General features: G+C 57.6%; 49 protein-coding genes and 1 tRNA gene (1 of these 50 cut by a window edge). 29 read left to right on the plus strand and 21 right to left on the minus strand.

Annotation, left to right across the window (positions count from 1 at the left end; all coding sequences use genetic code 11):
- Positions 1 to 46: 46 nt before the first annotated feature.
- Positions 47 to 1030, minus strand: coding sequence for a site-specific tyrosine recombinase XerD (gene xerD / locus COMA2_RS01740; protein ID WP_217490576.1), 984 nt, complete (start codon positions 1028 to 1030; stop codon positions 47 to 49).
- A gap of 158 nt (positions 1031 to 1188) precedes the next feature.
- Between xerD and COMA2_RS01745 the strand changes: the two genes are divergently transcribed.
- The 4 genes from COMA2_RS01745 to COMA2_RS01760 all read left to right on the plus strand — a co-directional run bounded on the left by COMA2_RS01745 (position 1189) and on the right by COMA2_RS01760 (position 5335).
- On the plus strand, positions 1189 to 3105 hold the full coding sequence (locus tag COMA2_RS01745) for a penicillin-binding protein activator (protein WP_175304334.1): 1917 nt from the start codon (positions 1189 to 1191) through the stop codon (positions 3103 to 3105).
- A gap of 5 nt (positions 3106 to 3110) precedes the next feature.
- Positions 3111 to 3851 carry a site-2 protease family protein gene (locus COMA2_RS01750; RefSeq protein WP_217490577.1) on the plus strand — a complete coding sequence of 247 codons (741 nt, stop codon included), beginning with the start codon at positions 3111 to 3113 and terminating at the stop codon, positions 3849 to 3851.
- Positions 3848 to 4840 (plus strand): tryptophan--tRNA ligase, encoded by a 993-nt coding sequence (gene trpS, locus COMA2_RS01755; RefSeq protein ID WP_090894084.1) that lies wholly within the window; start codon positions 3848 to 3850, stop codon positions 4838 to 4840. Before COMA2_RS01750 ends, trpS begins: the two co-directional genes overlap by 4 nt.
- Before the next feature lie 186 nt (positions 4841 to 5026).
- Positions 5027 to 5335, plus strand: a complete 309-nt coding sequence (locus COMA2_RS01760) for a hypothetical protein (protein ID WP_090894086.1) — start codon at positions 5027 to 5029, stop codon at positions 5333 to 5335.
- A gap of 19 nt (positions 5336 to 5354) precedes the next feature.
- Here COMA2_RS01760 and COMA2_RS01765 read toward each other — a convergent pair whose 3' ends face one another.
- Positions 5355 to 5993, minus strand: coding sequence for an MBL fold metallo-hydrolase (locus tag COMA2_RS01765; RefSeq protein ID WP_090894087.1), 639 nt, complete (start codon positions 5991 to 5993; stop codon positions 5355 to 5357).
- Positions 5994 to 6410: 417 nt separating this feature from the next.
- Here COMA2_RS01765 and COMA2_RS01770 point away from each other — a divergent pair, with 417 nt between their 5' ends.
- The 5 genes from COMA2_RS01770 (at position 6411) to COMA2_RS01790 (ending at position 11023) form a co-directional block, all read left to right on the plus strand.
- On the plus strand, positions 6411 to 7121 hold the full coding sequence (locus COMA2_RS01770) for a hypothetical protein (RefSeq protein WP_090894088.1): 711 nt from the start codon (positions 6411 to 6413) through the stop codon (positions 7119 to 7121).
- A 74-nt stretch (positions 7122 to 7195) separates the two neighbouring features.
- Positions 7196 to 8755, plus strand: a complete 1560-nt coding sequence (locus COMA2_RS01775; protein ID WP_090894090.1) for an AAA family ATPase — start codon at positions 7196 to 7198, stop codon at positions 8753 to 8755.
- A 6-nt stretch (positions 8756 to 8761) separates the two neighbouring features.
- A complete protein-coding gene (locus COMA2_RS01780; RefSeq protein WP_090894092.1) occupies positions 8762 to 9592 on the plus strand; it encodes an NlpC/P60 family protein in 831 nt (276 codons plus the stop codon).
- A gap of 204 nt (positions 9593 to 9796) precedes the next feature.
- The gene (locus COMA2_RS01785) at positions 9797 to 10228 is read left to right on the plus strand and encodes a hypothetical protein (protein WP_090894093.1); all 432 of its coding nucleotides are present in this window, start codon (positions 9797 to 9799) and stop codon (positions 10226 to 10228) included.
- Positions 10229 to 10384: 156 nt separating this feature from the next.
- Entirely contained in the window at positions 10385 to 11023 is a 639-nt protein-coding gene (locus COMA2_RS01790; RefSeq protein WP_090894095.1) for an NYN domain-containing protein, read from the plus strand.
- Between the two features lie 19 nt (positions 11024 to 11042).
- Here the strand turns inward: COMA2_RS01790 and COMA2_RS01795 are convergent, their stop codons facing one another.
- Together COMA2_RS01795 and COMA2_RS01800 are read right to left on the minus strand one after the other, a co-directional pair.
- On the minus strand, positions 11043 to 12188 hold the full coding sequence (locus tag COMA2_RS01795; protein WP_090894096.1) for a hypothetical protein: 1146 nt from the start codon (positions 12186 to 12188) through the stop codon (positions 11043 to 11045).
- A gap of 12 nt (positions 12189 to 12200) precedes the next feature.
- Positions 12201 to 12638, minus strand: a complete 438-nt coding sequence (locus COMA2_RS01800) for a DUF5069 domain-containing protein (protein WP_090894098.1) — start codon at positions 12636 to 12638, stop codon at positions 12201 to 12203.
- A gap of 149 nt (positions 12639 to 12787) precedes the next feature.
- Here COMA2_RS01800 and COMA2_RS01805 point away from each other — a divergent pair, with 149 nt between their 5' ends.
- The gene (locus tag COMA2_RS01805; RefSeq protein WP_090894099.1) at positions 12788 to 13153 is read left to right on the plus strand and encodes a PilZ domain-containing protein; all 366 of its coding nucleotides are present in this window, start codon (positions 12788 to 12790) and stop codon (positions 13151 to 13153) included.
- Positions 13154 to 13187: 34 nt separating this feature from the next.
- On the opposite strand, the gene COMA2_RS01810 is transcribed toward COMA2_RS01805, so the two are convergent.
- The 3 genes from COMA2_RS01810 to gltB form a co-directional block, all read right to left on the minus strand.
- The gene (locus tag COMA2_RS01810) at positions 13188 to 13676 is read right to left on the minus strand and encodes an Hcp family type VI secretion system effector (RefSeq protein ID WP_090894101.1); all 489 of its coding nucleotides are present in this window, start codon (positions 13674 to 13676) and stop codon (positions 13188 to 13190) included.
- Between the two features lie 452 nt (positions 13677 to 14128).
- Positions 14129 to 15565: a glutamate synthase subunit beta gene (locus COMA2_RS01815; RefSeq protein ID WP_090894103.1), complete on the minus strand. Its 1437-nt coding sequence runs from the start codon at positions 15563 to 15565 to the stop codon at positions 14129 to 14131.
- A 63-nt stretch (positions 15566 to 15628) separates the two neighbouring features.
- Positions 15629 to 20146, minus strand: a complete 4518-nt coding sequence (gene gltB / locus COMA2_RS01820) for a glutamate synthase large subunit (protein WP_090894105.1) — start codon at positions 20144 to 20146, stop codon at positions 15629 to 15631.
- A 222-nt stretch (positions 20147 to 20368) separates the two neighbouring features.
- Between gltB and COMA2_RS01825 the strand changes: the two genes are divergently transcribed.
- The 3 genes from COMA2_RS01825 (at position 20369) to COMA2_RS01835 (ending at position 24266) form a co-directional block, all read left to right on the plus strand.
- Positions 20369 to 21373, plus strand: coding sequence for a polyprenyl synthetase family protein (locus tag COMA2_RS01825; RefSeq protein WP_090894107.1), 1005 nt, complete (start codon positions 20369 to 20371; stop codon positions 21371 to 21373).
- 124 nt (positions 21374 to 21497) lie between these two features.
- Complete coding sequence (locus COMA2_RS01830) at positions 21498 to 22817, plus strand: DUF1015 domain-containing protein (RefSeq protein ID WP_090894109.1); 1320 nt, start codon at positions 21498 to 21500, stop codon at positions 22815 to 22817.
- A gap of 87 nt (positions 22818 to 22904) precedes the next feature.
- Positions 22905 to 24266, plus strand: a complete 1362-nt coding sequence (locus COMA2_RS01835) for a sigma-54-dependent transcriptional regulator (protein ID WP_090894110.1) — start codon at positions 22905 to 22907, stop codon at positions 24264 to 24266.
- Between the two features lie 19 nt (positions 24267 to 24285).
- On the opposite strand, the gene COMA2_RS01840 is transcribed toward COMA2_RS01835, so the two are convergent.
- From COMA2_RS01840 to COMA2_RS01850, 3 genes are all read right to left on the minus strand, one after another.
- Entirely contained in the window at positions 24286 to 25044 is a 759-nt protein-coding gene (locus tag COMA2_RS01840; RefSeq protein WP_090894112.1) for a nucleotidyltransferase family protein, read from the minus strand.
- Between the two features lie 92 nt (positions 25045 to 25136).
- Positions 25137 to 26243, minus strand: a complete 1107-nt coding sequence (locus COMA2_RS01845; protein WP_090894114.1) for an aminoglycoside phosphotransferase family protein — start codon at positions 26241 to 26243, stop codon at positions 25137 to 25139.
- A gap of 61 nt (positions 26244 to 26304) precedes the next feature.
- Positions 26305 to 26709: a VanZ family protein gene (locus COMA2_RS01850; protein WP_090894116.1), complete on the minus strand. Its 405-nt coding sequence runs from the start codon at positions 26707 to 26709 to the stop codon at positions 26305 to 26307.
- A 95-nt stretch (positions 26710 to 26804) separates the two neighbouring features.
- Here COMA2_RS01850 and COMA2_RS01855 point away from each other — a divergent pair, with 95 nt between their 5' ends.
- The 6 genes from COMA2_RS01855 to COMA2_RS01880 all read left to right on the plus strand — a co-directional run bounded on the left by COMA2_RS01855 (position 26805) and on the right by COMA2_RS01880 (position 32975).
- Positions 26805 to 29006 carry a glycoside hydrolase family 57 protein gene (locus COMA2_RS01855; RefSeq protein WP_175304335.1) on the plus strand — a complete coding sequence of 734 codons (2202 nt, stop codon included), beginning with the start codon at positions 26805 to 26807 and terminating at the stop codon, positions 29004 to 29006.
- A gap of 69 nt (positions 29007 to 29075) precedes the next feature.
- Complete coding sequence (galT, locus tag COMA2_RS01860; protein ID WP_281176420.1) at positions 29076 to 30110, plus strand: galactose-1-phosphate uridylyltransferase; 1035 nt, start codon at positions 29076 to 29078, stop codon at positions 30108 to 30110.
- Positions 30111 to 31490 (plus strand): CCA tRNA nucleotidyltransferase, encoded by a 1380-nt coding sequence (locus COMA2_RS01865; RefSeq protein ID WP_090894120.1) that lies wholly within the window; start codon positions 30111 to 30113, stop codon positions 31488 to 31490. It begins immediately after the preceding gene.
- Positions 31491 to 31832: 342 nt separating this feature from the next.
- Positions 31833 to 32057, plus strand: a complete 225-nt coding sequence (locus tag COMA2_RS01870; protein WP_245630802.1) for a hypothetical protein — start codon at positions 31833 to 31835, stop codon at positions 32055 to 32057.
- 300 nt (positions 32058 to 32357) lie between these two features.
- Positions 32358 to 32705: a fibronectin type III domain-containing protein gene (locus COMA2_RS01875; RefSeq protein WP_090894124.1), complete on the plus strand. Its 348-nt coding sequence runs from the start codon at positions 32358 to 32360 to the stop codon at positions 32703 to 32705.
- Between the two features lie 194 nt (positions 32706 to 32899).
- Positions 32900 to 32975: transfer RNA gene (locus tag COMA2_RS01880), tRNA-Arg, on the plus strand.
- A gap of 250 nt (positions 32976 to 33225) precedes the next feature.
- On the opposite strand, the gene COMA2_RS01885 is transcribed toward COMA2_RS01880, so the two are convergent.
- Complete coding sequence (locus tag COMA2_RS01885) at positions 33226 to 34497, minus strand: ammonium transporter family protein (protein WP_090894125.1); 1272 nt, start codon at positions 34495 to 34497, stop codon at positions 33226 to 33228.
- 623 nt (positions 34498 to 35120) lie between these two features.
- On the opposite strand from COMA2_RS01885, the gene COMA2_RS01890 reads away from it, so the two are divergent.
- The 4 genes from COMA2_RS01890 (at position 35121) to COMA2_RS01910 (ending at position 39354) form a co-directional block, all read left to right on the plus strand.
- Positions 35121 to 36089 carry a FlgO family outer membrane protein gene (locus COMA2_RS01890; protein WP_139076980.1) on the plus strand — a complete coding sequence of 323 codons (969 nt, stop codon included), beginning with the start codon at positions 35121 to 35123 and terminating at the stop codon, positions 36087 to 36089.
- A 290-nt stretch (positions 36090 to 36379) separates the two neighbouring features.
- Complete coding sequence (thiD, locus tag COMA2_RS01900) at positions 36380 to 37180, plus strand: bifunctional hydroxymethylpyrimidine kinase/phosphomethylpyrimidine kinase (RefSeq protein WP_090894130.1); 801 nt, start codon at positions 36380 to 36382, stop codon at positions 37178 to 37180.
- A complete protein-coding gene (locus COMA2_RS01905; RefSeq protein WP_175304336.1) occupies positions 37119 to 38516 on the plus strand; it encodes a heme-copper oxidase family protein in 1398 nt (465 codons plus the stop codon). The genes thiD and COMA2_RS01905 overlap by 62 nt, the downstream gene beginning before the upstream one ends.
- A gap of 61 nt (positions 38517 to 38577) precedes the next feature.
- Complete coding sequence (locus COMA2_RS01910; protein WP_090894134.1) at positions 38578 to 39354, plus strand: alpha/beta hydrolase family protein; 777 nt, start codon at positions 38578 to 38580, stop codon at positions 39352 to 39354.
- A 78-nt stretch (positions 39355 to 39432) separates the two neighbouring features.
- Here the strand turns inward: COMA2_RS01910 and COMA2_RS01915 are convergent, their stop codons facing one another.
- Positions 39433 to 40146 carry a hypothetical protein gene (locus tag COMA2_RS01915; RefSeq protein ID WP_090894135.1) on the minus strand — a complete coding sequence of 238 codons (714 nt, stop codon included), beginning with the start codon at positions 40144 to 40146 and terminating at the stop codon, positions 39433 to 39435.
- A 296-nt stretch (positions 40147 to 40442) separates the two neighbouring features.
- On the opposite strand from COMA2_RS01915, the gene COMA2_RS01920 reads away from it, so the two are divergent.
- Positions 40443 to 41522, plus strand: coding sequence for a type IV pilus twitching motility protein PilT (locus tag COMA2_RS01920; RefSeq protein WP_090894137.1), 1080 nt, complete (start codon positions 40443 to 40445; stop codon positions 41520 to 41522).
- A 200-nt stretch (positions 41523 to 41722) separates the two neighbouring features.
- On the opposite strand, the gene COMA2_RS01925 is transcribed toward COMA2_RS01920, so the two are convergent.
- The 5 genes from COMA2_RS01925 to COMA2_RS01945 form a co-directional block, all read right to left on the minus strand.
- The gene (locus COMA2_RS01925; RefSeq protein ID WP_090894138.1) at positions 41723 to 41908 is read right to left on the minus strand and encodes a hypothetical protein; all 186 of its coding nucleotides are present in this window, start codon (positions 41906 to 41908) and stop codon (positions 41723 to 41725) included.
- A gap of 146 nt (positions 41909 to 42054) precedes the next feature.
- Positions 42055 to 42393, minus strand: coding sequence for a hypothetical protein (locus COMA2_RS01930; protein ID WP_139076982.1), 339 nt, complete (start codon positions 42391 to 42393; stop codon positions 42055 to 42057).
- Positions 42394 to 42434: 41 nt separating this feature from the next.
- Complete coding sequence (locus COMA2_RS01935; protein ID WP_175304337.1) at positions 42435 to 43097, minus strand: class I SAM-dependent methyltransferase; 663 nt, start codon at positions 43095 to 43097, stop codon at positions 42435 to 42437.
- 98 nt (positions 43098 to 43195) lie between these two features.
- Complete coding sequence (locus COMA2_RS01940) at positions 43196 to 43675, minus strand: MOSC domain-containing protein (protein WP_090894143.1); 480 nt, start codon at positions 43673 to 43675, stop codon at positions 43196 to 43198.
- A gap of 2 nt (positions 43676 to 43677) precedes the next feature.
- Positions 43678 to 44553, minus strand: coding sequence for a 50S ribosomal protein L11 methyltransferase (locus COMA2_RS01945; protein ID WP_090894144.1), 876 nt, complete (start codon positions 44551 to 44553; stop codon positions 43678 to 43680).
- A gap of 92 nt (positions 44554 to 44645) precedes the next feature.
- Here COMA2_RS01945 and COMA2_RS01950 point away from each other — a divergent pair, with 92 nt between their 5' ends.
- The 3 genes from COMA2_RS01950 (at position 44646) to COMA2_RS01960 (ending at position 51022) form a co-directional block, all read left to right on the plus strand.
- Positions 44646 to 46478, plus strand: coding sequence for a MutS family DNA mismatch repair protein (locus COMA2_RS01950; protein WP_090894146.1), 1833 nt, complete (start codon positions 44646 to 44648; stop codon positions 46476 to 46478).
- Positions 46479 to 46501: 23 nt separating this feature from the next.
- On the plus strand, positions 46502 to 49957 hold the full coding sequence (locus COMA2_RS01955) for an acyl-[ACP]--phospholipid O-acyltransferase (RefSeq protein ID WP_090894147.1): 3456 nt from the start codon (positions 46502 to 46504) through the stop codon (positions 49955 to 49957).
- Between the two features lie 81 nt (positions 49958 to 50038).
- Positions 50039 to 51022: an amidohydrolase family protein gene (locus tag COMA2_RS01960; RefSeq protein WP_090894148.1), complete on the plus strand. Its 984-nt coding sequence runs from the start codon at positions 50039 to 50041 to the stop codon at positions 51020 to 51022.
- Between the two features lie 101 nt (positions 51023 to 51123).
- Here the strand turns inward: COMA2_RS01960 and COMA2_RS01965 are convergent, their stop codons facing one another.
- Positions 51124 to 51810 carry a hypothetical protein gene (locus COMA2_RS01965; protein ID WP_090894150.1) on the minus strand — a complete coding sequence of 229 codons (687 nt, stop codon included), beginning with the start codon at positions 51808 to 51810 and terminating at the stop codon, positions 51124 to 51126.
- A 280-nt stretch (positions 51811 to 52090) separates the two neighbouring features.
- On the opposite strand from COMA2_RS01965, the gene COMA2_RS01970 reads away from it, so the two are divergent.
- Together COMA2_RS01970 and COMA2_RS01975 are read left to right on the plus strand one after the other, a co-directional pair.
- Positions 52091 to 52966, plus strand: a complete 876-nt coding sequence (locus COMA2_RS01970; protein ID WP_090894151.1) for an undecaprenyl-diphosphate phosphatase — start codon at positions 52091 to 52093, stop codon at positions 52964 to 52966.
- A gap of 12 nt (positions 52967 to 52978) precedes the next feature.
- Entirely contained in the window at positions 52979 to 53239 is a 261-nt protein-coding gene (locus COMA2_RS01975) for a DUF2024 family protein (RefSeq protein ID WP_090894153.1), read from the plus strand.
- A 138-nt stretch (positions 53240 to 53377) separates the two neighbouring features.
- On the opposite strand, the gene lspA is transcribed toward COMA2_RS01975, so the two are convergent.
- The 3 genes from lspA to nadA form a co-directional block, all read right to left on the minus strand.
- A complete protein-coding gene (gene lspA, locus COMA2_RS01980) occupies positions 53378 to 53908 on the minus strand; it encodes a signal peptidase II (RefSeq protein ID WP_245630804.1) in 531 nt (176 codons plus the stop codon).
- The gene (gene ileS, locus COMA2_RS01985) at positions 53905 to 56712 is read right to left on the minus strand and encodes an isoleucine--tRNA ligase (RefSeq protein ID WP_090894156.1); all 2808 of its coding nucleotides are present in this window, start codon (positions 56710 to 56712) and stop codon (positions 53905 to 53907) included. Before ileS ends, lspA begins: the two co-directional genes overlap by 4 nt.
- A 218-nt stretch (positions 56713 to 56930) precedes the next feature.
- A protein-coding gene (nadA, locus tag COMA2_RS01990; RefSeq protein ID WP_090894217.1) for a quinolinate synthase NadA crosses the window boundary here: on the minus strand, positions 56931 to 57671 show its 3' portion. It continues 363 nt past the right edge of the window; the window shows 741 of its 1104 coding nt (coding positions 364–1104); its start codon lies beyond the right edge, outside the window — the gene reads right to left on this strand; it ends in the stop codon at positions 56931 to 56933.

Raw genomic sequence — 57671 nt, forward strand, 5'->3', positions numbered from 1 at the left:
GGGTTCACGTCCCGTTCATCACGCTCCATAATATACTGATTCCTAACTATTTAGGCTTCGTGGAATTTTGCACGTCCGACTGCCGTCGGCCACGCTGTCGTGGGAAATATCGGCGATGGATCTGTCGTAACCGGCTGCCTTCCACATGCGTATAGATTTGAGTCGTCGCGATGTCTGCGTGCCCCAACATTGATTGCACGACTCGCAAATCGGCTCCTCCCTCCAGCAGATGCGTGGCAAAGGAATGCCTCAGCATGTGCGGAGAAATCGATTTGGAAATGCCGGCGCGTCGCGCCCGCCGCAGAAGCAGCTTCCAACATGCCTGCCTCGTAAGCCCTCGTCCTCGCCGGCTGATGAACAGCACACGGGACGATCGCCCTTTGAGTAGAACGGGTCTCACATGCTCCACGTAATCCACCAACATCTTGACCGCAACCTGTCCCATCGGGACGACCCTCTCTTTGGCGCCTTTCCCGACGACTCGCACGCAACCCAATTGCATGTCGATCTGCGAAAGACTGAGTCCGACAAGCTCTGACACACGAAGACCCGCCGCATACAACAATTCCAACATCACGCGATCGCGTTGATCCTCGGCGTGATCACGAGCCGGCAGCTCCAGCAATGCCGTCATTTCCTCATGCGTCAGTGTCTTCGGTAATCGAACCGGCCGACGCACCGCCCTCATATCACGGAGCGGACTGGCCTCCACGAGGTTTTCCCGAATCAGAAAGCGATACCACCCTCGCATCGCCGAGAGGAGACGGGCAATCGATGACGCCGCAAGGGCCTCGTGTTTAAGCGATGCAAGGAAGGACCGTATCGTGTGCGGTGGGACAGGGGCTACCACACTGAGCTGATGCTCCATCAAGTATCGCTGCCACCGCGACAGGTCTCGGCGGTAGGACTCGAGCGTATTGGTGGCTAGTCCGCTTTCAATCCGCAGCTCGCTGAGATACCGTTCAAGCAGAGGATCCAGCAATGGTGCCGTTGGTTCAATCATGGCGGTCGGAGCACGAACTATAGCCAACTCGCTGCATCAGTACAATGCTGCCACCCGAGTACTCCTTGACAGGCCGCACCCTTTCCGATACTAGTCTGCCTACGGCCTACCGCCGATCGAACGTAATGCTCACCTACTCGTATAACCCCTCTTCCATCCCTGCATGGCCGCCGCTGATGGTCGCTATGGCTCTCGCGCTGACGCTCGGCAGCGGCGTCATGTCGGCTCAACCGGGCGACGCGGCAGCGGCAGATCCCGTCAAGGTCCTTCTTCCAAACCCACCGGTCTTGAACCAGGCCAAACACCTGATTGAGAAAGGGGACGCGGAAACCGCAGCCACAGTCTTGCGTCGATTCTTGACGACCACTCCACCACCCGAACATCTCGATGACACCTATCTGCTGCTGGGCGCCGCGTGTTATGGAATGAAGGACTACGCAGAGGCGCTCCGCTATCTGAACCAACTTCAGACGGAGTTTCCCGAATCCGACCTCCTGGACCGAGGCAAACTGATGTTGGCCCGCACCCATACCGCGATGGGCAATATCGACCTCGCGTTGCCGTTGCTGGCGCAAGTGCGGACAGCGGCATCGGACGACTCAACCAAACGCGAGGCCCAGCAGCTGACCGCCGAGGCATTCGCTCAAAAGAGAGACTATGTCCGGGCCATCCATACCTTGCTGGAAGGCATGGCCGGCAGTTCCGACGCACAGATGGCGGAGACACGGGAGCAGATTCGCCAATTCATCACCGAAAAGCTGGATAAAAAAGGGCTGACCCGGGTGCGGGATGCCTATCCTCGCTCCTATCCCGCCGACCTCGCGTCGCTTCGACTGATCGACTACTATATCGGGCGAGGCGAAGACCATTTAGCGGAACGGGAGACCCGGCATTTTCTCGCTGCGTTTCCTGCTCATCCCTCCGTCCCGAAAGCAAGCGAATCGCTGGAACTCATCAAGTCGAGATTGAAGGCCAACCAATATTTTATCGCGGCCGTCCTTCCGTTGTCGGGCCACTTGTCCCCCTTCGCCAATGACGTCCTGGAGGGCATTCAATTGGCGGTGGAACGGGCTCACGAGCAACCGGGCAGCCCATCCGTCGGATTGATCGTGAAGGATCATGATGCCGACCGGCTGGGCTTTTTGGACGATCTCTCGACGCTATTGCATGACGACCGTCCACTCGTCGTCATCGGCCCGATGTTGTCCAAAAACCTTCCGGTCATGGCTGAAATGGCGCAAAGAACCAGGATCCCGTTGATTACACCGGCAGCCACACTCCCCAATGTCCGTCGGTTGGGCAGTTACCTCTTCAGCACCTCGTTGACCTACGCCATGCAAGCCGAACGCATCGCGACCTACGCCGCGAAAGAACAGGGCTATCGACGATTCTGCATTCTCCACCCCGACACCGTCTATGGGCGAGAACTTGCCCGGCTTTTCGCGCAAGAGGTGCGCCGATACGACGGCGAAATCATCGCCATGGAAGCCTTCAAGGAAGGGGAAACGGATTTTGGCCCGCAGATCCAACGGCTCAAGGCGGAAGATCTGAAAAAGTATGGGCTGGCGGTTCCGATTGAAACGCCACGACAGCCCGGCAAGCCTCTCGGTCGAAACGAAAAACGCGTCCTCTACACGCCGGGGTTTGACGCAATCTTCATCCCCAGTCGTTCGCACGAGATCGGCCTCCTCGCCGCGCAGCTGGCGTTTCATGACATCAAAGCCCCGCTGCTGGGCACCAACGGCTGGAACTCGCAGGACTTCGCCCGCACCGCCGACCGGACTGTCGACGGTGCAACATTCGTGGATGGCTTCTTCGCCGACAGCCCGAACCCCGCCGTACAGGAGTTCGTTCAGCGGTACCACAAGCGCTTTCAATCGACTCCATCGCTGTTCACCATGCAGGGCTATGATGCGGCCAGAGTCGTCATCGAAGGAATCCGCCATGGGGCCACTTCCGGCGAAGCGCTCCACGAATTCCTCATAACCCAGCGCAACCTGCCGACACTCGCCGGACCGGCCAGTTTCGGACCAGACGGCACCCTGCACCGCCCGCTCTTTCTTCTGCAGGTGAAACAGGGTAAGTTTGTCCAGTTGGATTGATCGTCATGAATTCCCTCTCGCAAATCCTTCACACAATCTCGTACATGGGGCTCCCCTTGTTGTTTGCGATGGTCCTCCATGAATATGCCCATGGCTGGATGGCGGAGAAATGCGGCGACTCGACCGCAAAACGTGAAGGACGACTCACCATCAATCCACTGGCCCATATCGATCCGTTCGGTACGATCATCTTGCCGCTGATCTGTTTGTTGTTGCCCGGGAGCTTTCTGTTGGGCTGGGCCAAGCCGGTTCCGATTGACCCTCGGAATATGCATCAGCCGCGACGCGACATGGCGCTCGTGGCGGCGGCCGGTCCCGGGATGAACCTGCTGCTCGCCGTCGTCAGCGCCTTGCTCTTGGCGTTGATCTTGACGTTCGAGCCGACCCTGTCTCCTCGCAGCGCCACCGAGGCCGAAGAGTCCTCGGGTCTCCTTGCAACCCTCTTATTGAGCCCGATCGCCGTCATGGCGAAATATTCCGTAATGATCAACGTATTTCTCGCACTGTTCAACCTGCTTCCGATCCCCCCGCTCGACGGCGGACGGATCCTGACGGCGCTGTTGCCGTCGAAGCCGGCGATGACACTCGCGCGATTGGAGCCCTATGGCATGCTCATCCTGGTGGGGCTCATCGTGTTCGACAAAGAACTAGGCATTCTCCATACGATCACCGGGACCTTCGCCAAGGAGCTGTCCGGGACGATCTTGTCCACGGCGCTTGGTCTCCGTCCGGGAGTCGCAGAATGAGTACACCACGCGGACGAGTCCTCAGCGGCATGCAGCCCAGCGGCCTCATGCATCTCGGGAACTTTCTCGGCGCCTTAGAAAACTGGAAGGTGCTGCAAGAACAATATGACTGTTACTTCTTCGTCGCCGACTGGCATGCGTTGTCGACAAACTATGCCGACACGAGCCGCATCCGGACGTTCGTGCGTGAGATGCTGATCGATTGGCTTGCCGGGGGTATCGATCCGGAACGTTCCACCCTCTTTATCCAGTCTCGCATCCCGGAACACGCCATCCTCCACCTCTTGCTTTCAATGATGACGCCCGTTTCATGGCTTGAGCGCAATCCCACGTATAAAGAAAAACAAGATGAGATTAAGGGGAAAGACCTCACCACCTACGGCTTTCTCGGCTATCCGGTGCTACAAGCCGCCGACATCCTTTTGTACAAACCGGATTTTGTTCCGGTGGGAAAAGATCAACTTCCCCACCTGGAACTGACACGAGAGCTCGCGCGTCGATTCAACGATATCTACAAGGCCGCGGTGTTCCCTGAACCGAAGGAACACCTGACGAAGTTTCCCAAGGTGCTTGGCACCGATGGCCGTAAAATGAGCAAGAGTTACAATAATACGATCAACCTCTCCGATGCCGAACCGGTCGTCCGGCAAAAACTCAAGACCATGGTCACCGACCCAGCCCGTGTCAGACGGACCGACCCCGGCAATCCAGACCTCTGTCCCGTCTACGAATTCCACACCATCTATTCCCCGCAGGCAGTCAGGGACCAGGTCAACGCAGACTGCCGATCCGCTGCGATCGGCTGTATCGACTGCAAGAAACTCGTGGCGGACCGAATCGTGGAACAGTTGGCACCGATCTGGGACAAGCGCGCCAAACTCACGCACGAGCCGTCCCGCGTTGACGAGATCGTGGAGATCGGCAGTACGCGAGCGGCCGCGGTCGCCAAGGCGACGCTGGAGGAAGTAAACGAAGCCATGAAAATTTAGCCCGCAAACGCCCCTTGCCTCTCCTGCAAGATTTGCAAATCCGCAAGAAGAACAATCGAGTCAGTCCAATATTCCTCACAGGAGAGCTGTCAGCGAGGAGAGATCTCTCACAGGTCTGCGCGATAGCGCGACTTGTGGTATGGTGTCGCGTTCTGCGAACCATCTTTCTTTCTATTGGAACGAGACATGACTCAGATCCGGTGCCATCTGTCGGCGCTGATGATCGGCCTATTCGTCACAGCTTCCGTGTGGTCGGCCGTCGGCCCGCCGTGCGACACCTATCCGGCTGCCAAACAAACCCGCTGTACCGAGATCTGGAAAGAACTCAACAAGGAAGACGGACCGATCATCGCGCAGTTCGGACTCGATCAACAAAAACGGCGTGATGAAGGGAAGATCAACGCTCGGCAACATCTTGCCGAGAACATGATCTTTATCAAGCAATCGACTGAAAAGCGGATGGAGCGCCTGAAAGAACGCATGGGCAGGGAATAATCGCTACGGCCCAACCTTGTCACACACGAACAAACTGATTCGATTCCTTTTCAATGCCGATTTCGGTGTCCGGCCCATGACCGGTCACAACCGTAGTCGCCTCATCAAGGGTATAGAGTCGCTCACGAATCGATTCCTCGATGGTCTCAAAGTCGCCTCCCCATAAGTCCGTCCGGCCGATGCTTCCCCGAAAGAGTGTGTCCCCAGCCAACAGAAGCTTGTCGTTCGGCACATGAAAACTCATCGACCCAGGTGTATGGCCTGGTGTATGGATTGCCACAATCGGCGCCTGCCCCAGCATCACCCGTTCTTCATCCCCAAGCCAATGGTCCGGAGCCAGCGCCGGCACATACGACACCCCAAAAACCCGACATTGAAGTTCGAGGTTGTTCCACAGTTGCAGATCGTCTTGATGCAGGCAAATCGCCGCTCCGGTCGCCTTCTTGATCTCGCTGGACGCCAGAAAGTGATCGAGATGGGCGTGCGTATGGAGGATGCGGGTGACGGTGAACCCCAGTTGCTGCACCTCCTGGAGAATTCGTTCCGGCGCGCCACCGGGGTCGATGACGACCGCCTGCTTCGTGACGGGATCACCGATGATTGAGCAATTACAACCGAGGGGTGGAACCGAGAAGGTCTTCCGAATCAAGGCGGTCATGATACGAACATGCTACAGTCGAACGAGCAGGAAGCGCAAGCGAGGAACCTTCATTCTCCCTCCCTCTTCTCTACCGCTGAAACGTCTTCATCATGATTCCATCCGAGTCAAGCAGAAGCCGAGGCGCCGCCCGGTGATCCGGCAGGACCAATTGGATCTAAGGTGTGAGAAATTTGCCCTTACTGACCCGATCGTGTAGCCCATCGTCATCTGCTACGACACCCCGAGTAGTCCGCACTCTCGGTCGCCGACGACAACTGCATGAAATGACAGGATAACGACGACAGGATATCCGCCCGTGACTTTCATCCGAACGGCAAACCGGTGAGTCGCTGGAACGGTCATCGATCGGATATCACATGGACAAGTTCATCAGAAGTGTAGATAATCCACCCACCGAATTAGGAGGACTCACGCGTGCGCACCGAAACACTACTTGTTCGATGGTCGTTACAGGTCGGGTTCCTATTGGTCTTGGTTGCCTTTGGATGTACTCCGGATGACAGCCCATTCCGCGCCGAAAATGAAGTGCTCAAGAGACAGGTCCTCAAACAAGAGTCCCTCCTGAGCTCTTTACAGGACGGGAATAAGGTGATGCAGCAGCAAATCGATCTCCTCAATCAAGAGCTCCGGGATGCAAGGAGCACCACGGAAGCCGCAAAAAACGAAGCCAAACACCAAATCGAGCAATACGAGCTGCAACTGGCTGAGACCAAGCGAATGATTGCCTCGCAGATGACGGAATCCCTCAAAGTCGAGGAAAAAGGCGCCCAGTCCGATACGCTCCCCCGGCCTATGCCGACCGTGGCCAAAGTCGTTGAAGATGCGCTGGCACGCAACGGATATCACCTGAAGGTCAGCGTCAAGACCGATCAACGGGCGGTCTATGTGACGGAGCGCAAGATCTCCAACCCCGCTTCGCTCGAAGTGACGGGCTCGCGAAACCAATACCTCATTTCTCTGCAAGCGCTTCCTGACAGCCTCACAAAGCTCGGCGTGAAGGCGGAATTCGAACGAGTCGCACAAGGGGGTCGCATCTTAACCGTCAGTCACGAAGAAACGAGCGAAATCGAGCGCCGCCTTATCAACGAAATCAACAAAGCACTCGACAGTCCCGCCAAGACATAAGCCTTCGACGGACGACGGCCACAATCACCGGTTTTCTTGGTCCGGTCAAGGCCTCGTGCTAGCATTGCCCTCCGATGGCTCTGTCAACCAGCGTGCACGATCTCCGTACTCTCATTCGCTCCTCCCATCCTCTCGTCGTCATTGAAACAGTGGAGGAGGAGCGGGTCCTGGCCCTACTACAATCGGTGACCGCGCAGGAACGCATGCCGTTGTTCGAGTGGTCTATCACCAGAGGACTCACTCGCGCCGACGAGGGCGCGACACTCAGTAAGATGACCGCGACCCCCTTGGCTGTCCTGCAGCATCTTCATGGGTTGACCGTCGAAGCGGTGTTTTGGCTCAAGGACCTCGGCCCGCACCTGCAAGATCCCGCTGTCTGCCGACAACTTCGAGAGGTTGCCGCCATCTATAGTCGATCACGGGCCACCTGCGTGCTGACCGGTCAGCCGATCACGCTGCCGCCGGATCTCGACAAAACTGCGGTGCGGCTCGACCTCAAACTGCCGAACCAAGATGAACTCCGATCGATGCTGCGTGGGTTGCTCCAATCGTTGGGACCTCGCACGACTTCTCGTCCACGGCCCACGCCCCTCGCGCGCGGCATTCCCGGTTCGATCACTGAACCCAACACTGCCGCAAGCGGCCTCTCGCCTAAGGAGTCCGAAACTATCCTCCGTGCCCTACAAGGATTGACGCTCCATCAAGCCCGTCAGGTCATCGCCCAATGCCTCGTCGAACGGGGCACTCTCTCCGCCGGGGATGTCCAAACCATCCTGCAGCGCAAGGTGCAGGCGATCAAGGACGGAGGTCTCTTGGAATACTATCCCTTGGAGGACAATCGGTTTGAATTGGGAGGCTTTGCCAATCTGAAGTCCTGGTTGGATCGCGCCCAAGTTGGGTTTACCGCCGAAGCCAAATCGCTCAATCTCACCCCGCCTCGCGGCATCATGTTGGTCGGTGTGCCGGGCTGCGGCAAGTCGCTTGCCGCCAAGGCAATCGCACGGGAGTGGAAACTTCCGCTCCTGAAACTCGACGCCGGTCGGTTGTTCGACAAGTTCGTCGGCGAATCGGAAAAGAACTTCCGCAAAGCGATCGACATGGCGGAGTCCTTGTCCCCGATTGTTCTCTGGATCGATGAAATTGAGAAGGCGATGGTCGCCGGCGGAGGAAACGGCGACGCCGACGCGGGATTGAGCCGACGACTCTTTGGTGCCTTTCTCACTTGGCTGCAGGAAAAAAGACAAGATGTGTTCGTCGTCGCCACGGCCAACGACCTGTCGTCGTTGCCTCCCGAACTCCTGCGCAAAGGGCGGTTCGATGAAATATTTTTCGTCGATCTGCCGGACGATGTCGAACGGGAAAGCATCTGGACGATTCACCTCGGCCTTCGGAAGCAGGACAGCAAGAAGTTTGACCTGGGCAAGATCGTCAGCGCAAGCGCCGGCTTCAGCGGGTCGGAGATCGAACAGGCAGTGGTAGCAGCCCTCTATCGAGCGCTGCACCAAAAAACTCCGCTCACGACTGATCTGCTCATCGAAGAATTGACCCACACGGTGCCGCTCTCCGTCACGCGGCGTGAAGACATCGATGCACTCCGACAGACAGCCGAAGGCCGATTTGTGAACGTGCGGTAACCACTGATGCCGTTCTTCCTGATCATAGCCGTTCTTGCGATCGCGACTCTCATGGGCTGCACCAAGCCAGCCCAGACGCTGAAGAGGGGAATCGGTGCGCCCGCAATCTCAGCGGACAAGACAGAGCCTCGTGATGGACCCGCACCGCCCCATCCTTCTCCCGGACCAGCCTCTGGAAATCACCCGACTGCCTTCATCACGTCTCTCCCCAGTCGATCGGCGATCGTCGAATCTGCGGCGCGACTGGTCGGAGCGCGAACGATTACAAGCCAAGGCAAACGAATCGCCTACGACTGTGCGGGGGTGACACGCGCCATCTTCCTGGAGCACGGGATCGACCTGTATCATGGAGCGTTTACCGACCCGAAGGGAAACGGCGTCCGGCTCATCCACAACCACGTGCGTCGGCACGGAACCCTTCTTCGAGGGTCGAACGTCAGCCCAGGCGATCTCGTGTTTTTTGATAATACGTGGGATTTTAACGGAGACAACACACTGAACGATCTCCTGACCCATGTGGGAGTCGTCGAACGGCTGGATCCAGACGGCACTGTGGTCTTCATCAGCCGCGTCGCCGACGCTGTCCAGCGCTACAACATGAATTTGGACCAGCCTCATGTCCATAAGACCGCTCAAGGCCGTGTCCTCAACGACTATATCCGGCGGAAACACCCAACCGATCCAGACAATGTCGCTCGTCTGACCGGCGAGCTGTTTTCCGTCTATGGAAACCTTCTAAGCCCGCAGAAACATATTTCTTCGGGAAAAACGGGGGCTCAGGATTCGAGCCAGCAACGGACTGCTGTTTCTCTGTCCTCAGAATTACCCGAACAATGACGCTGACTTCCGGCGCGCCATCGAGCAACCCCGCCCGAATGATAGAGATGTGTATCAGGCCCCCGACTGCCCCATCGCCAATGCCCCTGTCGCGGCTACAGAACAAACGGCTGATCTCCGATAAGAAGGTATAACGTGACTGACTCTTCACGAAGGAAGGCCCCTGAGTCCCTATTTTCTCATTGACCTGTTAGGATTATTCATATGGCACTCTCATCGAAACAGACGCAGATTCGAGAAACCAACCCGCTCCGGAGAACCTTGTCGGATGTTCGGCATGGACTCTTGGGATTGCATAAAGCCCTGATCGTCGCCGAACAGCTGACCTATGAGCGCATTTACGGTCGAGTGGACACCACCGGCCAACTCTTACAATTGGTGATGAACGACCCGTGGTTTACCTGGCTGCATCCGTTGTCCAACATGGTCGTCCATATCGATGAATTGCTCGATGGGAAGGACCAACTGAGCGTCGACGATGTAGCGGTCTTGTTGACCGAGGTGCGAACGCTCATCCGCCCCTCGGAACTCGGTGACGGATATGAACGCAGTTATTATGAGGCGCTGCAGCGGGCCCCCGACGTTGTCCTGGCACATTGCGAAATGAAGAAGTTGCTGACGCTCCCCTCCCTGTAGGATCGATCGCCGTTCAACACAAGACAAGTACCGGCCGTCGGTCCTCACGGGCCGACGGCGCTGTATTGCCGCGAGAGGCTCTTCATGAGAACCTCCGGCGCAATCTGTTGCAGGAGGCTCTATGAATAGGCGACACTGAGCCAGCTTACAAACAGCATGCAGATGCTTTCCACCACCATCCGCGCCACGTTTGCTCTCATCCTTCTGCTGTCCCTGGGCTTCAGTCTCGTCCTCGCGCAAGTTCGCCAGATCGATGTCTTGATCACGCTCGTCAAAGACAGAGTCGTTGCGCTTCCAGGAGGCGGCAGTCCTGTCGAAGAACCCTTGGGGGTCAATGAAACACTCGTCACCACGGGGTCTCAAGGGCCGGCCGGCTTTGCCCAGACCACCCGCCGGCTTTTAGGCTTTTCATCCGGCTTGCGGCGATGGACGGAAATGCAGCTGGGCATCGAGGAGCAGGTTGACCGACATCAGATATTGCCGCGCCTCATCGTGGTTCAGACCAACCGGCGAGTCCATGGGTTTCAAGAGAGTCGCGGTCATTGGTTCAGCGATCCGTTGGGGCCGAATGAAACCGTCAAACAACTGCGGGGTCGCGGCCATGTCATCGTTGTGGTGACCTCCGAGCGAGCCCTGGCGTTTTCCGCGTTCACCGGAGGCGTCTTCGCGGTGCGCTGGTCGGCGCACGAACAGATGCAATCCATCGACCAGACGAACGACGTGACCGTGATCCAGACCACCACGCGCCAACTGGCCTTTCGCTCGCAAACAGGCGGATGGACAGAATTGAGATAGCGCCGTTCCGTTTCAGCGATCAAGAGTGACCCGTCTCGTTTCCATGCCGGTAATACTTCACTCCTCCGGAAAACCGACGATTCAAACAGAGATCGGCGACCGCGATACATTCGAGACCGAACGGCAGATATCCCGCATAGCCTAGCAAGGGCATCTCGAACATCTGAAACCGATGCACGAACGGAATGGCGTATTCCCAGTGGGCAAGGCTCTTCCAGTTCCACAGCTCCCAAAAGATTCCACAAATCAGGGCTGCGATTGCCGGCACCCAGACGCTCCGCCAATCGCCCCGAGCGAGCGGTGAAAGGATGGTCGGTCTCCCGGCCAGCGCCTCAAGCGAGACCACGAGCAACAACGGGCCAATCCAGACGAAGGGGAAGAGATAATTGGGCCAGAGTCCGACGCCGAGGAGTCCGAGGCAGGACAATAGAAGAAGCGACCAACTCGCCGGCTTCGCGGTGAGGGGACGCACCGGTCGAAACCGACCCATGCCAGCACTGGCGGCGGGATACGACGTCAACAGCTCCGCCGTGCCGATGACGGCCGGCAGCACGGTGGAGAACGGAATCGTGGCTCGAACGAAGTACTCGAGCGCCGACGGCTCGACGACACCGACGTAATACCAGTTCTGCACGAAACGATTCAGATACTCGAGCAGCCACCAGAAGGCGGCGCTTAGCGGAAACAGCGAGAGAAAGTAGCGTGGTCGATAAAGCATCATGCATCGGCCGGTGCGAGCGAACGTGGCGGCATTCACGGTCACGATGTAGCTCAGCCACAACGGCGTGAAGGTATGTTCCTGAGCGGCCGTCATCCAAGGGAAGCGGGTCCAGGCCAGCACCCACCAGAGCCCCATCCATCCGATTCCGAGCCAACCCCACCAGGGGAGCGTGAAGCGCTTCTGCAAGAACTGATGATTGTGATGACCGATTGATAGCTGATGATTTGTGACAGTGATCCGAAAGAGAATTGGTCCGAGGAATGTGACAATCAAGAGCGACAGAGCGATGAAGACCAGCCGAGAGAACGGTTCATGCCGCACGTAGCTGGTACGCGGAGGAAATTCAAGATAGCGTCCGAGCGGTTCACCAACCAGCAGTACGCCGAGAAGCGGCAGCCCGAGCACCAGCGCAACGCAGACGCAGATGACACCGGCTCGGCTCATGCCTTTTGGCCTTTACAGTCGACCTTCATCGAGTTCGATCACATCGGCCCAAGTGGTGACCGAAGGAAGGGAACTCACTGCCACGCCGCGCTTGGTCGCGATATCCTCCAAACGGCCTTGGAATCGCCGGCGAGCTGCATCATCTTTGGGACCGGAGACAAGCAGCCCTTGCGACCATTGCGTCACCTCCTGGCTAGACAGCATGCGGCCGTTAACCTTGACCCAGGCAAGCAGCTCCTCATCAGTCCCACCGACCAAGACTCGCTGTTCGAACGATTGCGCGTCGATCCCAAGAAAATCGACCAGATACTTATCGAACCCGACCGTGATGTAGTTATAGTCCTGAATCTGCCCGGCATGGCGCAGACGAATCTTGTCGATCAACCGCCCGAGATGAGCGATGCCGCCGAGGAGAGCCTTAGGGCTGCGTGGATAGCTTTGTTGCGTCATGGCTCGTTCCTCCCGACTATGAGTGTCACGTACGATACAGACATGACCGCAGTCGCGTCTAGTAGAAACCAGAGGAGGAGAAATTGCGTAGCCGGCACATTTAAGTTTTTCTCGACACTACCGATACAGACATCAGCGGCGAGGATGATATGCAGCTCCGATGCAGCTCAAGAAAATATGTCCGGTATCCCGCCAGCGTCCAGACCGACAACGGCGCTGGAGAGGGAACCCTCTTTGATCTCTCTCCGACGGGATGCCGAATGCAGAGCAGTGTCGCCCTGACGCCGGGCAGCTACCTCGCGCTGCATATCGAGGCGCCGGAAAGAGAATCTCCGCTCGCCGTCGAAGTCTCAATCGTGCGCTGGCACAAAGACAACCAGTTCGGGATCGAGTTTCTTCGATACGCGCAGGGAGTCCGTGAGCAAGTCACCGATTTGATCGAAGGCGGAGAAGTCTCCGTCGTTCCCAACCACGTCGATGAAACAGAACTGACCCTCAGCCCGGTCGCCGTCTAAACGCTGTTTCCCTGGAGCTGTCCCCTTTCGTCCCCTACACAGCCTTATTGAGCTTCAAGTCATAGCCGCCCTTCACCACTGTGCCGAGCGACCCATCTGCTTTTTGTTCTGTATACTCGATCTCAATCTTCCCGAAACTCAGCGACGCCTGATCCGTTGGAATGAGTTCCGATCCGACAGCCCCACCCTGCCGGTAGGAAGACACCAAACAGTCGCTGAACGTAATCTTGTAGTACTCCTGCTGTCCCTCGCCTGCCTTTCTCGCCACGAGCGTCGCATTCTTCAACCGTTCACCAGTGGCACAGGCCTGAAAGAGTTTCGGCGAGGCTTTGCTGAGCTTCGTCGCGAAATGAAAATCTTGCGCCGAGAACTTCCCCCCGCCCCCACCGCCGGCGAAATGATCACCCCCGGTTTGCGTGCCTCCGAACGACCACGAATCCAGGTGGATGTCTCCCTTGTGCTTCAGATCATTGCTCTCGCCTTCAATCCCGACAATCTTGAGGAAATAATCAACAGCCGCCATGATAGCCCTCCTCAGAATTCTTGAATATAGTAAGACGGGAGACAGGCTACGTTCCTGGACGGAACGCTGTCAATGAAGAAGCGCTATAGCCGGTGCAATCAATGGTTCTTAGGGGCTTTTTCGTTTAAATTCAAGATTGCTCACCAAACAATGATTCCCGACCCGTTTTTATTGCCATACACTGATCATGAAGAACTGGCACTCAGCCAGTCGCCGCGTAAACGCCTTCTCCTGACTTCCGCTACCTAATTTCTCCTGAACGACCCATCCGGATTAAGTTGAGTAGAACATCCTCGAGTTCTTTTGCTGCGATCGAAGTGCATAGTCCGTTCCGCCTTCCTCTCAACCCAACTTCGACGGTTCTCCGCTCATCCGCAAATGAAAAACTAAATGAGAAGCATGGAGGAGATAATCTCTGGTGCTCTGTGCAGCTGACTGACTAGTCAGTCAGCTCAGGAGACGGCCTTTTTTGTAGACCGATTCGCATGCAGATACTGATTGATCCCTGCTGCCATCTTTCTTCCTTCGGCGATGGCCCAGACGATGAGCGAGGCGCCGCGTTTGGTGTCGCCGCCGGCAAAAACGCCGTCGAGGTTGGTCATGAAATTCTCGCCCACTGATACCACTCCGCGGGCATCATACTTCACGCCCAGGTCATCGAGCAGGCCGTTCTTGACGGGGCCGGTGAATCCCATTGCCAACAGCACCAGGTCGGCGTTCATCTCGAACTCGGTACCGGGCATCGGTTCAAACTTGCCGTTTTCAAACGTAACTCGGCCGGCGTGGAGTTTTGTGACATGGCCATCGTGGCCGGTGAATTTCGTGGTGGACACGCTCCATTGCCGGTCGCACCCTTCTTCATGGGCGTGGGACGTGCGTAATTGCATCGGCCAGAGCGGCCAGGGTGTCGATTGCGCTCGCTGCGGCGGTGGTTCCGGCAGCAATTCAAATTGATGCGCTTCGACGCAGCCTTGACGGTGTGCCGTCCCAAGACAGTCAGAGCCCGTGTCGCCGCCGCCGATAATGACCACCCGCTTGCCCTTTGCCGTGATCGGCTCGTCGGTGAACGGGATTCCCGCCGTCCGCTTATTCTGCTGGGTGAGATATTCCATCGCGAGATGCACACCCTTCAGTTCGCGTCCCGGAATCGGCAGCTCGCGAGCCTGCTCGGCGCCCATCGTCAATCCCACCGCATCAAACTGTCGACGCAACTGTTCGCCGGTGATGTCTTTACCGACGGCGACGCTGGTTTGGAACTTGACCCCTTCGGCCTTCATCTGTTCCAACCGTCTGTCGATGACCCATTTCTCCATTTTGAAGTCGGGAATGCCATAGCGAAGCAGGCCTCCGACCCGATCGGATTTTTCGAAGACCGTCACCTCATGGCCGGCCCGAGCCAATTGCTGCGCGGCAGCCAACCCCGCCGGGCCGGAACCGACGATCGCCACCGTCTTGCCGGTCTGCACGACCGGGAGGATCGGGGTCACGAAGCCTTCGTTGAAACCACGATCGACGATGTTCCATTCGATGATGCGGATGGAGACCGGATCTTCATTGATGCCCAGCACACAGGCCCCTTCGCAGGGCGCCGGGCAGAGCCGACCCGTAAACTCGGGAAAGTTGTTCGTCGTGTGCAACGCTTTCAGCGCATCGTTCCAACGACCGCGATAGACAAGATCGTTCCACTCGGGAATCAGATTCACGACCGGGCAACCGGTGTTCCCTTGGCAAAACGGCACCCCACAGTCCATGCAGCGCGCGCCCTGGATCTTCAGCCTGTCCTCGGAGATCGGTTCGTACATCTCCTTCCAATCGAGCACACGCAGTTCGATCGGTTTGCGCTTCGGGCCCTCACGGGCATACTTTATGAAACCTTTCGGATCTCCCATCTTTCCTCAGTGCCTTTTACCGTTGACTCTTTAGCCCATGTTTAACTTTTCACGCTTCACGTTCTAGTGTACCGCGCTCGCTTTCCGCTTCCGTTCTTCTATGACACGCTTGTAGTCGACCGGCATGACCTTGAGAAACTTCGGCAAGGCAGCCTCGAACGCATCGAGGACCTGTTTGGCTTTCCGGCTTCCCGTATACATGAAGTGTTTCGTGATCAACCCGTGGAGCAATTGCTTGTCTTCCTTCGTCGTCACCGACTCCAGTTCGACCATCCCGGTGTTGCAACGGCTCTGAAATGATCCGGCATCGTCCAGCACAAACGCCACGCCCCCGGACATGCCGGCCGCGAAGTTGCGGCCGGTCCTCCCGAGCACCACGACCACGCCGCCGGTCATATACTCACATCCGTGATCGCCCGTCCCTTCGACAACGGTCTGCGCCCCGCTGTTCCGCACGGCAAACCGTTCACCCGCCATGCCATAGAAATAGGCCTCACCTTGTGTCGCCCCATAAAGCGACGTATTGCCGATCAAAATCGTCTCTTCCGGATTATACAAAATGTTCTTCGGCGGAAAGACGATGATCTTCCCTCCGGACAATCCCTTGCCGATATAGTCGTTGGACTCCCCTTCCAGGGTCAGTGTGATGCCTTTCGCGAGGAAGGCCCCGAACGATTGGCCGGCCGAGCCGGTGAATTTAATCGAGATGGTATCTTCCGGCAATCCGTCCGGCCCATACGTCTTTGCGATCTTGCTGGAAAGCACCGTGCCGGTCGTCCGGTTGATATTTCTGATCGGGAGATCGAGCGCGACCTTCTCACCCTTCTCGATCGCCGCCTTGCAGAGCTCGACAAGCTTATTGTCGAGAATATCGGCAAGACCATGGTCCTGCTTCTGCACGCAATAGCGAGGCACATCCGCCGGCACATCCGGAGCCGTCAGCAACGGCGTGAGGTCCAACCCCTTGGCTTTCCAATGGTCGACGGCTGTCGTGATCCGGAGTTTGTCGACGCAGCCCACCATCTCGTTGATCGTCCGGAAGCCGAGCTTCGCCATCAACTGCCGGGCTTCTTCGGCCACGAAGAACAGGTAGTTGACGATGTGTTCAGGCTTGCCGTTGAACTTCTTGCGCAATTCAGGATCTTGTGTCGCAATCCCGACCGGGCAGGTGTTGAGATGGCACTTGCGCATCATGATACAGCCTTCGACGATGAGGGGGGCCGTCGCGAACCCATACTCTTCCGCGCCGAGCAACGTGGCGATGACCACGTCGCGACCGGTCTTCATTTGACCGTCGGTTTCAACACGGATGCGCCCTCGCAGATCATTGAGGACCAGCGTCTGGTGAGTCTCCGCCAGCCCCAGCTCCCAAGGAATCCCGGCATATTTGATCGATGCCAATGGAGAAGCACCCGTGCCGCCCGAATCGCCGCTGATGAGCACCTTGTCCGCATGGGCCTTGGCCACACCGGCTGCGACTGTGCCGACGCCGACCTCCGCCACCAGTTTGACGGAGACTCCGGCATCGGGATTGGAATTTTTGAGGTCGAAGATCAGCTGGGCTAAATCCTCGATCGAATAGATGTCGTGATGCGGCGGCGGCGAAATCAGTTGCACACCCGGCGTGGCATATCGAAAGCGCGCGATGTTTTCGTCCACCTTGTGCCCCGGCAATTGACCGCCTTCTCCGGGCTTGGCCCCCTGCGCCATCTTGATCTGCAATTCCCGCGCGTTCACGAGATAATGCGCCGTGACCCCGAATCTGGCAGACGCCACCTGTTTGATATAGCTGTTCTTTGAATCGCCGTTCGGCAAGGGCTTGAACCGCTCGGGATCTTCGCCGCCTTCCCCCGTGTTGCTCTTGCCGCCGAGTCGGTTCATCGCGATGGCCAGCGTTTCATGCGCTTCCTTGCTGATCGAGCCGAAGGACATCGCGCCGGTATTGAAACGCTTCACGATGTCTTTGGCCGACTCCACTTCCTCGATCGGAATCGGCTGGGGGACGAACTTGAAATCAAGGAGCCCGCGCAGGTTCGATCGCCGCTTGCTCTCGTCGTTCACGATCTGCGCGAATTCGGCGTAGGTCTTCGGGTCGTTCGAGCGGCTGGCATGCTGCAGCTTGTAGATCGTCTCCGGATTCCAGTTATGGTGCTCACCCTGGATGCGGTAGTGAATCTCGCCGCCGAAATCGAGTTGGCGGATCGCCGCCGGCTCATAGGCAGTGCGGTGTCGGCGTAACGTTTCTTCGCCGACCTCGCGGATGCCGACCCCTTCCACGCGTGACGGGGTCCCGGTGAAGTAGCGATCGATCAGTTCGCGACTCAACCCGATCGCCTCGAAGATCTGCGCCCCGCAGTAAGACTGCACGGTCGAGATGCCCATCTTGGAAAAGATCTTGAGCAGGCCCTTGTTGATGGCCTTGATGAATTTCCCTTCCGCCGTCTGCGCATCGAGTCCTTCCGGCAAATAGTTATCGCGCTCCATGTCGACGAGCGACTCGAACACCAGATAGGGATTGATGGTCCCGGCGCCATAGCCGAGTAGACAGGCAAACTGATGCACATCGCGCGGCTCGCCGGTTTCGAGAATCAAGCCCACTTCAGTTCGCGTGCACTCACGAACCAGGTGATGGTGGACGGCGGAAATCCCGAGCAAACTCGGGATCGGGGCCCACTGTTCATCCACGCCACGATCACTCAAAATGAGAAACTTGTAGCCTTCCTTGATCGCCTGCGAGGCCTGCCGGCAGAGGTCGTCGACCGCCTCGCCAAGCCCATCAGGCCCTTCGGCGACGCGGAACAACATGCGAAGCGTCTTGCTCTTGAAGTGCGGGTCGGAAATGCCTCTGATTTTTTGCAGATCGGCGTTCGTCAGAATCGGCTGCTGCACCTTGATGCGGCGGCACGACTCCGGCGATTCGTCCATCAAGTTCGGCTTCGGGCCGATGTTGGTCACGAGCGACATGACGAGCTGTTCGCGGATCGGATCGATGGGGGGATTCGTCACTTGCGCAAAGAGCTGCTTGAAATATTTGAACAGCAGCTGCGGCCGATCGGACAGCACCGCCAACGGGGTATCGGTGCCCATCGAGGAGATCGCTTCTTCGCCCATCATGATCATCGGCGTGATGACCATTTTGAGCTCCTCGACCGTATAGCCGAAGGCTTGCTGCCGCTGGCGGATCGTCGGGTGGTCGGGCTGCGGGACATTCAGCGGCTCCGGCAACTCATCCAACGAGACCCCGTACTGCGTCACCCAACTGCGATAGGGTTTGCGGCCGACGATATCGGCCTTGATCTCTTCGTCGTCGATGATACGGCCCTGCACCGTATCGACGAGGAACATGCGGCCCGGTTGGAGCCGGCCCTTCATGCGAATCTCTTTCGCGTCGGCCGGCAAGACCCCGGCCTCGGATGCCAGAACCACGAGACCGTCGGTCGTGACGTGATAACGGCAGGGACGCAGCCCATTCCGGTCCAACGTCGCGCCGATCATCTTCCCGTCGGTAAAACAGACGGCTGCCGGCCCGTCCCATGGCTCCATCATCGCCGCGTGATACTGGTAGAAGCCTCGACGATCCAAATCCATCTGGGCATTCGCCACCCAGGGTTCCGGAATCAACATCATCATGGCATGGGGGAGCGAACGACCCCCGAGCAGCAGAAACTCGAGTGTATTGTCGAGACAAGCCGAGTCACTTTGATCCTCCGAGACGATCGGGAACAACTTCTCCATGTCCTTCCCGAACAGCTCGGAATGAAGACGTCCTTGGCGAGCCTTCATCCAATTGACGTTCCCCTTCAGCGTATTGATCTCCCCGTTGTGGCACACATACCGATAGGGATGGGCCCGCGGCCAGGTGGGAAAGGTGTTCGTGCTGAAGCGTGAGTGCACCAAAGCCAGCGCGCTGACCATTCGCTCATCGGTGAGGTCTTGGTAGTAGGCCGCCATTTGATGCGGCAACAACAACCCCTTATAGACGATGGTGTTGGCCGACAGGCTGGAGACGTAGAAGTGTTCCCGTCCTTGAATGGCCGACTCCGCCACGGCCTTTTCAACCCGCTTGCGCGTCACATACAGTTTCCGCTCGAATTGGGATTCGTTCAACGCATCTCGCGCAATGAAGATCTGCCGCATGAACGGCTCGGTCGTTCGCGCTTGCGTACCGATCCGGTCGCTCTTGACCGGCACATCGCGCCACCCAAGCAGACGCAAGCCTTCTTCCACAAGAATCTCCGTGAACAGCTTCTCGCACAGCCGTCGAGCGTCTGCAATAGGCGGTAAAAAGAGCTGGCCGACTCCGTACTCGCCGACATTCGGCAATGACACGCCGACATCCCCCGCGACCCGCTTCAGGAAGGTGTCCGGGATCTGCAACAGGATTCCGGCTCCATCTCCGGTGTGAGGATCACAGCCTTGCGCCCCACGATGGGTCAGGTTCTCCAAGACTTGAAGCCCTTTGCGGACGATGTCATGGGATTTCTTCCCTTTGATATTGACGACAAAACCGATCCCACAGGAGTCCTTCTCGTGCCGAGGATCGTAGAGCCCTTGCTGGCGGGGAAATCCAGGAATATTCATGTACCTATCTCGTTAAAAGACTGAGAGTTTTTCCTATGTATGCAGGGAAGAAACACGCGAGAAACCTGGGGTGGATGTGCCCCTCTGACGCTCAGGGTGAACCTCACCCGATTGTTACGATGGGACCTTACTGGATGGGTCATTCTTCTGTCAAGATTGCGGCAGTCCATACCTCTTTCATTTGCTTGACTTTATTTCCTCGGCTGCCATACCATCCGCGACATGACACAAGGTCCAGCGATCGCAACCCTGCACAGTATGTCGGATGTGTGGGACGCCTACCGTGGCGAACTGGACGGAGTGGAAGATCGAGTCAGGGGGAACCTCGACTCCAGCGTCACCCTGGTCAATACGGTCGCTGCCCATATCTTGAGCGGTGGCGGCAAACGCATCAGACCTCTGCTGCTCCTCCTGTCGGCTCGCCTCTGCGGCTATCCCGGCGCCGAGCATCATCAGCTTGGCAGCATCGTAGAATTCATCCACACCGCCACGCTGTTACACGACGATGTCGTCGATGACGCCGATCTCCGGCGAGGCAGAAGAGCCGCGCGTAAAGTGTGGGGAAACCAGATCAGCATTCTCGTCGGCGATTACCTCTATACAAAGGCCATGTGCAAAGTCGTTGAGTTCCAGAATCAAGGCATCAATGAAGTCCTGGCCGAGGCCTGCAACAAAATGGCGGAAGGTGAAGTCCTTCAGCTGTACTATAACGGCAACCCCTCGATGCCGGAAATCGAGTATATCAAGATCGTCGAGCATAAGACCGCCGGTCTCATCGCGGCGGCTTGCCGCATGGGCGCCATTCTGGCCGAAGCGTCTGAAATCCAACAGGGGGCGCTGTTCCGCTTCGGACAATACCTCGGCATCGCCTTTCAAGTCGCCGACGATACCTTGGATTACATCGCAAACGGCGAGTCGCTCGGAAAAACGATCGGGCAAGATCTCCGGCAGGGCAAAGCGACGCTGCCGCTGCTCCATCTGTTGCAACATTGCTCGGAGCAGGACCGCCAAATGATCAAGGACCGCATGGAAACCCGGACGCTCAGCACGGCCGATCTTGAACGAATTTTATTGTTGATGGCCGATTTCGGTTCGATCACCTATGCGATGGATCGCGCGAGCGCCTATATCGCCGCCGCTAAACATGAGCTTGAACGCTTCGACGATAGTACCGCACGCCGTGCGCTGTCGGTCGCCGCTGATTACATGATTACCCGCGATCGATAGTTGTCTCCCACTCACTGGAAGAACGCCGGGCTGTAGAAGCGGCACAGCGTAGGGCGAAAGGACCCCACCTCTCCTGTAACCATCAAACCGTCGTCACCGTCACGACATTACCAAGGGGTTGTTCATGTCACAGATTTTTCCATTCCAGGGCATGCTGTACGATCAAACGCTCGTGGGCGCTATCAAGGATGTGGTCGCCCCGCCGTACGACATTATCGACACGAATGGGCAGAAACGACTTCACGACCGCCATCCCCACAACATCATCCGAATGGAGTTGGGGCTCGACCAACCTGGCGACAGCCCCGCCCATAACCGATACACCCGAGCAGCCTCGACGCTGCGGACCTGGCTCAACGAGGGTATCCTCAAGCGCGAGGCCCGGCCGGCCGTCTACTATCACACGATCGAATATACTCCTCCCTATTCCGCGCTCGATGCTCCGAAGAAGGTGCTTCGTGGATTTCTGGCGCTGGCCAAGCTGGAGGCGCTCGACTCCGGACATATCTATCCCCACGAGAACACACGCGCCGCGGCGAAGACTGATCGCCTGAACCTGATCGAAGCCTGTCGCTCAAACTTCAGCCCGATCTGGTCTCTCTATTCCGATCCGCTCGGTGCCATCATCCAACTTCTGGAAACGGCGGTCAAAGGCACACCGGCGCGCTACGACTTTCAAGACGATGCCGGTTGTCGGGAATGCCTGTGGGCCGTGACCGATGAGACCGTACTGAAACACGTGACCGATGCGATGCGCAACAAGCCGCTGTTCATTGCGGACGGTCACCATCGCTATGAAACGGCGCTGAATTATCAAACGCTCCGGCGACAGCAGGCGGGCTGTCGGACGGGGCTGCAACCCTACGACTCGGTGCTCATGCTGCTCACTCCGCTTGAAGATCCAGGGTTGACGGTATTACCGACGCACCGCGTTGCGACCACCCCTTTGCCGTCTTCGGACCAGATCAAGACGGCACTGGGCGACGTGTTCGAGCTTCGAGAATTCCCCTTTGACGCATCCACTCACGATCACACACGTGCACGATTCCTGGCCAGCTTGCGGACCGAAGGAAAGAATGCTCCCGTGTTCGGGCTGGCGCGCCAAGGCGACGACCGCTACGTCATCCTCACGCTGAAGCCGGCCCATCGACCTTCCATTCAGGCCTCCCCTCGAGCCAAACTCGACGTCTCCCTGCTGCAGCAGCTGATCGTGACCAGGCTCTGTCCGACGCAGCGGGAACAAGAAGCCATCCTGTACACCAAGGACGACCACGAAGCCCTGGACTGGGTGGCCAACGGAACAGGGACGGGCGCATTCCTGCTCAACGCCACGAAGGTCGGTGAAGTGCAAGCGGTCGCGGCTGCGGGGGAGCGGATGCCGCACAAATCAACGTATTTTTACCCGAAGCCGTTGACGGGGCTCGTCATCAATGTACAAGAGTAAATCATCGGTCAGCAGTCATGAGTCAGAAGAACACGCGATGCGGTCTTCAGATACCGATGACGAATGACCAATGACAGAGGCTGCGCTATGAACGCCAAGATTCTCATTGTCGACGATGACCCCGACATCGTCATGATGCTCGAGGACCGCCTCCAGGCCTCCGGGTACGAGACCGTCTCGGCCACCGAGGGGCAGGAGGCGCTTGACCGCATCGTTCACGAGTCTCCGCAGCTGATCCTCCTGGACCTCACACTGCCGAAAGTATCGGGGCTCGATGTCCTCAAGCGTTTGTCCCAGATAAAACCGTCGGAAAATATTCCCGTCATCGTCATGACCGCGCATGGCTCCGTTGAAGCCGCGGTGGAGGCCATGAAGGAAGGGGCGTACGACTTTCTGACCAAACCTCTCGACAAAGACCATCTGTTGATCGTGATTCGCAAAGCCTTGGAGCGGGATGCGCTGCGACGCCAGGTCGCCTACCTCCGCTCCGAGGTCGACGGCCGTTACGCCTCCATCGTCGGCAACAGCCCCTCCGTCAAGTCTGTCGTGGACGCGGCACAACGGGCCGCCAAATCCGATGCGAGCGTGTTGCTCCTCGGCGAAAGCGGGACCGGCAAGGAACTCTTCGCTCGGTCGATCCATCAGTGGAGCCATCGTTGCGCCATGCCGCTCATCGTCATCAACTGCGTCGCCTTGACGGAGACGTTGCTGGAGAATGAACTGTTTGGACATGAGCGAGGGGCTTTCACCGGGGCCGACCGCCAGCAGAAGGGCAAACTCGAAACGGCCGACGGCGGAACCGTCTTCCTTGACGAGATCGGAGACATGTCCCTTCCGTTGCAGGCAAAGCTGTTACGAGTCCTGCAAGACCGGGAGTTTCACCGTGTCGGCGGGTCCAAGACCGTCTCGGTGAACATTCGCATCATTGCGGCCACGAACAAGGATCTTCGGCAAGCCGTGCGAGCAGGCCAGTTTCGCGAAGACCTCTATTTTCGGCTCAACGTCGTGACTCTCACGCTGCCGCCGCTTCGCGAACGATCAGGGGACGTCCCTGCCCTGGCCCAGTTCTTTTTGGATCGGCATACGAGAGACGCGAAACGACCGGGTATGGCGTTGAGCACGGCCGCGGTCGAGGCCTTGACCCGCTATCCATGGCCGGGGAATATTCGGGAATTAGATAACGTGATCGCCCGCGCCGTCGTCTTGAGCCCGAAGGATATCATTGAACCAGAGATGTTGGCACTCCTGGCGGAGGACACCATCTTCTGTCGGAGCAAAGACGATCCGCTGCCGTATCTGAACCTGCCTTACCATGAATCGATGGAACAACACAGCCGCTATATCATCGCGCGCGCGATGGAGCTGGCCGAAGGCAATCAGACAAAAGCCGCTGAATCACTCAAACTGCAACGAACCTACCTGGCTCGATTACTCAAACAGCAAAAATAGGCGAGACGAAGCGACCGGTCTAGCCAAGCGGCGCGCGCGATTCGGCAAGCTGACGGGCTTCCAAACGAATCAATCCCGCTCGGACATCCCGTTCCGCCTGTGCGTAGCGCTCGGCCGTGCCGATGTCCGACCAATACCCATGCAGATCATACCCGAGCACCGGTTCTCCCTGCTCGATGGCTCTCACATACGGATCGATGATCGAGGAGGCCACTCCTTTCGGCACCTGCCGGAGCAACCGAGGATGCAAGATGTGAATCCCGGCGAACATACGAGGCATCGCTGGAACGGAATCCGCAAGCCCTCTTCCGGTGATACGCAGGATCCGCCCTTTCTCTCCCACTTCAACCAGCCCCCAACGGGCTGCCTCCGAATCTTCCCGGAGCACCAAGGTTGCCGCCGCGTTGCTGGCGCGATGAAAATCGCAGAGCGCCTCAAGATCCAACTCCACCAGCGTATCTCCGTTGAGAATCAACACCGGCTCCCCCGAAAAATGGGGCTCAGCCTGTTTAATCCCACCGCCGGTCCCCAGAATGACCGGTTCATTGGAGTAGAGGATCCGAATCCCGAATTTCGACCCGGTGCCCAAGGCCTGTTCGATCATCGGCCCCAGATGATGCAAATTGATGACGACCTGACGGAACCCATGCCGCTTCAGCAGCAAGAGATTCCAGACGATGAGCGGCACCCCATCGACCGGCAACAACGGTTTCGGAATGGTGTGCGTCAGCGGTCTCAGGCGGGTGCCAAGACCGGCCGCTAAAATCATTGCTCGCATGGTGTGCTCGCAAAGGCGGGAAAAGTAAAACGTGAACGGTGAAACGCCGTGGGAGAGGAGCCCATGCTGAGCTTTCCCACACGTTTCACGTCTTACTGCAGCTCCGGCACATACGGCGTGAGGCGCTTCCGAAGCATATCCAGCTCCGGATGTTTTTCAAGATTGCGTTTGACGTAGCTCAAGACGCGAGGAATATCGGCTAAAAACTTCGAGTTGCCTTTGACCCGATCAATGTAGACAAACCGGCCGGCCGCCTTCAAATTGCGCTGAATGCTCGTCAGGTCAAAGAGCCGTCGAAACGCGGCACGATTGGTCCAAACGAATCGCCGTTCGGCCAGTTGATCGAGGTAGTACTCCACCAAATCGTCAACGAGGGTTTCGTCGAGTCGGATGTAAGCGTCCCGTAAGAGTGAGGCTAGGTCGTAGGTTGCCGGTCCCATCAACGCATCCTGAAAGTCGATCACGCCGAGCCGAAGCCCGTCGACCATCAAATTGCGAGAGTGATAATCGCGATGCGTAAAGACGCGTGGCTGCCCGGCGAGCAATTCCGCAATCCTTTCGAACTCCCGTCGTATCGCCGTGGCGTCCTCTTCAGGCAACGGGCTGCCGCGACGCGCCACCACGCCATACTCAAGGAAATGATCGAACTCCCACATCAGCAAGGGCACATCGAAACTGCGGTGAAACGCCAGGCACCCAGGATCCGCCGGCGTCGTGGCGTGGACCTGCATCTGCACCAGGACATTGATGGCCTGTTTGTACCGTGACTCCACGCTCGGCGCATCCGCCTGACTGACGGCCTCCGCCAATGTCACATCTCCGAAGTCTTCCAGGTACAGCAACCCCGCGGATTGATCATAGTAGTGGAGTGCCGGCACCGGCACCTTCGTTTTGGCCAGATGCGACATGATGTTGATGAAGGGTAGTTCAGAAATCTGATGGATCCCCCCACTGACCGCCTCTTCAGACTGTTTGAAACCTTCCGGCTCAGCCAGCTGCATCACGATCACAGTATGTGGTGGCCCGCCTGAAACGGTGGCCCGATAGTAGCGCCGATTGGAGGCATCACCTGCCAATGGCGTCAGCGCCTTCAAAACGAGGCCGGGAGAAAAACGAGTCTCGACGGCCTGGGCGATGAGGGTATAGTCGGGAGGAGACAGCAGCGGAGCCTTGATAGACGTGGGACGGGCCGGCAACATATTCAGCAGATTATAGCGAGGGTTCCACGACTTGTCACGAACACCTCGGATTCGATCGGCCTTACCGCAGCGCTTCTGGCATCGAGCCTACCGGCCTGAGACTCGACACCCGATGCATGACGGTCACTCCGATCGCAGCTCCGACCGTATCCGCCACCCAATCCAACCAGTTGGCATCCCGGAATGGGACAAAGGCCTGATGGATCTCGTCGCTCATCCCATACATTGAGGCCAGAAGGATGGCCATCGGAATCGCTTGCTGTCTCCACGCATCATTCCCGCTTCCCCGAAGAGCCCGGTAGCACAACGCGCCGAATACCGCATACTCGATCGCATGCAAAACTTTATCACTGAAATGCGTGACGAACGGCAACTGCTCGTCAGGGTGAGGCTGCACGGATAAATAAAAAATGAGCCCGGCATATCCGCACACCGGCCCCCAGTACCGAAGAAATATCACCATCATCAACTCCTCATGCGATGTTCTATCACAAATCTGCCCGTGGATTGCATGCTCATACCCCCTATGACATACTCGCGAGAAGGAGGAAATCGGCATCAATGAAGCATGTCCACGTGTGCTTTTTGTGGCATATGCACCAGCCCTATTACACCGATCCAGTGGCCGGATCGGCCAGCATGCCGTGGGTACGCCTCCATGCGACCAAGGCCTATTACGATATGGCCTATCTGTTGGAGAAGTTTCCCGGCGTGAACGCCACGTTTAATTTCACTCCATCCCTCCTCTTGCAGTTACAGGAGATCGGCAGCGGGAAGGTCCTCGACCTGTTTCTCGAACATGCACAGCGCCCAGCGGCCGACCTCACGCACGAAGAAAAAGCCTTTCTGGTCCGTCATTTCTTTTCAGCCAACTGGGCGACAATGGTCCGCCCCTATCCACGATACCATGAGTTGCTGGTGAAACGCGGACTGGACGTCCCGGGACAGGATCTCCATCGCGTCGCCCGTCAATTCTCCACGCAAGAACTGCTGGACCTCCAGGTATGGCACAATCTCGCCTGGTTCGGATATGGCACCGTTCAACAATATCCTCGTCTGGCCGCGCTACGCCAGAAAAATCGAGGCTTCACCGAGGATGACAAGCAGGAACTCTTGGATCTGCAACGGCTGGCCGTGCGAGAAATCCTCCCGCTGTACCGACGGCTCTTGGAACGGGGGCAAGTCGAACTGACGACGACACCCTTCTATCATCCGATTCTTCCGCTGGTGATCGACACCGATATCAACCGGCGAGCCAGGCCGGACCTTCCCTTGCCCGCCCGTTTTCATGCTCCGGAGGATGCCGCGGCCCAACTCCAGCAGGCCGTTGAATATCATCAGCGCACATTCGGTCGGGCTCCGACCGGCCTGTGGCCGTCGGAAGGGTCTGTGTGTCCCGAGATGCTTCCGCTGATCCATCAGACCGGCCTTCGCTGGTTTGCCACGGACGAAGGTATTCTCGCACGCTCCCTGGGAATGTGCGGCCGTCCATGGCATCGGCAGTCCGCGCTCTATCAACCCTATCGCATCGGTGAACCCGAGCACGCATTGACCGTATTGTTTCGCGATCGCGAGATCTCCGACGCATTCGGATTCGTCTATCACAAGACGACGCCCGAATCCGCCGCCGAGGATGTCCTGCGGCGTGTGCGAGGCATTCTTCACGACACACCGCAAGAGAAGATCGTCATCCCCATCATCCTGGACGGCGAAAACCCATGGGAACACTATCACGACGGCGGAGAGCGGTTCCTGTCTCTTCTATACGAATCCCTCACCAACCACGAGCTGGATCACGCCGGAGAGGTGATGGTCCAGGCCTCGACCATGTCGGATGCAATGACCGCCGTGCAACCCGCACAACAGCTCCCCTGCCTCCATTCCGGCTCCTGGATCAATTCCGACTACAAGATCTGGATCGGACACCAGGAAGACAACTGCGGGTGGGATCTCCTCGGTCACACTCGCACACAGCTGATGAATCTCGCGCAAAGTCTTCCGCCCGATCGCGCGCAAGCGGCTTGGCAAGAACTCTACGCAGCCGAGGGCAGCGACTGGTTCTGGTGGTACGGCGATGATTTCGATACCGACTTTAAGCCTGAATTCGATCGGCTCTTCCGCACCCATCTTCGGAACGTCTGGACGCACATGGGCATTCCGCCCCCCGAGCAACTGAATGCCCCGATCTGTATCAGGACCATCGCCTCCGAATCCGATTCAGTCCAACAGCCGCTCGTCCTGTTGAATCCCGCAATCGACGGCAAGGTGACCGACTTTTTCGAATGGCGTGGCGCGGGGAACATCAACACCCGACCCCCGCTGGGAGCCATGTGGAAAGCCGACGGACTCTTCACGGCGATCCAATTCGGCTGGACTTTGGATCAGCTCGTGATGAGATTCGACCCCGACGAAACGAGTGCGACCAGGCAGGGCCTTGACGTCGACATTCTGTTGCAAGGGCCTCGATTCACCTTTCGACTGACGTTTTCGCTTGCCTCGCCGGGCCCGGAAGCTTTTCTCTTGTCTCGCCAGACCCAAGCAGACGCCTGGCAGGAGATCGGGGCCTATCGTTCAATCATGGCCCGCGCCATTCTGGAGTTGGCCGTCCCCAGGAAAGAGCTGTGTTTGGAACAAGGGGATACGATCCAGATGGCGATCATCGTGCGGGAACACGGCCTCGAAGTCGCTCGCTATCCTGGCCATCGTCCGGCTGTCCTCACGGTACCCGGGCCGGAATTTGAGGCGGAACTGTGGAGAGTGTGATCGGCGGGAATAGTGAATGAATGGAACATGGTTACTGGTTGAATTGTTGACACCCATTCTACATTCACCATCAAACATTCAACATTTGCATGGAGGCACATGCCGGATCTAAGACGTGACCCCGTTGTGGGCCGCTGGGTGATCATTTCCACCGAACGCAGGGGCCGCCCGCATGACTTTATCAATCTGCGACCGGCCCGACCGGTTTCGACGGCCCTCTGTCCGTTTTGCCCGGGGCAGGAACGGCTCACGCCGAAAGAAATCATGGCCTATCGACCGCAGCCGGCCGGACCCAATTCTCCGAACTGGACCGTGCGTGTCGTCCCGAATAAATTTCCTGCGCTGCAAGTTGAAGGTGACATGGGTCGCGAGGGGATCGGACTTTACGATCGCATGAACGGCGTGGGCGCCCATGAAGTCATCATTGAAACACCGACACATGTCGAAGGCCTTGCCGATCTGCCGACCAAGAAGATCGAGGACGTGCTGTGGGCCTATCGAGACCGAATGATCGACCTCAGAAAGGACATTCGATTTCGCTACATTCTCATTTTCAAGAACCACGGCGCGTCCGCCGGCGCCACCCTGGAACACAGCCATTCTCAACTCATTGCCCTGCCGATCGTCCCGACCAACGTGCAGGAGGAGTTGGACGGATGCCGCGCGCACTATCAGCAGAAGGAGCGTTGCATTTACTGCGACATTCTCCGACAAGATCTCTCGGAGGGAGATCGAATCGTCGCCGAGAATCCGGAGTTTCTCTGCGTCACACCCTTCGCGCCACGATTCCCCTTCGAAATGTGGATTCTTCCCAAGCGCCATGCGGCATATTTTGAGGAAAGCCAGAAATCGCAGTTCGAATTTCTGGCCCCGATCCTTTCGGAGTCGTTGCGTCGCATGGACACAGTGTTGTCTCGCCCCTCGTACAACTTCATTCTCCACAGTTCTCCCCTGCATGAGAAAACCGGCGAGTACTACCATTGGCACCTGGAGATCATCCCCAAACTCACGCAAGTCGCCGGCTTCGAATGGGGCACCGGCTTCTACATCAATCCGGTGTCGCCGGAAGAAGCTGCGACGTTCCTCCGCGAAGCAGGAATCTAGATGCCGGTCCGCTTTCGCATCGAAGATCCCGCGCTTGCGGGAGCGCTGGGCAAGATTGAGCAATTGATTCGCCGCGCCGGCGGGAGAACATGGCTGGTCGGCGGCTCGGTCCGGGATCTCGCGCTCGGCCGACAGCCCCGTGATTTAGACCTCGAAGTGACGGGTGTGCCGCCCGGCCAACTCCATGCGCTGCTGGATGGGCACTTCTCCGTGCAATTCGTCGGAAAAGCGTTCGCGGTCTTCAAGCTGCAAGGTCTACCGGTCGATCTTTCCGTTCCCTCCCGCATGCTTTCTGACGACACCTCCCTCTCCGGCTTGCTGAGACAGGCCGATCCCAATATGCCGATCGACGAGGCGCTTGCACGGCGAGACTTCACGATGAACGCAATGGCCTGGGATCCGGACACCAGAGAGCTTCGCGATCCCTTCAACGGTCGCAGCGACCTTGATGCACGGATCTTGCGCCACGCGTCGAGCCGATTCGCGGAAGATCCTCTGCGCGTCTTGCGCGGCATGCAGCTGGCCGCTCGCTTTGAACTCGCGGGCGCGCCGGAAACAGTCGCCTTGTGTCAAACACTCTCCCAGGAGAACCAACCCAGCGAGCGTCTGTGGGAAGAATGGAAGAAGCTGCTCCTTCAAGGCCGTAAACCATCGCTGGGTTTGCAGTTCTTACGTCACTGCGGCTGGCTCCGTTTCTATCCGGAGCTCGCGGCCCTTGAAGGCTGTCCACAAGACCCCATCTGGCACCCGGAAGGCGACGTCTGGATTCACACGCTCCATTGTCTGGATTGGTTCGCCGCAGAGCGAACCGGCGATGAACCGGACGACCTGGCCGTTGGGTTGGGCGTCCTCTGCCACGACTTCGGCAAACCGGCCGCGACCAGAGCGGAATATGGACACGTCACCTCGCGAGGTCATGAAGCGGAAGGGGCCGGCCCAACGAAACGTTTTCTTGAGCGGCTGACGAACCAGCACCATTTGATCGATGAAGTGATCCCTCTGGTATTGTGCCATCTTCGTCCTCGTGCCCTCCACGATGCCGACGCTTCGGACAGCGCAGTTCGTCGATTGGCAAGACAAGTCAAGCGCATCGACCGATTGGTGCGCGTGGCCCGAGCCGACCATGCCGGCCGCCCGCCGAAACAGTTTGATGGATTTCCCGCCGGCGAGTGGTTGTTGAGCCGGGCACAACAGCTGTCAGTGGACCGTCAGACACCTCCTCCCATTGTCACGGGTCGTCACCTGTTGGATGTGGGGATCCAGCCTGGTCCTGACATGGGCCGACTCCTTGATGACTGTTATGAGGCACAACTTGATGGGGTCTTCGCAACGCTGGAAGAGGGTTTGAACTATGCGAAAAGCAGGCACTCCGCTCTGTAGTCGGCGGGCCTGAAACCTTACCGCCTGTTCCTCGGATGCCTCTTCCTCCACACGTTACTTCCTCTCTGATGAGAACTCGCAAAGCGGCAGTCGCTTAGGTAATAGCAATTGGAATGAGGCAGTTTGGTCATGTCCAGACTATTCTGCTACAGCACTCTGTAGGATAAATCATTCGGAGCTTCATGAGAGGAATTTCGTAACCTGCTGATTACCTGATGCTCTCTGTTTCATCTTCCAAATAGGGCAGAATGGCACTACCTTTGCTGTATACCTTCGCAAGTGCCAAATGAACGGCACACATATCTTCTAATTTCTTAATAGGGGGTTCTTATAATGAAAAGCATGTTGATGGCAGTGATGGCAGTGGCAGTGGCAGTGACGTTCAGCGCGCCAGCCTTCGCCGGCGAGAAGAAGGAAGAGAAGAAGGGTGGCCATGTCGTGATTTCTGCTGAAGAGAAGAAGAAGGATGGCAAGGCCGACGAGACTTTCGGCGATAAGAAAGAAGAGAAGAAGGGTGGCCACGCGGACACCTTTGGCGACAAGAAGGACGAAAAGGGCGGAAAGTAGACTCGGCTGGTGAGACTGAGGGGGCTTTCTGCCTAAAGGGAGAAAGCCCCCCAGTGTTTTTTCCTCCTAGAACAGAGCCCCACCCTCTCGATTGCTATGCTCTCTCCGAGCTGTATGATTCAGACTACACCGCTCTCCATCTGATCTTGCTGGTCACTGCAGATAGTCCACTCACATTTCATATACTTCCAATGACTTCCAGCTGAATACTTCCGCATTGACATCGGTACAAACTTTGCTCATATCGATCACTACACACGCTGCTCGCAGCAAACCTGTGCTATAGGATTCTCAAAATCGATGACCAATCCCTATCATTTATTTCGGATTTGTTTCTTCCTGCTTGTGACGGCGGGGTGTGCTTCGTCTGACCCCACACTAACCAACCCTGCGTCAGGCACAGGCAATGGAACCGCCACACTTTCCTGGGATGGCAATGAACAAGCAAACGTTGCTGGACACAAGATCTATCAGGCAACAGCCCCTGGTAAGTATGGTGCGCCGATAGCGACCGTCCCCATGACTGTCACGAGCTACACCGTGACAGGTCTTGAAGCCGGGACCACCTATTTTTTCACAGTCACCGCATACAATGCGGGTGGCGCCGAAAGTTCTTTCTCAAACGAAGTGAGCAAGACCATCCCCTAACCACCCCCCGGACCTCAAATCCAGACTTTTCCGGCGTTCGTCTCTTGACCCCTTCTCATTGAGAACTGTATAACCACTGACGCTGGTACGTGCTGGGCAAAAGCGCTGAGTGCTGAGACGAGACGCCATCCACCACTATCGTCGTCAAGCTAGCCCTTTACCTCAGGACTTATATTTCGTCGGTACATAAGCAGGCGCCCGTAGCTCAATGGATAGAGCATCTGACTACGGATCAGAAGGTTACAGGTTCAAGTCCTGTCGGGCGCACCACACCGCATCTCGTGCGTGCCGCGCGCTATCTATCATCTTCTCGTTTCTGTTGGGCGCGGATAAGCACCTTCAGTAGTCTTAATTCAATTCCGATCGCTCGCTCGTGCCGGAAGCCCATCCAGCCTCCCCATCTCCTTGGGACCGAAGATCAACAGGTCAATTCGCGGATGGATGCATCACACTCAGCCGGTTCTGACCGAACAAGGGATAACACAATGCCCTACTCAGTCGGGTACGATTTCGTTCCGGCTTAACTACGTGCCGCCGCCCGGGCAAGTAGTTCCTTTTGCAAGATTTCGATATCGGCCTTTGCGCCCAACGCGAGCTCCTCCACCTTGCGTTCACTCTCCGGTCCAGGCACATGGGAAAACTCATGGCAGTCTTCATAGGCCTGCTCTGTGGTACCAGTCGCTCTGATTATCATACCGGCGATGACTCCTCCAACAATCGCCGTGGCGAGCGTCATCGCGATGCCCACGAGTTGAACCCCAACGACACCGGGCACCACGGCAATCGCGATCAGTCCACCCAATAGCCCGGGCATCCCATGCAGATTGTGGACGCCGCAGGTATCAATCAATTTAATTTTTGATTCCAGCATGGGCTGAATGAACACAAACCCGATCACCGAAAGCGCACCGGCAAGCAATCCGATCCCAAACGCGCCTATGGGGCTCACAAGGTTGCAAGTCGATCCAATGGAGACGCCACCCGCCAATGCCGCATTGGCCATATCCACCATCGACGTTTTTCCATGATGAAAACGTGTGCTGAGGAAATAGGTGGCGAGCGTGGCTCCGCTCAGAGCAAGGATCGTATTCACGATCGTTTGAGGCATTTGCTCGAACGGCACGATCGCGGTCGCAAAACTCGGCCAAAACAGCCACAGCACCATGGACCCGAGCATTGCGAACCGATCAGACGTCGGATCGGATTCAATCGGCTGACTCCGCTGCTGCGCAGTCGTCAGCACCAGAGACGCGGCTAGTCCGAAATAGGCACCGAATGCATGGATGACGATCGATCCGGCCGAATCCTGAAACCCCTTGGTAAGGCCTGAACCATTATCCAAGACCAAATATTCGTTCAGCGCATAGAGCGGCACCAACAACAGCGTGAGTAGGGCATATTGAAATACCCGCAAGCGTCCGAGCACCGCCCCCATCGCGATCAACGCCGTCGCCACCGAAAATTCAGCCAGCATCAAGGTCTCGACTGAATGGGCCTGTATCGAATGCCCCACCACTCCGTTCGCCCGCAACAACATGTACAAAGGTAGCCCCGTTGCGACGACGAGATAGGTGCCGGTCGTGGCGCCGAAGCCATACCGTCGGACGAACACCATGAGAAAGCCGAACCCGACGACCAGCATGGCCAGGATGTGAATCGAATAGTTATATTGCGCGACCAAGCGCGCCTCATTCACGGCACCAGCCGGCTCCTCGGCACCGACCCAACTTGTCACACACAAGAGAAAGAGACTTGCTGCGCTGAGCATCGTCAACCAGAAGCGGTTCTGCATCGAGTCCTCCTTGGACAGTAGGAGTGAATGGGGGGATCTAGGGGTGGCAGTGTACTCCACCGGCAAGCGCTTTTGTCAAACCCCACCAAAGGCTTGCTCGCGTGGCCGATAATCCAGATGCAGAGGCAATACGCCGGCAGGGAAACGAGGACCAATGCTCAAGTAGGCGATAAACCAATGAAGTGTCGGTTTTGGAGAAGCGCCTGCGGCTTGTGGTGAGATGACCAGGCCACGGCCGACGCAATCAACATGGGCGCGCCGACCGTGCTATCAGCGCATCACTTACCGGCTCCAGACGATCTTCCGCGGCATTCACAGGATCAACGAACTCGCGCATGACACCAACCCATTTCTCAAAAGCCCTGGGTTCAGGACACATCCCCGCCCGTACTTCCGGGTCAGGCACCGACAACCCATTCCGACCGCCGGCTGCCTGGCCCAAGCGTGAAGGGCCGCAAGCATGGAGCCGACGTTCATGCCATCGGTCGGCTCCGCCGATTCGTTTCGTTCAAGTGGCGATTTCTCAACCGACGGCCCTCAGCAGATGACCGACGCGCAATCCCGCACCATTTTTTACGGCCCGCTAGACAGCAGGACTTCCCTGAGTATAATGGCATCAGTTCATGCCTATGATCGGACTTCCGCTACTACTCATTAGTCTGCTGACACTCTTCTCTCATCCGACCTCGTCGTGGGCTGGAGCGAAGTATGAGGAGGGCCTCAAACAGTTGGCGGATGGGGTGACTGAAGGAGCTGCCAAGGCGAAAAAACAGCGCCTGGCTTTTATCGACTTCACCGATGGGAAGGGAGAACCGACTCCGATCGGACAGTTCCTTGCCGAAGAACTCGGAACACAGATCATGGTGGGCGGTGAATTGACGGTGGTGGATCGCGCCCTTACGTACTCGACCCTGAAGAAGTTGCACGTCGACCACATCGACTCGGCCCATGCGAAGACCATACGGCAGGCGGCCAAAACGATACGAGCCGACCTGTTTGTGGGCGGCGTGATCCTCGACACGCCCGATGGCCTACAGGTCACCGTGCGGCTCATCAGCCCATCGAATACCCAGCCGATCCGCGCGATACGGGGGATGCTGCCCAAAGCCGGTCCCTTGAACGCGTTCTTTAAAAAAGAGGAGGCGCCGCAACCGATCGTGAACATTGAGAGCCCCAAGGAGACTCCGGCGGCGATAGGGTTAGGGACGTACCGGAACGAACACTACGAAATGGTGGTCCGATCGATCGAACGACAGGCCACCCGAGCCAAGGTGGATCTCACCATCGAAAACCTTTCCCGGCGCGATGTGAAGCTCCTCTGTCATTTGCAGGGAACGGTCCTGACGGACGACCAGGGAACAGCTTGGCATCAAGGCGTTGGAGACAATCGAGAAGGTCTGTGTACCCGTGGCGTCGAACTCTCCCCTCGCCGAAAGGAACGGGCCGTCCTGACCTTCACCGGTCCATCGGAGACAGCGGCCACTCTATTCACACTTCATTTTCGCGAGACGTTACCGAGACGAGACGCCTCCTTCGTCATTGATGGTTTAAAAGTTACCTCGCCGTCGGAACCTACGCAGACGACGCCGTAACAGAATGCTGAAAAAGTCCGCCGCTACGTTCTCACATCGTTCAGAGGCTCAACGCCGAAGCGTACGCCTTGCCTCTTCGCTCGCTGCAGACTTGCCTGCGGAGAGGCGCCTCTTGGCCCTCGGCTTCGCCGCGAGGCGAGCTCGTCTTGATGAGTCCGCGAGGCGGGCGAAACGGGCGCACCGGGGCCTGGCGGATGAGAACAGCAGATTTTTTGAACATTCTGGAGTTATTCTGAGAGCCATATTATCGGCAACAACTGGGATTTTCGCAGTCTGGTAAAGGATCGCATATGTCAAAGACCTTGAAACAAGTGCTGACCGTCGCGGGCTCGGATTCCGGCGGAGGCGCCGGTATCCAAGCCGATATCAAAGCCATGTCCGCCAACGGCGTATTCGCCATGTCTGTCATCACGGCGATCACGGCCCAGAACACCGAAGAGGTAACGGATGTTCTGGAATTGCCGTCGTCCATTATCGCCTCGCAACTCGACGCGATCTTCGACGATTTCGACGTCGCCGCCGTGAAGACCGGAATGTTGTCCTCGGCGGCCATCGTGGAGGTGATCGTCGCCATGCTGGCGCCTCAGCACATAACCAATCTGATCGTGGATCCGGTGATGATTTCCAAGAGCGGTCATTCTCTCTTGCGACCGGATGCAGTCGAAGCGGTCAAGACCAGGCTGTTGCCGCTCGCATTGGTTGTGACACCGAACGTGCATGAGGCCCAGCAACTGTCGGGAATTGAGATCACTTCGTTGGCCGATGCTCGTCGAGCCGCCAAGGTCATTCATGGCTTCGGATGCAAATATGTGCTGATCAAAGGCGGCCATCTCCTCAACGAACGAGGGACGGACGTGCTCTATGACGGACGTTTCTTCAACATCTTGAAGGGGGAATTCATCGAAACTCGCCATACGCATGGCACCGGCTGTACGTTCGCCTCCGCGCTGGCGGCGCATCTGGCACGAGGACGATCCGTCCTCGATGCGGCGCAGGCCGCAAAGTCGTACGTCACCGAAGCGATCCGCCATGGGCTGGCAATCGGTCATGGACAAGGCCCCACGGATCATTTTTATTTCCTGGAGCGATAACGGCACCTCAATGTCGGCACGAACCTATCCGCCCCTCTCATTGTGCTTCGCCGGACTCGGCTGGTTGGTGCTTGCTTCAATCCTCGGGGCGGCGATCCTCATCGGACTGATTCACGGCACTCCGCTGCCGCCATGGGTCCGAGCGTTCCATGTCCATGCGGTCTTGGTCGGCGGCGTGGCCCAGATTCTTCTTGGTGGATTTCTCCTCTTCATCTCCCCTCCTCGCTCGGCTGACCGAAAAGAAACGGAGTCGCATCCCCTGACATTCTGGGCGATGAACAGCGGTTTGGTTGGGATGCTCGTGGGGTTTTGGCTGCATCGGTACATGGTCGTAGGTTTCGCCGGATTCGTCGTCATTGCCGCGTTTCTCTCCGCCATATACTCCATTTGGAGCCGGACACATCGCGCGGGACAATCATCCATCAACCATTCGTGGTATTACGCGCTCTCTCTCTTCGCCCTGATCGGCGGATCGATCTGCGGTTTGATCATGGCGTTTGGGTTGATGCCGGAATCCTATGGCTATGCGCGGCTCGCACACATCCACTTGGTGGTGCTCGGCTTTGTGGTGCTGGCAATCATCGGCATGATCCACCATATCCTCCCGAAAGTCTGGAGCAGTCCTTCCTTGAGCCCCAAGCTCGCGCAAACGGCGATGGTCCTGATGCCGCTCGGCGCCGCTGTCTTGATCGGCGGATTCTTGAACTCATCGGTCCCTGTTGAAATGGCCGCCGGCGCCATGCTCTTCATAGGCGGGGTCCTCTGGGCCGGCAATCTGCTTGGAACCTGGCGTTCCTCGACCCACACCGGCAGCGCCGCCTCGGACCATCTTTTGGTCAGTACCTTCTTTCTCCTGCTCACCATCATCCTCGGCGCCCTTGTCGGAGCGAATCACCTCTCCAGTCCCCCGCGGCTACCGTACGGCACGCTCCACCTCGTCGCCTATACACATATGACGTTCGTCGGCTTCATCATGAATGGCATCATGGGCGCGTGCTCCTACTTCATCCCCCTCACCCTAGCAGCCGATCGTGTCCCCAATACCAAGAAACGCGGGCCGTATCTTGATCAGCTGAACGGTATCATGAACCGCTGGAGCACCGTTCAAATCGGCGCGCTCAGTTTGGGAACCATGGGACTTGGCCTCTTGGCCGCGTTGACCTGGAATGTACCGCTGACCTCCCTCTACATCCCTATCGCAACCTGGACCAGTCTCGGCCTCCTCATGACCGGCTTGACTCTCTTTTCAGTCAAACTGACCTCGATGATCGTCAAGCAACCGGACCGGCTTCGGACAGGACAGACCTCCGCCGACGAGCTCAAACTCACGGCGTGAACGTCCGGCCAGGTATCCCCCGTCCTGACCGCAGACACCGACTCTGATACAATCCCCCCTCATGGAAGAACGCTTCTCATTTCTTGATCCTCACGGTCATCGAGTCGCCGGTCTCTTGACCGTTCCCGACGGAGGAACGGATAAGATTTCCATCCTGTGCCACGGATTCCTTTCATCGAAAACCAGCTCGACGAACAAAACACTCACCCGCCTGCTGATCGACCAAGGCATCGCCACGTTTTGCTTCGACTTCTTCGGCCAGGGAGAAAGCGAAGGCCCGTTCGATCAGCTGACCGTCGGTTTGGCGGTTGAACAGGCACGGAGCGCGGTCGATCTCATGAGAGCGCGTGGCTATCGGCACATCGGCCTGATGGGATCGAGTTTCGGCGGTCTGGTCTCGATTCTGACTGCGTCACAGCGGGCGGACTTGGCCTGCCTCGCCTTGAAATGTCCTGTCGTCGACTTCGCCGAGGAGCTACGGCTCGAATTCGGAGACGATGGAATGGCGCGATGGAAGGCAACCGGCACGATTCCGAACATCATGGGCGGCCCCGACCGAATCACGCTTCACTATGCTTTTTATGAAGATGCGCTCCGGCAGATCGCCTACGTCCCCGCGCGATCGATCACGGCTCCAACCGTCATCGTGCAAGGCGACAAGGACGAGCATGTCCCGCTGCATCAAAGCAGGCGGCTCTACGAAGCGTTGCGGGTCAAAAAGCACCTCGAACTGTTGCCCGGCGCCGACCATCAGTTCACGAAGGGGACGGACTTCACGAGAATGACTCTGACCATTGCCGATTGGCTGAATCGGCACCTGTCCACCGCTCAGTCATAATCAGCCATCCACAAACGAACGACGGAGCAGCGCTCAACCGAGGATGGGCGTGGATAGATCTGGCGGATGAGTTCGAGTCTAAGTTGCCGGATCCGGCGGCTCAGGGTGCTGAATTTCTTGGAGCACAAACTGTTTCGGAAGCAGGACGGGCAAAATCACCCCGATCGGATCGCCGCGCTTGATCGTCGTGGGCTTGTGCAACTGTAACAGAAAGTTGGCGGTGAAGGCTTCGTAGTCGGGCAACCAGGCATACTGATTCGGCGTGCGTTTATACTCCTGCGTCTTGATGCCCTCCCAGACGGTAAACGTCCGGTCCGGATGATGATAGAAGTGGTTGGGCAGATCCTTCATCATTAAGCCGACATGTTTGGGATAGTAGAGACGGATTCCGCAACAGAGCTTGGGATACCCGCTGTTTAGAATCAAATCGACGTACATCCCGGAAAATGTCTTGTAGCCGAGCAATCGCTCTTCCGGCGCGATCGGCGGCGATTGCCACTGGACCCCTGACGCGGTGCGGCGCAATTTCACATCGGCGGGACAGCGGATGAGCCAGCCATAGTTGCCCACAGTCCGGACCGGCCCACAGTCGTCCGGCAACACCTTGTAACCACCGGCAGCCAGCGCCCGCTGTTCATCCAGCGTCATGTGACTCAACATCGGCCGGTGAGGGTGAAAGTCCAGCTTCAGCCGCTCCGGAGGAAACGCGGTGGAGTACTCCCGCTCCCAATAGATGACAATCTTTTCGGATTCATCATCCGATGTCGTCGATTCTACGGTTTCTTCTTCCATGGGCGCTGACAGTAATCGAATGGGCTAGGCGGACACAAGAGGCTAATCAGCATGGCATGGGGGATGGGGGTAATGTCCTCACATCAAGCGGCCCTCAACTTTTCACCGATTTCCTCCGAAAAGGCTGTGTCGCTCCGCGGGTGATGCGCTGCCTTCTGCATCCGCCGGCAGAAACGGTGCTGCGCGTGCCGTGAATCGCAGGACGGAAACTCCGGTCTGAAAGTCCAGGATCAATCTTTTGCTTGGTCTTCCTGCACGCATCATGAAAGAACGAAGAGGAAGGAGAGTCGTGAGCGATGCCCAAGATCGATGAACTCTTTCGCATGATGATCGAACAGGGGGCGTCGGACCTTCATCTGATTGCAGGGCACGTCCCGACCTTTCGCATCAACGGTGAATTGGAACGCCTGCCGGGCACTGCGGCGCTCGACAACCAAGAGCTCCATGACCTGCTCTATGAGATCACTCCGAGTCCGAAGAAGGACGTGTTCGAATCGACGGGCGATGTGGACTTTGGGTATGAAATTCCCGGATTGGCCCGCTTCCGTTCCAATTTCTTCAACCACAAACACGGGATGGGGGCGGTGTTTCGGAAAATTCCCACCACCATCCCCTCTGCCGAAGAGTTGGGCTTACCGCCCGTGCTGACACGCGCGGCGATGTTGCGGAAAGGGCTGGTGCTGGTCACGGGCCCGACCGGCAGCGGAAAATCGACGACGCTGGCGGCGATGGTTGATTATGCGAACCGCCACCGGAAGGATCACATTCTGACCATCGAAGATCCGATCGAGTTCGTCCATCAGAGCAAAAATTGCATCGTCAATCACCGAGAGATCGGCTTACATACCATCACATTCGGTTCGGCTCTGCGGGGAGCCCTTCGTGAAGATCCGGATATTATTCTCGTCGGCGAAATGAGAGACCCGGAAACCATCGCATTGGCGGTGGAGGCGGCAGCAACCGGGCATCTCGTGTTCGGAACCCTGCACACGGAGAACGCCGCCAAAACGGTCGACCGCATCATCGAAGTCTTTCCTGCCTCGGAACAGCCGCAGATCCGCAACACCCTGTCCACGGCGCTCCGCGTCGTGGTCGCGCAGAACCTTTTCAAGCGAATCGACCAGAAAGGGCGATGTGCCGCACTGGAAATTTTGGTCTGCACCCCGGCCGTCAGCAATTTGATCCGAGACGCCAAAACGGTCCAAATCGCTTCGCAGATGCAAACCGGGAAAAACGTCGGCATGCAGACCCTGGATGACGCGATCCAGGATCTCCTCGCCAAAAAATGGATCTCGCCGGAAGAAGCGTATGAGAAATGCATCGACAAGAATCGCTTCGCCAAACTCCTCAAGACCCCGCCGGATGTGCTGCAGTAGCTCTGGGGCGAGACTGTGGTTAGGCCGCCTGAAAATGCGAGACTCTCACTGGATTAGAGGAACGCACTTGCGGATAGGACCCACCGGTCTTGAAACTGTAGAATCTCTATATTTTTCGAACCTGCTGCATAAACCTAATCACCGAATTCTAACTTTCCGTGAGGTTTCTTTGAACATGTCATCGCCACTCATCCCATTCTTTATGGATGGACCGTGTGACGACCTGGGATACTGTAATACGCGTGATCATCCGCTCGGTGGCGAACCACCCCGATAAATCTGGCGATGATTTCTCGGTTCTTCACAACCCTCATGCCCAGCGCCCTCTCGACCAGACCGTATTTGGTTGGTGCGAACAGTTCACATTTCTCGATGAACAGCTGCATCGATCCCCACCACTCCCAACCACACCATAGCAACCACGGCCCCACCCTGCTCACGAACTCCTATGGCCTTCCTCATCCTCATCTAACCTCGCTACCTATGAAGGAGTCGGTTATAAGCGGTCGTGAACATCCCCTCGTCACTTATCTCACCGCGACACGACGTTGAAGGTATCCCCAGCAAGAATCAGCCCCTCGGTGCCGTCTGACAGCTTGACTTGGAACGCGTCAAAGTCCTTGCCCTGATAGACCCCAACGGTTCTTGCCGTATCACCTGCCGTCAGCGTGACGATGACGTGACCTGGCTGAACGCCGGCAACGGCATTGTCAGGAGAAGGAGGGACCTGGTCCATGCTGTGGACTTCCGTTGGTTTCTCAATCACGAGAATGGCCTCACGATTGTTGCACCCAACCGGGATTGTGACACTCAACGCTAATAGAGCGAATGCAGTGAGGTGATCACGGAATCGTCCTGAGATAGTGTTCAAGCACATAATCCTTCGCATCTCACTTCCTTTTCAGCCTCCACTCAATAAATAATTCCGCCCACCACCCAATGTCGATCATCAGGGATATCAATCAACAATCGTGTCAGATTCATACGGGCCAGCTGGGACCCGATTTCATCTTCTGTAAATGCCGCAAGCAGCGAATTGTAGAAGTCCCGTCGCAAGATGTCCGGCTCATGAGCCGCGTATTGATCGACAATGGCTTGTGCCGCCTCCGGCGAGTCGGGGCGGAGCAGATCCATCACCAACACCGGCGCGCCGGGTTTCACCAACTGACGAAGCTTCTGCCAGAACTGCAACGGGTTCGGAAGATGATGAAGCAGACTATTGGAAATCGCAGCATCGACGATTCTCGCGCCGGCGACCTCTTCATATCGCTCACATCGTAATGTGATGCGGTCGGCCAGACCCACTTGCTTCACCGCTTGCTCCCCCAACTGAATCATCGGCGCCGAGGCATCGATGCCGATGACCTGGCAGGTTGGATACAGGTTGGCGAATCGAATCGGAATATCAGCAGGGCCGCAGCCGAGATCCAGCACCTTTCCTTGCAAAAACTCCGGAAAGTATTCCTTGAATCGATCGACGAACCCTTGATTCTCTTCCGCAAAGTCAGCCCGCGCGTAGGCCTCGGCTTGCGTCGGATCATCCATGAGTTCCGGTTCGAGTATGCGATCCATCATTTTCGTCCCTCGTCGTTCGTGAAGCGTATCTCGCATCTCGCAAACAAGATGAGCCTAATCTCTTTTTGCCATGCGCTTCACACTTCACGAGATACGCTTCACGGCTCCACCACCACCGCGTCGCCCGGCCGCACCACGCCGCCACGCAACACTTTCGCATAGACGCGACTCCAACCGGGATTGAGCTTCTGAGACATACGCGAAAAGTCCTCATCCCGAAACCATCGCCCGTTGTGGGCGCAGGGCGTCGTATAGCTGGTCACTTCGAGCTCGACATCGGGACCAATCGTCAATCGCACGCCTGGGCGAATCAATTCCCAGTCCAAGCCGGCGAGCGTCAAGTTTTCGCCGGACGATCCTGCATCGATGGGATGACCTTCGTCTTGAAGTTGTTCGATGAGTTCAAGCGAATACACACAGACGGCGCGGTCAGGCCCTCCATGGAACTTCAGATTACGCTGGCGATCGCCGGCTACGCCTTTGTCACTCACCGCCGCCTCCGACACGGGAAGCTTTGGAACCCCGCCGTCGGACACGTTGATTTGATGCACATAGGGATAAGGCAGCCGATTAGACATCACTACATCTCTCCATCGCAGGATTCCGGCCGGATGAATTTCAGCGCCACCCAGCCTTCTTCTTCACGCCGTTCCAAACACACGAGACCCAGACCGGACAACCGATCCATGATCTCAGTTTGTTGCTCGATCAGAATGCCGGAAACCAAGATGCTCGCCCCTCGCAGCGCGGCCAAATCGTCGGCGAGGCCCAAAACCGTCTGCCGATCGAGATTGGCCAGCACAAGATCGATCGTCTGCCGCCTCTCCTGGGGCAGGTCAGCCAACGTCCCGCCGATAATGTCGATCTGCTCATTCAACCTATTCTGGGCAACATATTCCTTCGCACAATCGACCGCAACAGAATCAATCTCGACTCCGATGGCGGAGGCTGCGCCCAGCTTGACCGCAGCCATCGCCAGGATCGCGCTCCCAGTCCCCACGTCCAAGACCTGCTCTCCACCGCGAATGTCTTCTTGCAACCACTCCAATAACATACGAGTAGTCGCATGGTGGCCGGTGCCGAAGGCTTGCTTCGGGTCCAGCACGATCTCGATGTCCTGTGAACCCAACAGAACCGGCTCCCAGCTCGGGCGAATCATCAATCGGCCGATACGAAGCGGCTTCACCGAACGAGTCCAGGCTTCATTCCAGTCTTGAGACGGCACTCGCTGCACCGAGAGAGGGATCGCCAGGCTCGACGGCGCGAGATCCGCAAGGACCGAGCGCACCGACGCCAGCTTTTCGTCATTCCATTGGTCTTCCGTCCAATAGAGATGAACCACGCCCTCATCTTCCCAGGCGCCTTGAACGGCAGAATCATCGAGCCTGCTCAATAACTCGCCGGCATCGAGGCGTTCCTGGATACAGACATCAACCCAGTCCTTCGGCATCGTCATGGCTCACTCATGATCGGCAACACCCGCCCCGCCATGCCGGAGGCCAATCATGATTTGACGTCCCACGTCCGTTCCCAGTAAGGTCGCTTGTCATGGCACGCTCCCGCACAGTCCGGCTCGAAACGGCGGTCCGGCGAACAGATCGCCTGATCGCCCAAGGCGCCCAGGTCAGCGCGACCTTCACGCGCTGGCGACTGGCTATTTTCCTCGTTGGCCTCGTCGGCACCGTGACCCTCTACAAGCTCGATTGGTATCACAGCGGCAATCTATCCGTCGGCATATTCCTCGCAATCTTCATCACGGTCGCCGCGTATCATACCAGGGTGGAAACCGGGATTCATCGGCTTCGGCACTGGAAACTGATCAAGCTGACCCACCTTGCACGCATCGCCTTGGACTGGACGGCCATTCCGCCAAGACCCGGTGAAGCTCCGACCTCTCATCCCTACGCCATCGACCTCGATCTCTTTGGAACCCATTCCTTGGCGCAGCTCCTCGACACCACCGTGTCGGACCATGGCCGAGAGCGCTTGCACAGCTGGCTATTGAACCAACCCCCTCCCCCTTCACGGTGGCAAACACGGCAGTCGTTGGTGAAGGAACTGGCGCCGCGCTCTTTATTTCGCGATCGTGTGACCCTGGAGGCCAGACTGACGGGAGAACAGGAAATCAACGGCAAGCGGCTGGCCGCTGTGCTTGAACACCCAGTCGGTCTGCCCAACCTGAATACGCTGCTGGTCATCCAGAGCCTCTTAGCCTTCACCACGATCGGTCTCGCATCGGCCACGTTGTTCGGTCAGCTCCCTGGGTATTGGATGTTCTCGTTCGCCGCCTATGCGCTGATCTACTTCATGACCGATCAAGGAGAAGAGCTGCTGGAACATGCGGTCGGCCTGCACCATGAGACCGAACGACTCGCCGTGGTCCTGGGCTATCTCGAGCGTCAGGCTCGGCGGCAAAGCACCGCCCTCGCCTCGGTCTGCGCGAATCTGAGAGGTGGAGCCAGTCCCACCCTGCGTCTCAAGCAGGCCGCGCGAACGCTTCATGCGATCAGCATCAAGGCCCACCCGCTTGTCCATTTGGCCGTCAACGCGTTGTGTCCATGGGACCTGTGGTTCACTCGACAACTGATTCACATCCAGCGCGAGATCAAGAATGCTCTCCCTCAGTGGTTGGACTGCCTGGCAGAAGTCGAAGCGGCATCGGCCCTGGCGACCTTTGCCTATCTCCATCCCGATTACGGGTGGCCGGCTCCCGTCATCTCAACCGGTGAGCGGAACGGCGCAGCAGCCGTTCTGCATGCGACTCAACTCGGCCATCCACTCCTCCCTACGAAGAGCCGCATCGCAAACGATGTCGATCTAACCGGGCTCGGCTCGATCCATCTGATCACGGGCTCGAATATGTCTGGCAAGAGCACGTTCCTGCGAACGATCGGCATCAATCTCTGTCTGGCGCAAGCCGGAGGGCCGGTCTGCGCACCGTCGTTTGTGTGGACCTGGGCCCGGCTGGCTTGCTGCATTCGCGTCGATGATTCGCTCGACGCCGGCCTGTCGTTTTTCTACGCTGAAGTCAAACGGCTCAAGACCATTCTCGATGCCACCAAGGAACGCGCCGCGCCGCCCGTGCTGTTCCTGATCGACGAGATCTTCAAGGGCACCAATAATCGAGAGCGACTCATCGGCAGCCGTGCCTACATCACCGCGCTGTCGCAAGGCCACGGCTTCGGCCTTGTGAGCACCCATGATCTGGAGCTGGCGGATCTGGAGCAAGCCGTCCCCGGTTTGACCAATGCCCACTTTCAAGAAACCGTCGCCGCAGGCACACTCAAGTTCGATTATCGGCTGAGACCAGGCCCCTGCCCCACGACGAACGCCCTGCGGATCATGGAACTGGAAGGGTTGCCTATTTCCACAACCGCTTAAAACAGGCACAATATCCACTACGGATGACTATCTCAGCCGGTTCACACACACAGTCGTGTTCCCACCCCCTTCGCGGCCTCTTGATCGCGCAATTCTGCGGGGCATTCAACGACAACGCCTGGAAGCTGATGGTCGCGTTGCTCGCGATCCGGCAAGCCACAGTCGGCTTGGCGCCCGGCCCGGAGCTGGAGACCGCCGCCCAGACCCAAACGGCCATGGCGTTCGTCGTTTTCACGCTGCCGCTGATGCTTCTGTCTCTTGTCGGAGGCACCTTGGCCGATCGCGTCAGTAAGCGGACCGTCATCATTTCGATCAAAGCCGTCGAAGTCTTTCTCATGGCCGCCGGCACCGCCGCCCTCTGGTTGAATCCGGCCGGAGGAATCTTGCCGTTGATCGTCTTATGCGGCATGGGTGTGCACAGCGCGCTCTTTAGCCCATCGAAGTACGGCATTCTTCCGGAATTGGTCCCGCATGAACGGCTCGCCGCGGGCAACGGGTTGTTGGAGATGTGGACCTTCGCGGCGATCCTGACCGGAACCGCCGCCGGAGGCGTTCTCCTGCAGATGGCCGGGGATCACATCTGGCTCGCTCCGCTCACCTTGACCGGACTCTCCGTCGTCGGCCTCGCAACCGCCTTCGGCATTCCACCGGTGTCGGCAGCCCGCCACGCTGGAGGCGTGGGAGCCACCATTCAAGGCGCGTGGGCCGCCATTCAGTCCGAACGGATGCTGCGCATGGCCATTCCCATGGAAATCCTCTTCTGGACGGTGGCCAGCCTGTTCGGTCAAAACCTACTCGTCTATGCAAAGGCCGTCTTGCATCTGTCCGATGCGATGTCAGGCCTTCCGCTGACGGTGTTATCGGTGGGGATCGGCATCGGCGCGATCCTGGTCGGGCGGATTTCGAGGAACCGAGTGGAGTACGGGCTGATTCCCTTGGGCGCTATGGGCGTGTGTGTCACCTTGCTCACCCTCGGCGTCCTCACACCGCCGTTGTCCGGAACATTTCTCATCATGGTGGCCCTGGGCATTTCCAGTTCGTTCATCTTTGTTCCATTGAACGCCATTCTCCAATGGAAATCCCCGTCCGATCGGCGCGGCGCCGTCATTTCGTTTTCCAACACCTGTGTCTTCACCGGCATCTTGCTGGGGTCGTTGGCCGGTGGGTCCCTCGCCAATGTCGGTGTCTCGACGACCGGTATTTTCTTGGCTGCCGCCGTCATGACCCTGGCTGGTATCGCCTGGGCCCTCTGGCTGTTACCCGATACATTTCTTCGCTTGGCGCTGGTCGTCCTCACCAATACCCTGTATCGTCTCCGCATCGTCGGCGAAGCTCATGTGCCGCTATCCGGCGGCGCGCTCCTCGTCCCCAATCACGTCTCCTTTATCGACGGTTTTCTTCTGATCGCCAGCGTAGATCGTCCCGTGCGGTTTGTCGTCGACGCGCAGTATGTCGACCAGCCGATCTTCAAACCTTTCATGAAGGCGCTCGGTGTCATCCCCATTTCCTCGCACGGGGGCTTGCGCGTGGTCTTACGGGCGCTCCGCGATGCCGGCGCAGCCATCGACAAAGGAGAACTGGTCTGCATTTTCCCCGAAGGCCAGATCACGCGCACCGGCACACTGTTGCCGTTTCGACGAGGTTTCGAACGGATCATGAAAGGACGGACCGCCCCCATCATCCCGGTTCATCTCGATCGTGTGTGGGGCAGCATCTTCAGCTTCAATCGTGGGCGATTTCTCTGGAAGATGCCGGAGCGCCTCCCCTATCCCGTGACCGTCTCATTCGGAGCGCCGCTGCCGCCGGACACCACGGCGCATGAGCTTCGCGAGAACATTCGTAACCTCGGCGAAGCGGCCTGGCAACTCAGGAAACCACGTCGTCGGCCCCTCCATCGTCAATTTATTTCATCGATGCGTCGCTCTCCCTTCCGCTTAGCCATGGCCGATCAGAATCGCCCCCACGTCTCATCCTTGCAAGCCCTGATCGGATCAATCGTCCTCGCGAGGACGCTTCGGCCCCATTGGCGAGACCAAGAACGGGTGGGCGTCCTGCTGCCTCCGACCGTGGCCGCTGCCTTAGTCAATGTCGCCGCGCCTCTCTGCGGCAAAACCATCGTGAATTTGAACTACACGGTCGGGAAATCCGGCCTAGAGGCCGCGGTACATCTAGCCGGTCTGCGCACGATCGTGACCAGCCGTACCTTCATCGAAAAAGCCAAACTCGAGCTGCCGGACGGACCGTCGGTCATCTGGCTTGAGGACGTCGCCAAGACCATCGGCAGGGGACAAAAACTAGCGGCTGCCCTGCTGGCCCTGTTCGCTCCATGCCGCATCATCGAACGACTGTGCGGCCAAACAATTCCCCTCACGCCCGACAGTCTGGCGACCATCATCTTCAGCAGCGGCAGCACCGGAGAGCCGAAGGGGATCATGCTGTCGCACTTCAGTATCGACATGAACAGCCAAGGCGCCACGCAGGTGCTTCACCTCTATCAGGACGAGCGCGTCCTCGGCATCCTGCCCTTCTTCCACTCATTCGGCTACATGGTGTTTTGGTTCGTGATGTCCAATAACGCCGCCATGATCTTTCATCCTTCGCCGCTCGACGTAGCGGCGATCGGCGACATCATCCGGAAACACCGCGTCACGTTTCTCGTCACCACGCCGACGTTCATGCAACTCTATTCCCGTCGCTGTACGCCGGAACAATTCAGCTCGGTGCGCGTCATCCTCACCGGCGCGGAAAAACTACAAGCGCGACTCGCCCAGGCGATCGAAGACAAGTTCGGGGTCGGACCGATCGAAGGGTACGGAGTCACGGAATGCGCCCCTGTCATTGCCGTCAATTGCCCGGACTTCCGCGCAGCCGGCTATTATCAACCGGCCTCGCGACGGGGCACCGTCGGTCAGCCGCTTCCCGGTGTGTCGGTGCAGATTGTCGATCCGGACAGCTACGCGCCGCTTCCGGTCGGCACGCCCGGCATGTTGCTCGTGAAGGGACCGAATGTGATGAAGGGCTATCTCGGGCGTGAAGATCTCACCGCGCAGGTCATGCGGAACGGCTGGTACATTACCGGTGACATTGCCGCTCTGGATGAGGACGGATTTCTGACGATTACCGACCGGCTGTCGCGTTTTTCAAAGATCGGCGGCGAGATGGTCCCCCACGGCAAAGTCGAAGAGGCCTTGCAACAGGCCGCTGAATCCGACACGCAAGTCTTTGCCGTGACCGGTCTGCCCGACGAGAAAAAGGGAGAGCGGCTCGCGGTCCTCCATACGCTGGAGGAATCCCGCATTCCACACATCCTGGAAAAGATCTCGGCGAGCGACCTGCCCAATCTCTTCATTCCAGGAAAGCACCAGTTCATCAAGGTCGACGCATTACCGGTCCTTGGAACCGGCAAGCTCGATCTGCGCGGCGTGAAGCGGATTGCGATGGAACAGCTCAAAGGGGATGAAACCGTTTCTAGTTTCTAGTTTCTGGTTTCAAATTCCGACTTTCGTGCTTCGTCTCAAGCTGGAAACTAGAAACTCGAAACCTGAAACTCGAAACTTTCCATGGCTTCTACTGGAAAATCCCTGATCGATTGTCATGTCCATCTCGCAGCACTGCCGGACGGCGACAACGGGTGCTTCATCTCGCCGAAACTCCTTGGAAGCCCGCTCTTTCGCTTCCTGCTATGGAAACAAGATCTCTCACCGATAAAGCCGCGGGAGGCGAATGAACGATATCTCGATCACCTCCTCACGGAGTTACGCGCCTCACGACATGTCTCTCAAGCGGTGCTCCTCGGCATGGACGGGTTCTACGACCAGACCGGCCTACTCAACCGGCAACACACCGACTTTCTCGTCAGCAACGACTACGTCTTCAAGACCGTGCGAGCCTATCCTGATGTCTTTCTTGCCGGCCCTTCGATCAATCCGCAGCGTGAAGATGCCATTGATGAAGTTCACCGCTGCGCCGATGCCGGCGCTGTCCTGATCAAAGTCTTACCGAACGCCCAGCAGTTCAACCCGGCTGATGAGAAATACAGACCGTTCTACCGTGCGCTGGCTCAGCGGAAGTTGCCGTTTCTCAGCCATGTCGGCTACGAATTCAGCCTGATCGGCAAAGACCAATCCCTCGGCGATCCCGATCGGCTTCGCCTGGCGCTGGACGAAGGAGTGACCGTCATCGCGGCCCATGCCTGCAGCTACGGCCTGATGCTGTATGAGAAGTTTCTGCCCACCTTTCGGGAACTCGCAAGGCGTTATCCGCACTTCTACGCCGATATTTCAGCCCTGACCCAGCCTCACCGGATGAAAATGCTGCTCCATCTCAGACATCATCCGGAGCTGCATTCTCGCCTCCTCTTTGGGACCGATTATCCATTATCTGTTTTTCACATGCCCGCTTGGGGCCGCGTGGGCCTCGGCAGATTGTGGAACATGATCCGCACGAAGAACCGCTTCGATCGACAGGTGGCGGTCTGTCACGGTTTGAAGCTGAATTTTCGATCGTTCGGCGAATTTGTTTCAGGCCGAAGCACACACGGTTGAAAGTGCAGAACTGACGCCCGTAGTTTGGCTATCTCAAACGAAAGAGCCGTTCTCCTTTGGAGAACGGCCCTTTCCGGCACCCTGAAACTGACCGAGAAAATCTATGGACTAACGGAGATCCGATCCTTGATCAGGTCGAAGGTTTCTTTGGGAACCACGTTTTTTGCCACCAATTCGCCCTTCACGCGATAAGGACGATTGCTCACGATCCGATCGGCTTCGTCTTGCTTCAGCCCGAGGAAAAGAATCAGGTCGCTTGCCGATACCTTATTGATATTCATCGCCGCCGATGCAACGACCGGAGAAACCGTCGCGGTTCCGGATGGAGCCGGACTCGGAGTCACGGTCGCGGTTTGAGCCGACGCCCCGGCATGGGAGCGATCCTTGAGCTCTTTTTGATAACGGGCGACCAATGATTTCAGCGTATCATTGTGGCGTTTCACATCCTGATATTCCTGCCGCACATTTTTATTCTGCGCCGACAACGCCTTGACTTTATCCTCGAGTTCCTTGGTTCGTCCTTCGATCGTGCCTCGTTCCGCGTCACGTCCGTGCTCGATGCGCTGGAGTTCATCGCGAGCCGCTTGCGCCTCATTCCCGAACTTCACGTTCAGTTCCTTGAGGGTCCGGACCTGCTGATCCATCGCACTCTTCTGTTGGCGAGCCTTCTCCAATTCCATCTTGACGTTGTCCGCCTCGGCCAGTGCATCCTGATACTTTTTGTTGGATACACAACCCGTGGCCAACACCGCCCCAACCAACACCATCGCCGTCCACTCGCGTCTCATGCGATCCTCCCTCCATCAAATCCTACGGCTTGCCCGAGCATCATGTGGAACATTCTACCCACCGGCTGCCACCGTAGTTCGTACGGTTTCTTCCTTGTGTGTATGCCAACGTCCAGATATTGTCAATACATTTACCATTGTAGAGATCGGTGTGATTCTCATGCGACGACCGACCTGCCGCTTGACGGATCGTCGTCGCTCTGTGATCATCCCCCTACATTTTATCAGAGACGGCCGTCATGGCTGAAACCGCGCATGTACGATTTGACATGGGGCACGCATGAACGAATGGGGTCCAACACTCGCTGTGATACTGGGAATCGTCGAAGGGCTCACGGAGTTTCTTCCCGTCTCATCAACGGGACACCTGATCCTGGTAGGCCATGCCCTCGGCTTCACCGGTGACGTCGCGGCCAATGCGGAAATCTCCATCCAGCTGGGCGCGATTCTGGCCGTCATCGTCTTTGAACGAGAGAAGATCGGACGGCTTCTGTCCGGAGCCTGGCAGGAACAGAAGGCTTTGCGCGCACTGTCGGCAAACCATCCTCCCGCCTCATGGTCCGACCGCGTCAAGGGCTCCATGCGGAACCATCCCAACGTATGGTTCTTGCTGGGAATCGGGATCGCCTTTCTACCCGCCGCCGTACTCGGCCTATTGGCTCACGGATGGATCAAGTCGCATTTGTTCACGCCCTTCACGGTGGCTTCAACCTCGATCCTGGGCGGCATTATCATCCTCATCGTGGAAGCGACGAAGCGGACCAGTCAGGCCAACAGTCTGGATCAAGTGTCGGCGGTTCATGCCTTCTGGATCGGGCTGGCACAATGTGCCTCCCTCATCCCCGGCATGTCTCGCTCCGGCTCGACGATCATCGGAGGCCTCCTCGCCGGACTCGACCGAAAGGTGGCCACGGAATATTCATTTTTTCTCGCGCTCCCGACCATCATCGCCGCGACAGTCTACGAAACATGGAAAGCACGAGGTGCATTTACCGATCAGGATTATATGGCGCTCGGCCTCGGCATGCTCATCTCATTCCTGGTGGCTTGGGGTGTCATCGCCGCCTTTCTGACCTATGTCCAGCGGCATACCTTGCGAGTCTTCGCGTACTATCGTATTATTCTCGGAATTGTAGTCATGTTGGTCGTCCGCTGAAAGGAGCTGGGCATGTCTTCGGATACGATTCACGTCTACGACACTTGGATCAACGGCAAAAGCGGTCGCATTCACTTCGATGTCATGACGACGGATGAAGCCACCGCTCTCAAACTTGCCAAAGAGTACCTGGTGAGCATCGGGGAACCGACTGCGACGATCACCACGAGAGAGTGCCAATTCTGTCACAGCGAACCGCTGGTCATGTTTTCGGCGGAGCAGCAGAAGCAGGTCAAGGAAAAGGGCGGATTTATCGTTCGAATGCCGGCCTAGTGAAGTCGCGCACCCCGCTCGTCGCTCGCATTCCGTATCTCGAAAGTCATCGGTCATTAGTCATCGGTTCTCACCACATGACTGGTGACTATTGACTGATGACTATCGCGTCGTGCTTCACGAGATACGCTTTACGCTTCACGTTTTAGGCACCGAGGATATCTCCGACTCGGCAGGAGGATCTGCGCGTTTTTCGAAGGCAAAGTGAATGATGAGAAAAATGACCCCGACGGTGATCGCGGAATCCGCGACATTGAATGCGGGCCAGTGGTAGTTTTCGATGTAGACGTCTAGGAAATCGATCACCTCGCCGAAACGAAGCCGATCGATCAAGTTCCCGATCGCTCCACCCAGTATTCCCGCGACACTGATACGGCCCATCCAATCTTCCTCCGGCATCCGCAACAGGATCGTACCCAGTAGCCCGAGGGCAAAGATCGACGTCAACCCAAAGAAAACCATCCGAAATGCATTACTGCTTCCGGCCAACAGTCCGAATGCCGCCCCGGGGTTTCGAATATAGGTCAGGCTGAAGAGATTGGGAATGACGGGGATGGATTCATGCAAGCGCATCGTCTGCATGATCTGCTGTTTGGTCAGCTGATCAAGCAGGATAATGCCGCCGGTCACCGACGCGAGCGCGAGATTGCGAAGGCCTGATGCACTCAACGGATCGCCTCCACACAGCGATCGCACAGTGTGGGATGAGCCGCATCCTTGCCGACTGCGTCTCGATAATTCCAGCAACGTTCGCATTTCGCGGCGTCCGACCGCTCAACCGTGATCCGAATGTCCGATGCTCCCATCTCCGCCTGTTTGAGGGTCACCCCCGACACGATAAAAATCGTGCTGAGATCCTCGGCATACGCCGTCAAGAATCGATGGGCATCAGGCCCCGCCTCAATCCGGACATGCGCTTCAAGCGACGACCCGATCACCTTGTCTCGGCGTTGGGTTTCCAAGTCCCCCTGAACTTGAGATCGATAGGCGAGTAGCCGTTCCCACCGAGCGGTGAGCTCTTCGTCTTGCCAGACAGGCTCGCCTTCAGGAAACGAGGAGAGATGCACGCTCGTCGCTTCCTTGCGCGCCGCGTCCGGCAACATGCGCCAGATCTCCTCGGCGGTAAAACTCAAAATCGGCGCCATGAGTTTCGCCGACACCACGGCAATTTCACACAGAACGGTCTGAGCCCCTCGCCGCAGCGGAGAGTCGGCCCGGAAGGTATACAGCCGATCCTTCAGAATATCGAGATAGACGGCGCTGAGATCAACCGAACAAAAGTTGTTCAGCGCATGGAAGATGGCGTGAAATTCAAACTCTTCGTAGGCGCGGCGCACCTTCGTGATGAGTTCTCCCAGCCGCGACAGCGCCCATCGGTCCAATTCCGACAGCTGGTCATAGGGCACACGGTGTATCGCCGGATCGAAATCGTATAGATTGCTCAGCAAGAACCGAGACGTGTTGCGCACCTTCCTGTACGCTTCGATCAAATGGTTCAGGATTTCCTGCGAAATGCGAAGATCCTCGCGATAATCCTGGGCCGCGACCCACAGACGGAGGATCTCAGCGCCCGACTGCTTGATGACATCTTGCGGGGCGACGACATTCCCGGCCGACTTGGACATCTTCTTCCCCTGCCCATCGACCACAAAGCCATGGGTCAGCACCGCCTGATAGGGCGCGCGATGATCCGTCGTCACGCCGGCGAGCAGCGCGCTATGGAACCAGCCCCGATGCTGGTCGGAACCCTCAAGATACAAATCGGCAGGCCACCACTTGCGTGATTTCAGAACAGCCGCGAAACTGACCCCGGATTCAAACCAGACGTCCAGAATGTCACGCTCCTTCTCGAATGCGGTTCCTCCGCACTTCGGACAGGTCGTTCCGGCGGGTAACAGATCAAGAGCCGCCCGTTCAAACCACACATCGGCGCCCTTGGATTCCATCAACGCGGCAAGATGTTCAATGACAATCGGATCCGCAAGCACATGGCGACACCCTTCGCAGGTAAAGCCTGGGATGGGCACGCCCCATACCCGTTGCCGCGAGAGACACCAGTCCGGCCGGTTGTCGATCATGCCGAAGATCCGATCACGACCATAGGCTGGAATCCATCGAACCCGCTCGATTTCCGCCAAGGTTTCCTTCCGCAATTCGTTGGTCTCCATCGACACGAACCACTGCTCGGTCGCGCGAAAGATCACCGGATTTTTGCACCGCCAACAGTGGGGATACGAATGCCGGAGAGAGCCATGCCCCAGCAAGCGCCCGTTCGCCTGGAGATACTCGACAATCTTCGGATTGGCTTTCAAGACCTGTTGTCCGGCGAACTCCGAGACGATCGATGTAAACCGTCCGCTGTTGTCCACCGGTGCCACGATTTCAAGACGCTCCCCTGTGGAGGCCTTGGCATTGTGATCGAGCACGAGCAGATAGTCTTCCATGCCGTGCCCCGGCGCGATGTGAACGCAACCCGTCCCTTGATCGAGCGTCACGAAGTCGCCGAGCAGAATCGGCGAGAGACCGGTGGACAAGGGCCGTTGCGTCTCCAAGCCTTCGAACCCCTCTCCGCCCTTTTTCACCCCGACCACGCGATAGCCCTCGATCGCGCAGGCTTTCACGACGCTATCCAAAAGTTTTTCCGCCACAATCAGCAACTCGTCGCCGACCTGAACAAAGGCATAGTCGAAATCGCGGTGGAGGCAGACGGCCTGGTTCGCCGGAAGCGTCCAGGGCGTGGTCGTCCAAATGACGACGGAGACTCCCGTCATTCCTTCCGGAAAGGAGACACCCGGAAAGGTGTGGCTGAGAACGGTCGGCGATGTGACGACCGGAAACTTGACGTAGATCGACGGGGACGTGTGGTCCTCGTATTCGACCTCCGCTTCCGCAAGCGCGGTCTGATCCTGCATGCACCAGAGAACCGGCTTGAGCCCCTTGTACACCCCGCCGCGCTCGACAAACTTGCCGAATTCACGAATGATCGTGGCTTCATACCCAGGAGTCATCGTCAGGTAGGGATGATCCCATTCTCCCAACACCCCCAGCCGCTTGAATTCCTCACGCTGAGTCTTCACAAACCGCTCGGCATAGTCGCGACAGAGTCTGCGGATCGCCACAACGTCTAAGTCTTTTTTCTTGTCCCCCAACTCCTTCATGACTTGATGTTCGATAGGCAACCCATGACAGTCCCACCCAGGGACGTAGGGTGCGTGAAACCCAGCCATCGTCTTTGACTTGACGATGATGTCTTTCAAAACCTTGTTCAGCGCGTGTCCGATATGGATGCGGCCGTTGGCATAGGGAGGGCCATCGTGCAGCACATACCGAGGCCGTCCCTGCCCTTTCGCCTGAATCTGATCATAGAGCTTCTGCTGCTCCCACCAAGCCAACATGTCCGGCTCCCGCTGCGGCAGATTGGCCTTCATGGGGAAATCGGTTTTCGGAAGGTTGAGCGTTGCTTTGTAATCCATAGACAATGGGATCCGAGTATTTACACGGTGATCAGACGGAATCGAGGGAATATACAGGAATGACCGGCGAGGTACTAGTCCTTACTCCAGCTCGCGAAACCTGGGGAAAACGTCTTCCGGCAAAGCCTCAGCGAGCGAACGCCCGAAGCGCGCAATCTGCGTACAGCGAGGGTTGCGCGACGCGAGAACGTAGCTGAAAGACGTTTTCCCAGACTTCGCTAGCTGATGGCCATCATACGATCGAGAGCAACCTTTGCCCAGTGCTTGTCGTCGTCCGGCACCACAATCCGGTTGACGATATGGCCTTCCGCCAGATTCTCCATGGCCCAGCAGAGATGCGCGGCATCGATGCGGAACATCGTGGCGCACTGGCAGACCGTCGATGACAGGAAGAACACTTTCTTGTCGGTGAGCTCGTGCTTCAACCGATTCACGAGATTCAGCTCCGTCCCAACCGCCCAGATCGTGCCGGCCGGCGCGGCGGTCACCGTGCGAATGATGAACTCGGTCGATCCGATGAGATCCGCCTTATTGACCACGTCTTCATGGCATTCCGGATGCACAATGACGTGGCCGCCAGGATATTGTTTGCGGAAGTGATCCACATGGACCGGTTGAAACATTTGGTGGACGCTGCAGTGGCCCTTCCATAGAATCAGCTTGGCTCGCTTAATGGCTTCTTTGGTATTCCCGCCGTTCGGCTGATACGGGTCCCAGACAATCATCTGCTCGCGAGGAATGCCCATCTTATTCGCCGTGTTGCGGCCTAAATGCTCGTCGGGAAAGAAGAGAATCTTTTCGCGCCTGGCCCACGACCATTCGATCACCGCTTTCGCATTGGACGAAGTGCAGGTGATTCCCCCATGCTCGCCGCAAAACGCCTTGAGCACCGCCGCCGAATTGACATAGACCGCCGGCATCACAGTCTCTTCGACCGGCACCACGCGTCCCAACGCTTC

The sequence above is a fragment of the Candidatus Nitrospira nitrificans genome (assembly GCF_001458775.1).
GTDB lineage: Bacteria > Nitrospirota > Nitrospiria > Nitrospirales > Nitrospiraceae > Nitrospira_D > Nitrospira_D nitrificans.

Excerpts from the sequence above, each read along its gene's own strand:
- COMA2_RS01745 (WP_175304334.1), top strand. The coding sequence starts at position 1,189 with ATGGCTCTCGCGCTGACGCTCGGCAGCGGCGTCATGTCGGCTCAACCG.
- COMA2_RS01750 (WP_217490577.1), top strand. The coding sequence starts at position 3,111 with ATGAATTCCCTCTCGCAAATCCTTCACACAATCTCGTACATGGGGCTC.
- trpS (WP_090894084.1), top strand. The coding sequence starts at position 3,848 with ATGAGTACACCACGCGGACGAGTCCTCAGCGGCATGCAGCCCAGCGGC.
- COMA2_RS01760 (WP_090894086.1), top strand. The coding sequence starts at position 5,027 with ATGACTCAGATCCGGTGCCATCTGTCGGCGCTGATGATCGGCCTATTC.
- COMA2_RS01765 (WP_090894087.1), bottom strand. The coding sequence starts at position 5,993 with ATGACCGCCTTGATTCGGAAGACCTTCTCGGTTCCACCCCTCGGTTGT.
- COMA2_RS01775 (WP_090894090.1), top strand. The coding sequence starts at position 7,196 with ATGGCTCTGTCAACCAGCGTGCACGATCTCCGTACTCTCATTCGCTCC.
- COMA2_RS01780 (WP_090894092.1), top strand. The coding sequence starts at position 8,762 with ATGCCGTTCTTCCTGATCATAGCCGTTCTTGCGATCGCGACTCTCATG.
- COMA2_RS01785 (WP_090894093.1), top strand. The coding sequence starts at position 9,797 with ATGGCACTCTCATCGAAACAGACGCAGATTCGAGAAACCAACCCGCTC.
- COMA2_RS01790 (WP_090894095.1), top strand. The coding sequence starts at position 10,385 with ATGCAGATGCTTTCCACCACCATCCGCGCCACGTTTGCTCTCATCCTT.
- COMA2_RS01795 (WP_090894096.1), bottom strand. The coding sequence starts at position 12,188 with ATGAGCCGAGCCGGTGTCATCTGCGTCTGCGTTGCGCTGGTGCTCGGG.
- COMA2_RS01800 (WP_090894098.1), bottom strand. The coding sequence starts at position 12,638 with ATGACGCAACAAAGCTATCCACGCAGCCCTAAGGCTCTCCTCGGCGGC.
- COMA2_RS01805 (WP_090894099.1), top strand. The coding sequence starts at position 12,788 with ATGCAGCTCCGATGCAGCTCAAGAAAATATGTCCGGTATCCCGCCAGC.
- COMA2_RS01810 (WP_090894101.1), bottom strand. The coding sequence starts at position 13,676 with ATGGCGGCTGTTGATTATTTCCTCAAGATTGTCGGGATTGAAGGCGAG.
- COMA2_RS01815 (WP_090894103.1), bottom strand. The coding sequence starts at position 15,565 with ATGGGAGATCCGAAAGGTTTCATAAAGTATGCCCGTGAGGGCCCGAAG.
- gltB (WP_090894105.1), bottom strand. The coding sequence starts at position 20,146 with ATGAATATTCCTGGATTTCCCCGCCAGCAAGGGCTCTACGATCCTCGG.
- COMA2_RS01825 (WP_090894107.1), top strand. The coding sequence starts at position 20,369 with ATGACACAAGGTCCAGCGATCGCAACCCTGCACAGTATGTCGGATGTG.
- COMA2_RS01830 (WP_090894109.1), top strand. The coding sequence starts at position 21,498 with ATGTCACAGATTTTTCCATTCCAGGGCATGCTGTACGATCAAACGCTC.
- COMA2_RS01835 (WP_090894110.1), top strand. The coding sequence starts at position 22,905 with ATGAACGCCAAGATTCTCATTGTCGACGATGACCCCGACATCGTCATG.
- COMA2_RS01840 (WP_090894112.1), bottom strand. The coding sequence starts at position 25,044 with ATGCGAGCAATGATTTTAGCGGCCGGTCTTGGCACCCGCCTGAGACCG.
- COMA2_RS01845 (WP_090894114.1), bottom strand. The coding sequence starts at position 26,243 with ATGTTGCCGGCCCGTCCCACGTCTATCAAGGCTCCGCTGCTGTCTCCT.
- COMA2_RS01850 (WP_090894116.1), bottom strand. The coding sequence starts at position 26,709 with ATGATGGTGATATTTCTTCGGTACTGGGGGCCGGTGTGCGGATATGCC.
- COMA2_RS01855 (WP_175304335.1), top strand. The coding sequence starts at position 26,805 with ATGAAGCATGTCCACGTGTGCTTTTTGTGGCATATGCACCAGCCCTAT.
- COMA2_RS01865 (WP_090894120.1), top strand. The coding sequence starts at position 30,111 with ATGCCGGTCCGCTTTCGCATCGAAGATCCCGCGCTTGCGGGAGCGCTG.
- COMA2_RS01870 (WP_245630802.1), top strand. The coding sequence starts at position 31,833 with ATGTTGATGGCAGTGATGGCAGTGGCAGTGGCAGTGACGTTCAGCGCG.
- COMA2_RS01875 (WP_090894124.1), top strand. The coding sequence starts at position 32,358 with ATGACCAATCCCTATCATTTATTTCGGATTTGTTTCTTCCTGCTTGTG.
- COMA2_RS01885 (WP_090894125.1), bottom strand. The coding sequence starts at position 34,497 with ATGCAGAACCGCTTCTGGTTGACGATGCTCAGCGCAGCAAGTCTCTTT.
- COMA2_RS01890 (WP_139076980.1), top strand. The coding sequence starts at position 35,121 with ATGCCTATGATCGGACTTCCGCTACTACTCATTAGTCTGCTGACACTC.
- thiD (WP_090894130.1), top strand. The coding sequence starts at position 36,380 with ATGTCAAAGACCTTGAAACAAGTGCTGACCGTCGCGGGCTCGGATTCC.
- COMA2_RS01905 (WP_175304336.1), top strand. The coding sequence starts at position 37,119 with ATGGGCTGGCAATCGGTCATGGACAAGGCCCCACGGATCATTTTTATT.
- COMA2_RS01910 (WP_090894134.1), top strand. The coding sequence starts at position 38,578 with ATGGAAGAACGCTTCTCATTTCTTGATCCTCACGGTCATCGAGTCGCC.
- COMA2_RS01915 (WP_090894135.1), bottom strand. The coding sequence starts at position 40,146 with ATGGAAGAAGAAACCGTAGAATCGACGACATCGGATGATGAATCCGAA.
- COMA2_RS01920 (WP_090894137.1), top strand. The coding sequence starts at position 40,443 with ATGCCCAAGATCGATGAACTCTTTCGCATGATGATCGAACAGGGGGCG.
- COMA2_RS01925 (WP_090894138.1), bottom strand. The coding sequence starts at position 41,908 with ATGCAGCTGTTCATCGAGAAATGTGAACTGTTCGCACCAACCAAATAC.
- COMA2_RS01935 (WP_175304337.1), bottom strand. The coding sequence starts at position 43,097 with ATGATGGATCGCATACTCGAACCGGAACTCATGGATGATCCGACGCAA.
- COMA2_RS01940 (WP_090894143.1), bottom strand. The coding sequence starts at position 43,675 with ATGTCTAATCGGCTGCCTTATCCCTATGTGCATCAAATCAACGTGTCC.
- COMA2_RS01945 (WP_090894144.1), bottom strand. The coding sequence starts at position 44,553 with ATGACGATGCCGAAGGACTGGGTTGATGTCTGTATCCAGGAACGCCTC.
- COMA2_RS01950 (WP_090894146.1), top strand. The coding sequence starts at position 44,646 with ATGGCACGCTCCCGCACAGTCCGGCTCGAAACGGCGGTCCGGCGAACA.
- COMA2_RS01955 (WP_090894147.1), top strand. The coding sequence starts at position 46,502 with ATGACTATCTCAGCCGGTTCACACACACAGTCGTGTTCCCACCCCCTT.
- COMA2_RS01960 (WP_090894148.1), top strand. The coding sequence starts at position 50,039 with ATGGCTTCTACTGGAAAATCCCTGATCGATTGTCATGTCCATCTCGCA.
- COMA2_RS01965 (WP_090894150.1), bottom strand. The coding sequence starts at position 51,810 with ATGAGACGCGAGTGGACGGCGATGGTGTTGGTTGGGGCGGTGTTGGCC.
- COMA2_RS01970 (WP_090894151.1), top strand. The coding sequence starts at position 52,091 with ATGAACGAATGGGGTCCAACACTCGCTGTGATACTGGGAATCGTCGAA.
- COMA2_RS01975 (WP_090894153.1), top strand. The coding sequence starts at position 52,979 with ATGTCTTCGGATACGATTCACGTCTACGACACTTGGATCAACGGCAAA.
- ileS (WP_090894156.1), bottom strand. The coding sequence starts at position 56,712 with ATGGATTACAAAGCAACGCTCAACCTTCCGAAAACCGATTTCCCCATG.